Source organism: Streptomyces beijiangensis, assembly GCF_017315755.1.
Classification (GTDB): Bacteria; Actinomycetota; Actinomycetes; order Streptomycetales; family Streptomycetaceae; genus Streptomyces; species Streptomyces beijiangensis.
The window spans coordinates 1-57,671 of sequence record NZ_JAFLRJ010000114.1 but is presented as its reverse complement, the minus strand read 5'-3'; the positions used below and the strand labels follow the sequence as shown (position 1 = coordinate 57,671).

Here is a 57,671-nt window from a genome sequence, read left to right as displayed (position 1 = left end):
TCTGCGCGCCGGTCGCCATCGGCGGGCCGTCCGCGAAGCCGGTCGATGTCATCGAGCCGCCCATGGCCTGCGCGACGACCTCGTACGCCTTGAAGTTGGTGTACGGACCGTCCCCGAAGCCCTTGATGGAGGCGTAGATGATCCTCGGGTTGATCTCCCGGATCTTCTCCCAGGTGAAGCCCATCCGGTCGACGGCACCGGGTCCGAAGTTCTCCACCATCACATCGGAGCGGCGGATGAGCTCCGTCAGGATCTCTTTCCCGCGCTCCGACTTGGTGTTGAGGGTGATGCTCCGCTTGTTGCAGTTGAGCATCGTGAAGTAGAGCGAGTCGACGTCCGGGAGGTCGCGGAGCTGCTTGCGTGTGATGTCTCCGGAGGGTGCCTCCAGCTTCACCACGTCCGCGCCGAGCCAGGCGAGGAGCTGGGTGGCCGAGGGCCCGGACTGTACGTGCGTCATGTCGAGGACACGCACGCCTTCAAGAGCTTGGGTCATGTCAAGGGCCCCTCACTACGTGTACATGGGTCTGGGGAAGGGGTGTTGGAGCTCCGTTCGATACATTGCATACAGTCGACGAATACTGTATGAACCTTGTTATCCCTCATCTTGAGGGGTGGTGTCCAGGGGCGTGCGGCACTTTTCCGACCGAGTCAGGAGCCGGCATGGATCTGTACGAGCACCAGGCAAGGGAACTCTTCAAGGACCACGGCATTCCGGTGCCGGACGCGGCAGTTGTTGCCACGCCGCGTGAGGCGCGGGCGGCGGCCGAAGCGCTCGGTGGCAGCGTCGTCGTCAAAGCCCAGGTAAAGACCGGTGGCCGGGGCAAGGCGGGCGGCGTCAAGTTCGCGGCCGACGCCGCGTCGGCGGAACTCACCGCCCGTCAGATCCTCGGCATGGACATCAAAGGCCACACCGTCCGCAAGGTCATGCTGGCCCAACCGGTCGACATCGACGCCGAGTTCTACGTGGGTTACGTACTGGACCGCGCGGCCGGCACCTTCCTCGCCATCGCCTCCGCGGAGGGCGGCATGGACATCGAAGAAGTGGCCGCGACCCGCCCCGAGGCCGTCGTCCGCATCCCCGTCGACCCGGCCGTCGGCATCACCGCCGAGAAGGCTGCCGCAATCGCGGCAGCGGCCGGGCTCCCCGCGGAGGCCGCGACCGTACTGCAGCAGCTCTGGCAGGTCCTCATCCGTGAGGACGCCCTGCTCGTCGAGGTGAACCCGCTCGTCCGTACCACCGGAGGACGGATCCTCGCCCTCGACGGCAAGGTCACCCTTGACGACAACGCGAGCTTCCGGCAGGCCCGTTGGGGCACAAGCCACGCCGACAACGCAGATCCGCACGGCGACCCGCTGGAGGCGGACGCGGCGGCCAAGGGCCTCAACTACGTCAAACTGGCCGGCCGCGTCGGTGTCATCGGCAATGGCGCGGGCCTGGTGATGTCCACCCTCGACGTGGTCGCGGGGTGCGGTGCGGAGCCCGCCAACTTCCTCGACATCGGGGGAGGGGCCTCCGCCCAGGTCATGGCCGACGGCCTCTCCGTCATCCTCTCCGACCCCGATGTGCGGTCCGTCCTCGTCAACGTCTTCGGCGGCATCACCGCCTGCGACGCGGTCGCCGACGGCATCGTCCAGGCCCTGGAATCGGTTCACCTGACCAAGCCGCTGGTCGTACGGCTCGACGGCAACAACGCCGCCCAGGGCCGCGCGATCCTGAACGCCCGCGCCCATCCCCTCGTACAGCAGGCCACCACCATGGACGGCGCGGCCCGCCGGGCGGCCGCGTTCTGTCTCATGGGGGCAAGCCCCCAAACCCCCGCCGCGACCCAGGGAGTGCGATAGAGATGGCCATCTTCCTCACGAAGGAGTCCAAGGTCCTCGTCCAGGGCATGACCGGCGGCGAAGGCATGAAGCACACCCGCCGGATGCTCGCCGCGGGCACCGAGATCGTCGGCGGCGTCAATCCTCGCAAGGCCGGCCAGGTCGTCGACTTCGACGACCGCGCCGTCCCCGTCTTCGGCTCCGTCGCCGAGGGCATGGCCGCCACCGGCGCGGACGTGACCGTCATCTTCGTCCCGCCGCCCTTCGCCAAGGCCGCCGTCATGGAGGCGGCCGACGCGGGGATCGGCCTCGCGGTCGTCATCACCGAGGGCATTCCCGTCCACGACGCCGTGGTTTTCCAGGCGTACGCGAAGCAGAAGGGAACCCGCGTCATCGGCCCCAACTGCCCCGGACTCATCAGCCCCGGGCAGTCCAACGCCGGCATCATCCCCGCCGACATCGCCACCAAGCCGGGCCGGATCGGCCTGGTCTCCAAATCGGGCACCCTCACCTACCAGCTCATGTACGAACTCCGCGAGACCGGCTTCTCCTCGGCGGTCGGCATCGGCGGCGACCCCGTCGTCGGCACCACCCACATCGACTGCCTGGCCGCCTTCCAGGACGATCCCGACACCGAGCTGATCGTCCTGATCGGCGAGATCGGCGGCGACGCCGAGGAGCGTGCGGCCGCGTACATCGCCGCGCACGTCACCAAGCCGGTCGTCGGCTACATCGCGGGCTTCACCGCCCCCGAAGGCAAGACCATGGGGCACGCGGGGGCGATCGTCTCCGGTTCCTCGGGTACGGCCCTGGCCAAGAAGGAGGCGCTCGAATCAGCGGGTGTGTCCGTGGGCTCGACCCCCTCCGAAACCGCCGCGCTGGTCCTCGCACTCCTCGCGGCAGCACGTGAAGTCACCCACAATTAACGGCAGTTACATAGCGCGACCCTCAACCCCTCACTACGTTCACCGTACGGCCGCCCTGTGCGAGGACGGCCGTGAGAGCCACCCACACTGCCCCGCCCACTCCACGAGCGGAGAACTGTACCGATGGCACCCACCCTCATCATCAAGCCCGGAACCTCCTGGTCCGACGCCTGGCAGCGCTGTCTCGCCGTCGCCCCCGAAGCCTTCCGAGACGACCGCGTCCTCAACCTCTGGGGCTCCGCATGGCAGGCCGACGGCCGAGCCCTGCCCGCCACTTCACCCGTCGACGGCAGCCCGATCGCGGGCCCGCCGCGCCTCGACTCCGCCACCGCCCAGCAGGCGGTACGCGCCTCGCTCGACCAGCACCGCGCCTGGCGGCACATCCCGCTGCCCGAGCGCCGCGCCCGCGTCTCGGCCACCCTCGACGCCCTGACCGAACACCGTGAACTCCTCGCCCTCCTCCTCGTCTGGGAGATCGGCAAGCCCTGGCGCCTCGCCCAGGCCGACGTGGACCGCGCCATCGACGGAGTGCGCTGGTACGTCGACGGCATCGAGACCATGCTCGAAGGCCGCACCCCGCTCGCCGGCCCCGTCTCCAACATCGCCAGCTGGAACTACCCCATGTCCGTCCTGGTCCACGCGATGCTGGTGCAGGCCCTGGCCGGCAACGCGGTCATCGCCAAGGCCCCGACCGACGGCGGAGTCGCCTGCCTCACCCTGGCCAGCGCCCTCGCAGCGCGCGAAGGCATCCCCGTCACCCTGGTGAGCGGCAGCGGCGGCGAGCTTTCCGAAGCCCTCGTACGCTCCCCGGAAATCGGCTGCGTCTCCTTCGTCGGGGGCCGCGACACCGGCGCCCGTATCGCCACCGCCGTGGCCGACCTGGGCAAGCGCCACATCCTGGAACAGGAGGGGCTCAATACCTGGGGCATCTGGAACTACACCGACTGGGACGCGCTCTCCTCGGTGATCCCCAAGCTCTTCGACTACGGCAAGCAGCGCTGCACCGCCTACCCCCGCTTCGTCGTCCAGCGCAGCGCCTTCGACCAGTTCCTGGGCGCCTACCTGCCGGCCGTACGCTCGCTGCGCACAGGCCACCCCCTGGCGGTCGAGCACCCCGACGACGCCCTGCCCGAACTGGACTTCGGCCCGCTCATCAACGCGGCCAAGGCCAAGGAACTCGGTGACCAGGTGGCCGAGGCGATCGACCGCGGCGCCGTACCCCTGCACCGTGCGACGCCCGACCAGGGCCGCTTCCTGCAGGGCCAGGACACCAGCGCCTACCTCCAGCCGGTGACCCTCCTCAATCCGCCCCCCTCCTCCCCGCTGCACCACGCGGAACCCTTCGGCCCGGTCGACACCATCGTCCTGGTCGACACGGAGGCCGAACTGCTGGCCGCCATGAACGCCTCGAACGGGGCGCTGGTCGCCACCCTGTCCACCGACGACCCGGCGACGTACGAACGCCTCGCCCCGCAGATCCGCGCCTTCAAGATAGGCAAGTCGAAGCCCCGCTCACGCGGTGACCGCGACGAGCTCTTCGGCGGGCTCGGCGCCTCCTGGCGTGGGGCCTTCGTCGGCGGCGAACTTCTCGTCCACGCCGTGACCGAAGGCCCCGAGGGGGAGCGGCTGCCCGGGAACTTCCCGGACTACCAGCTCATTCCGTAGAGACGCGGGCCTGTCGCACGGAGGGTGTCGCTCACCGGCGCCCTCCGTGCGGCTCAGCCGATGCCCTGATGGTCGGGCGAGAGCGCGAAGACCCGGTCCGCGGCCTCGGGAACAGCCCGCTCCACGGCCCGTACGAGCAACTCACGATGGTGCGCCAGCACCTCCACGCGCCCCTCGGGCGCCAGCGCCGCCAGATCGTCGAGCACGGCCATCAGCCGCCGCGTGACCTGCGGCGATCCGACAGCACACCCCCGCACCTCGGCCAACCCCAGATTCACCAGGTCGTTCCACTCGGGCACGGGCTGCACCAGCCGTACGACGCCCTTCGCATCCCGGTGCTGCACGGCGCCCAGCGGCTGCGAGACGACCGCCGCGAGCAGCTGCATGATCCGGTCCAGACACTGCACGGCGGTGGTCGGATCGTTCACCGCGGGGGACAGGGCCCGCAGCGCGATGTCGGCGAGCTGCCGCAGCCCGAACCCGAGGTCCTGATGGAAGGTCCGCTCGGCCGCCACGGATACCGAGGACCGCACGGTCATGGAGGCGCGCCCTGGGACGTCCCCGCCGTGCACGGCGAGCAGCGGAGCACCGGGCACCACGAAGTCCCCGATGCGGGGAATGAGCCGTACGACCAAGCTGTGACGGCGTGCCACGAGCACGAGCCGCGCGATGTTCACATCCCGCAGCACCCCGGCGCGCCCGGCGTACCGCACCACCCCGGACTCCGCCGGGAGCTCCCACTCCGGGTCCCACGCACCGGGCTGGCGCTCCAGCGTCCGGAACGCCTCCCCGGCGATCCGCTCCACCACCTGTCCCACTCGCATCAGCCGCAGCGTGGCATTCACATAGGCCACGAACAGGAGCAGGCTGAGTGCGACCATGACCAGCGTCAGCAGGCTCTGGACCAGCGGGACGGTGCCGATCAGCCGCGGATCGGTCTCGCTCTCGTACGACGACAGCACAGCCAGCGACAGCACGAAGGTCGCCAGGAACACCGCGAAGGTGGACTTGGTGATCCGCGACCGCACGAAGATCCGCACCACCCGCGGGCTGAACTGCCCGCTGGCCATCTGTACGGCCACCAGGGAGATCGAGAACACCACACCGATGAAGGTCATCATCGCGGAGCTCACGGTGGAGATGACCGGCTTGATGTCCTCGGTGACGTTCACCAGCTCGCTGAGCTGGTCGAAATCACCGTCGGCCTGAAGCTGCCGCACCACCTCCGAGTCGAGGGCGGAAGCCGCCAGCCAGGCCAGCATCACCAGCACCATCGCGGCCATGGGGGCAAACCAGAAATTGTCCCGGAGGTGCTCCCGTACCGGGGACAGCAGACGGGGCCGGCGGTACGCGCTGATCGTGTCGCTCACCTGCCGAAGGCTATTTGCCACACTCCGTGACAGTTCGGCAACACACGGCGAGATCCCCTGCTCATGCCGTCCGTGACCTCGGGATATGCAGGTGAAACCCACCCCGAACCCCTGGTATTGTTTTCCATGTCGCCGCGGGGAACACACCGCGAACGACAGACACCTTGTCCGGGTGGCGGAATGGCAGACGCGCTAGCTTGAGGTGCTAGTGCCCTTTATCGGGCGTGGGGGTTCAAGTCCCCCCTCGGACACCAGCTGAGACCCCACTTCACGTGGGGTTTTCTGCGTTTCAGGGCGGTATCGCGACGACGTCGGGTCTGCCGGCCCCAACAGGGGCCGGCAGACCCGACGTTACGTTTGTGCCGGTGAAGCCGGATGACTAGGCGATGCGGCCAGCGAAGTCCGGCGTGTAGTTGGAGATCGTGTCGTAGATGACGCCCGAGCTCGGGTTGGCGGCCTGGACGAACTTGCCGTCGCCGATGTAGATGCCGACGTGGTAGACACCGGCGTCGGTGCCGTCCGAGGACCAGAACAGCAGGTCGCCCGCCTGCAGCGAGTCGAGCGAGACATGGGTGCTGGCGGCGGCCTGGTCGTTGGCCACCCGCGGGATGGAGATGCCGGCCTTGGCGAGGGCGGTCTGGGTCAGGCCGGAGCAGTCCCAGCCGGAGGAGTCGGAGCCGCCGTAGACGTAAGGGGTCCCGACCTGCGACTCGGCGAAGGAGATCGCGGAGGCCATGCTGCCGCTGGCCGTGGTGGCGGTCGTGCTGCTCGTCGAGGTGTCGGACGACGTCCGGGTGGTGGAGTTGTCCGAGGCCGAGGTGGAGGACGACGAACCGCTGTCGGACGAAGTCGAAGAGCTCGAAGCCGTCGAGGAGCCTGTGCTGGACGAGCTGTCGCCGGTGGTGGCCGTTCCGCTGAGGGTCAGCACCTGGCCGGGGTAGATGTGGTTGGGGCCGTCGGCCAGCGTGGACTTGTTGAGGTCGTAGAGCTTCTCCCAGCCGCCGGTGACGTTCTTCTTCTTGGCGATGCTGGAGAGCCAGTCGCCCGCGACGACGGTGTACTTGGCGGGGGCGCTCGTGGCGGTGCCGGTGGAGGCGGAGCTGGAGGCTGTCGTCGTGGCCTGTGCCGGGGCGGCGCTCGCGCCGGTGGCGGAGACCAGCGGGATGGCCAGGCCGACACCGGCGAGGCTCATTCCGGCGACCAGACGGTGGACACGGGTGCGGCGCGGCCTGGGTGCGTTCACGTCATTCGTGGGCAGCATGAATCTGCGTTCCTCTCCTACGCCTGCGAGGTGAGCTGTCGGATTCGGGCTGGAGTTGCCCGGCCGTGCACTGCACGACTTCACCCCTAGCCGCGATCGCTGGATCGCGGCGGCTTACCTGGGTCCCCCGCTCCTGCCGTGGTGCGGTGTGTCGGTGTCTGGATTCCTCCGGCGGCAGGACTCGGCGTTCCGGAGATATCGGTTCCGCTTGACTGCGGACGTTGCACGCTAAACAGGTCGGTAGGGGATCCGCAAACCCCTGACGACTTCCTCACATCGACTGCGGGTGGTTCACAGTTTCCACACAGGTGGCTGTGCAAGGGCGCCCCGAGACCCCGCCTGACGTGGGGTTCTCCGCGTTTCAGGACGCTTCGCCCTGCGCCTCCCGTGCGATCTGCTCGAACTGCGCGCCCATCGCCGTGGCCAGCGCCTGGGCCGCCGACAGCGGGCGGACCATGACGGTGAAGTCGTCGATGAGGCCGTCCTCGTTCATGTGAAGGAAGTCGCACCCGTTGATCTCGCGCTCGCCCACACGCGCCACGAAGACGAGTGCGTGGTCGCGGCCGTCGGCGCTGTTGATCTCCCGTACGTAGCGGAAGTCCTCGAAGACGCGGATGACGCCGCGCAGGATCGCCGCGGTCATGGCCTTGCCGGGGTACGGCTTGAACGCGACCGGGCTGGTGAACACGACATTCTCGGCCAGGAGGTCCTCTATCGCGGTGTGGTCGCCCGCCTCGACGGCCTTGCGGAAGGGGTGCATCGTCGCCACCTTGTAGTCAATTCGTTGAATAGGTGCGGGTGACAGTAATCGCATCGATGTACGGTGTCCAGATGTCTCTGAAGTACGCGGTCCTCGGCGCGCTCCTGGAGGGCGAGGCCTCCGGCTACGACCTGGCGAAGATCTTCGACGTCTCGGTCTCCAACTTCTGGGCGGCGACGCCCCAGCAGCTCTACCGCGAGCTGGAGCGCCTGGCCGCCGACGGGCTGGTCGAGGCGCGTGTCGTGGCACAGGACCGCAGGCCGAACAAGCGGATGTTCACGCTGTCCGCGGCCGGCCGGCAGGATCTGGCCGCGTTCACCGCGAAGGAGCCCCGGCCCACCGCGGCCCGCGACGAGCTGCTGGTGAAGGTGCAGGCCCTGGACGTCGGTGATGCCGACGCCGTGCGCGGCCACATCGCGGAGCGCATGGACTGGGCACGCGGGAAGCTCGCCCGCTACGAGCGCGTACGGATCCACCTTCTGGGCGGCCTGAGCGAGGAGGATTTCCTCCGCGACAGCGACCGGATCGGGCCGTATCTGACGTTGATGCGCGGCATGTCCTTCGAGGAGGAGAACCTGCGCTGGGCGCGACGGGCGCTGGAGATCCTGGACCGCCGCGCAGCGAATCGCACCGTACAGCTGCCGTGACCTGCGTGGAGTGCGGGTCACGGCAGCCGGTGGCTACCGCTCGTCCGGGGCGGGTGCGTACCCCGTCGGACGGGTGGTGAAGGTTCCGCGGCCCTGGGTGCGGCTGCGGAGCCGGGAGGCGTAGCCGAACATTTCGGCGAGCGGGACCGTGGCTGTGACCACGGCCGCAGCAGCCCGTACCGTCGAGTCCATCACCCGGCCGCGACGGGCCGCGAGGTCACCGAGCACCGAGCCCACGGCGTCCTCGGGCACGGTCACCGTGACCTCGGCGACCGGTTCCAGGAGCGCCATGGTGCTCGACCGCAGCGCCTCGCGCAGAGCCAGTCGGCCCGCCGTGCGGAACGCCAGGTCGGAGGAGTCCTTGGCGTGGGTGGAGCCGTCCGTCAGGACGACCCGCACCCCCGTCACCGGATGCCCGCCCAGCGGCCCCTCGGCCAGCGCGTCCCGGCAGCCCGCCTCCACCGCGCGCACGAACTCGCGCGGCACCCGGCCTCCGGTCACCGTCGAATCGAAGGCGAATTGCCCGGTGTCGTACGGAGTGACATCGAGGACGATGTGGGCGAACTGCCCTGCCCCGCCGTCCTGTTTGACGTGCCGGTAGACGAGATCCGAGACGCCCCGTACGACGGTTTCCCGGTACGAGACCCGCGGTCGGCCGACCGTGACCTGCAGGGCGTGGGCCTGACGGAGCTTCTCCACCGCGACCTCCAGATGGAGTTCGCCCATGCCCGAGAGCAGGGTCTGGCCGGTCTCGGGGTCGGTCCGCGCCCGGAGCGACGGGTCCTCCTCGGTGAGGCGGGCCAGTGCGCCGGCCAGTCGGCCGGTGTCCGTGTTGCGGACCGCTTCGAGTGCGACCGAGACGACCGGATCGGGTACGGCCGCCGGCTCGAGGAGCAGCGGTGCGTCCGGCGCGCACAGGGTCGCCCCGGCGCGCGCCGCCTTCACGCCGGCCACGGCGACGATGTCCCCGGCGACGGCCAGGTCCGCCTCCGCGTGCCGGTCGGCCTGTACCCGTACGATCCGCCCGATGCGCTCGGTGCGGCCCGCGCCCGTGTCCAGCACGAGGTCCCCCTTCCGAATCGTTCCCGCGTACACGCGCAGGTAGGTGAGGCGGCCCGTCGGGGTCGCCGCCACTTTGAAGACGAGGCCGGCGAACGGCTCCGTCGGGTCCGCGGCGGTCCGGCCCGGCACCGGCGGTACGTCGAGCGGCGAGGGCAGGTACGCCGTCACCGCGTCGAGCAGTGGTTCGATGCCGCGGTTGCGGTACGCCGATCCGCACAGCACCACCACGCCGCCGCCGTTCGCGTCGAGCGTGATCGCGCGCAGTGCGGCGGCGAGTGTCGCGTCGGTGAGCGCGGAGTGGTGGACGTACTCCTCCAGGGCCTGCGGGTGCAGGCCCGCGACGGACTCGTCGAGTACGGCACGCCGGCGTTGCGCCTCCGCCAACAGGCCTTCGGGTACCGGACGTTCGGTGTACGCGTCCTCCCAGGTGAGCAGTCGCATCCGTACCAGGTCCACGACTCCGGTGAATCCGGACTCCCGTCCCACCGGCAGCTGCACGACCAGCGGCGTGGTGTGCAGCCGGTCGCGGATCGAGGCCACCGCCGTGTCGAGGTCGGCCCCGGTGCGGTCCAGCTTGTTGACGAAGGCGATGCGCGGAACCCCGTAACGGTCGGCCTGCCGCCAGACCGACTCGGACTGGGGCTCCACTCCTGCGACCGCGTCGAACACCGCGACCGCTCCGTCGAGTACGCGCAGTGCGCGCTCCACCTCGTCGGCGAAGTCGATGTGTCCAGGCGTGTCGATCAGATTGATGCGGTGACCGTTCCAGTCGCAGCTGACCGCTGCCGCGGAGATGGTGATTCCGCGGTCGCGTTCCTGCGGATCGAAGTCGGTGACGGTGTTGCCGTCATGGACCTCGCCGAGCCGGTGGATCGCGCCGGTCAGGAACAGGAAGCGCTCGGTGACGGTGGTCTTGCCCGCGTCGACATGGGCGAGGATGCCCAGGTTCCTGACGGTGGACAGGGGGAGGGGATGAACGTGGGTGGTGGCATGGGTGCGCACGGCCGGCGCCTTTCGGGTCGGACAGGGGAAAGCTGAGGGCGGCGCGATGCGGCGACGATCCAGTGAAGGTGTGGTGATGTGCGGGATCGCGTCAGATGTTCGTCGCGGGATCCGGTGAGGGCCGCGCAGCCTTCACCAGGAGCGCGGAGACACCAGGATCACGTCGTAACGCGTACGGGGAGCACGCATGACCGGTGCTCCCTTCGCGTAGTGGTGGCGTGTGCAGTACGAGCGTAGTGATCTCCGCGCCGCGCGGCACCGCATTTTGTGTCCGGGTCAGGCGAGCTGGCGCCGCACCAGTTCGCGCAGCCGCCCGCCCGTGTCCGCCAACAACTCGGCCGGTGACCCCTGTTGGACGATGCGGCCCTCGGACATCACCACCACCCGGTCGGCGTCCAGGACCGTCGACAGACGGTGCGCGATGACGATCCGGGTGGCTTTCAGGGCGCGGGTGCTGTCGATGACGGTGCGCTGGGTCTCGTTGTCCAGGGCGCTCGTCGCCTCGTCGAAGAACAGGATGCGGGGGCGGCGGATCAACGCCTGGGCGATCATGAGGCGTTGGCGCTGGCCGCCGGAGACGGCTCCGCCGCCCGCGATCATCGTGTGCAGGCCCATCGGCATCCGCCGGATGTCCTCGGCCAGGCCTGCCATCTCCGCCGCCTCCCAGGCCTCCTCCTGCGTGTACGCCTCGGCCCCGCAGATGCACTCCAGGATCGAACCCGTCAGCGGCTGGGCGTTCTGCAGCACCACCCCGCACTGGCGGCGCACCGCCGCCTGGTCGAGGGCGGCGAGGTCCTGGCCGTCGTACAGCACGCTGCCCGCGACAGGCTTGTCGAAGCCGATGAGCAGGCGAAGCAGTGTCGACTTTCCGCAGCCGCTCGGGCCGACGACCGCGACGAACTCGCCGGGCCTGATCGACAGGGACACCTCGTCCAGGACCAGCGGACCGTCCTCGGAGTACCGGAAGGACAGCCCGCGCGCCTCCAGTTCCCCGGCGAGCGTGCCGGGCTGGGTGGCGGTGTTCGGCACCTCGGGCGTGGCATCGAGCACCGGCTTGATCTGCTCGAACATCGGCAGTACCGCGGCCGCCGAGAGCAGTGCCCCGGTCAGCTGGGTGACCGAGGTCAGCAGCATCGTCACCGAGGTGCTGAAGGTGAGGAACGCGGCTGCCGAGAGGGTGCCGCGCGCCGGGCCGGCGAGGAGCATGAAGAGTACGAGCGAGCAGAGAGGCAGATAGACCGCGTTGAGCACCGTCGTCGCGTTCTTGATACGGCCCGCACGCCGCTGCAGCTCCCTGCTCTGGGCGAACTCTCTGGCCCAGGCCGCGTACGCGAAGCTCTCCGCCCCGGCGACACGTAGCTTCGGCAGCCCGCGCAGGGTCTGGAAGGCCTGGTTGTTGAGCTTGTTGCTCAGCTTGACCAGGCGGCGCTGCCAGCGCAGCTCCCACAGACCGAGAGTGAGGAAGACCGCCGCGATCACGGCCAGCATGCCGAGGGCGGCCAGGGCGAGGGGCACGCTGAAGACGAGAAGCATCACCAGGTTCAGCAGCCCGATCGTGCCCGACTGCACGACGAGCGGTCCGACCCCCGAAAGGAGGCGGCGTATCGCGCTGATGCCCATCGCGGCGCTCGCCAGTTCGCCGGTGGAGCGGGAGGCGAAGAAGCGGGTCGGCAGACGCAACAGCCGGTCCCAGACGGCCGGTTGAAGGACACTCTCCACCCTGCCCTCCAGGCGCAGCACCGTCAGATTCTGCAGCAGCATGAAGGCGGCCGATACGACGCTGGAGATGACGAGTGCGACGGAGACCTGCACGATGAGGTCCGTGGCGGCGTCGGGTACGTAGACGCCGAGCACCTGCCCGGTCGCGAGGGGGACCAGCGCGCCGATCGCCACCGTCACCAGGCTCGCGAGGACCAGATTGCGCAGATCCACCTGCGTGCCGCGGGCGCTGAACCGCAGCAGCCGCCAGGGGGTGAGCGGGCGGTCGGGCAACGGCCGGTAGAACATCACCGCCCGCGCCTCGAACTCCGCCGCGTTGTCCTCGTCGATCCGGGTGCGCCGTTCGCTGGAGGGGTGGACGGACTCGTAACCTCCGCGCCGCCACAGCAGGGCGACCGGTGTCCCCGAGGACTCCCGGTGCCCCAGGAGAGGGCCGGCGTCCTGCCGCCACCAGCGTCCTTCGAGCCGCACCGGGCGGGTGCGGACCCTGGCGGCGAGGGCGATCTGCTCGACGGGGTCGACGCGCTCGGTCACCGCGCCGCTCAGTCCGGGTGCGGCCAGGGTGATCCCGGCGGCGCGGGCCACCAGACGGCAGGCGTCGTACGTCGCGTCGGCCGTGCTGCCGTCCGCACCGGCGCCTCCGGTGCGCGCCCCGCGCCGGGAGCCGCCCTGGCGGCCGATGGAGGCAAGGAGGGTGCGGTCGGCCTGTTCGCGTACGGTCGCGCCCGCTTTGAGACCGGCCGCCGTCCTTGTCTCGTGGGCGTTCTCCAGGTGTTCGATCCACCGGTCGAGCGCCGTGAGCAGCCGGTGCTGCTGGTCGACCATGCGTTGCCACAGCGTCCCGTCGAGCAGCAGGTCCCCGGCGGCGTCGGCCGCGTAGGAGGCTCCGTACTGCACACTGCCGGGGGAGACCGTCAGCCAGACGACATCTTCGTCGCCGCTGTGCGCGGACTGCCCGTCGGGCACGGTGCGACCGTCCAACGGGGCCTCGAACAACACTTGTTGGCTGCGTCCCACGCCCAGCGAGAAGGCGTACTCCACCAGGCTGAGCGCCTGTTGGTCGTAGCCGTACCGGCTGTGGCCGTGCTGGTCGTACCCGTGCTGGTCGTATCCGTGCACGGTGGGTGTGTACGGCAGCTCCCGCAGCGGGATGCGGCGCAGCAGACAGCCCTCCAGGGGGCGGCCGATCAGGGTGTGCTGCGTTCCCTGGACCGGGCCCATGAGCAGCGCGCCCGGCTCCAGGCGGCCCAGGAAATGCCAGTGGCTCTGGGCTATGGGATCCACTGCGAACAGGTCGATGGACCCGGCGACCACCAGCCACAGCATGTTCGGGCCTTCGAGGGACAGGCTGCGCAGAGCGGTGCCGTCGACCTGTTCGCCGAGCGTCCCGAAGGCGGTGATGACCTGGTCGGCTGCCGCGTACGCCTGATCCTGCTGTGTGTACGTCACCTCAGTGCTCCCTGACCAGTTCGGCGTACGGGCCGCCGGCCGCGAGCAAGTGCTCGTGCCTGCCGCGCTCCACGATCTGACCGTGGTCGAGGACCACGATCTCGTCGCTGTCGCGCACCGTGCTCAGCCGGTGCGCGATGACCACGCAGGCGCAGCCCCTCCTGCGCAGGTTGTCGATGATGAGCTGCTCCGTCTCGGCGTCCAGCGCGCTGGTCACCTCGTCCAGGACCAGCACGCTGGGACGGCGCACCAACGCCCGGGCGATCTCCAGGCGTTGGCGCTGCCCGCCGGAGAAATTCTGGCCGTCCTGATCGACCCGGCAGTGGATTCCGCCGTGGCGCCGGGACACGACCTCGTACAGGCACGCGTCGCGCAGGGCACTCTCCACGGCCGCGTCCGTGATCGACGGGTCCCAGAGCGCCACGTTGTCGCGCACACTGCCCTCGAAGAGGAACACGTCCTGGTCGACGAAGGACACCGAGGCGGCCAGAGCCCCGCGGGGAATGTCCTCCAGGCGCTGGCCGTCGATCCGAATCGCGCCCTCCCAGGGGGAGTAGAGGCCAGAGATCAACCGGGAAACCGTCGACTTGCCGCTGCCCGAGCCGCCGACCAGCGCCACCTGCTGGCCGGGACCCACGGTCAGGGAGAAGCCGGAGAGCAGTGGCTGGTCGAGGGGGCTGTAGCCGAAGGTGATGTCCTCCAGCTCGACCTGGCCCCGCAGCCGCCGGGTGTCGGCGACCTCGTCCGGGCGTGCGTACCGGGAGTCGGCGGGGAACTTCTCCACATCGTGCAGCCGGGCCACATCGGCGGCGAAGTCCTGGACGCGCCCCGCGACCCCGTTCAGCCGGGTGAGGGGCGCGGTGAAGCGCGTGACCAGGGCCTGGAAGGCGACCAGCAGGCCCACGGACAGATGGCCCTCGACCGAGCGCAGACCGCCGATCCACAGGATCAGCGCACTGTTGAGGGTGGCGAGCGTGGGTGCGACGATGCCGAGCCAGGCGCTCGGCACCCCGAGCCGCTGCTGCTCCTCCAGCGTCATCGCGTGCTGCCCGGCCCAGCGCCGGAAGTAGCCGCTCTCGCCGCCGGTCGCCTTGAGCGTCTCGATCAACTGCAGCCCGGTGTAAGAGGTGTTGGTGAGACGTGCGGTGTCCGCGCGCAGCTTCTGTGTACGGGTCGCCCGCAGTGCGACGACGATGCGCATCGCCACCACATTGAGCAGGGCGATGCCCACGCCGACCACCGTGAGCTGCGGGTCGTAACTCCAGAGCAGGGCCGCGTACAGGAGCACCACGATCCCGTCGACGCCCGCCGCGGTCAGATCGCGGGCCAGGGTCTCGGCGACGGCGTCGTTGGACTGCAGGCGCTGCACCAGGTCGGCGGGGCTGCGCTGGGCGTAGAACTGGACGGGCAGGCGCAGCAGATGCCGGAAGAAGCGGGAGCTGCTCAGTGTCGAGGAGATGATGCGGCCACGCAGCAGATTCGCCTGCTGCAGCCAGGTCAGCACCCCGGTCAGGGCCACCATCGCGCCCATCGAGGCGAACAGGACGCCGAGCAGCGAGGTCTGGTCGCCGATCAGGAACAGGTCGATGTAGGTACGGCTGAGCGCGGGCAGTGACGCGCCCACCGCGACCAGCAGCAGACTCGCGAGGAGCGCGGCCAGCATGGTGCCGCTGGTCCCGCGCAGCCGCCCGGGCAGCGCCTTGAGGATGCCGGGCCTGCGCCCGCCCTTCGAGAAGTCGTCACCGGGCTCCAGTACGAGGACGACGCCGGTGAAGCTGGTGTCGAAGTCCTCCGTCGCCACGAAACGGCGGCCCTTGTCCGGGTCGTTGAGGTGGACGCCGCGTCGGCCGAAGCGCCGGCCCATGCCGTCGTAGACGACGTAGTGGTTGAACTCCCAGAACAGGATCGCGGGCCCCTGCACCTCGGCGAGGGCGGCCGTGTCCATCTGCATGCCCTTGGCGCTCATGCCGTAACTGCGGGCCGCCTTGAGGAGGTTGGAGGCGCGCGAGCCGTCGCGGGAGACCCCGCAGGCGATACGCAGTTCCTCCAGGGGGACGTGCAGATCGTGGTGGGCGAGGACCATCGCGAGCGCGGCTGCACCGCACTCGACGGCCTCCATCTGCAGGACGGTGGGGGTACGCACTCTGCGGCGGCGCCGCGGTTTGGGCGCGGCTCTGGATGGCGAGGGGCGGGAGCGGCGGCGTCCGTGCCCGGCGGGAGGCAGCGGTGCGGGGGCCGGGGAGTGCTTGCTCACGGCAGCAGCCAATCGATCGGGCGCTGCTCGGCGAGGTGCACGGCGCCGGAGGTGAGGATCATGGAGTCGAGCGCGTACGGAGGGCCGGCCGCGGAGGTCCAGGTGTAGCCCGAGACGGTGGAGTGCGACACGGACAGCTTCACCAGGACGGCCACCGGCGGGCCGCTCCGGGTGAACTGCGCGGCCAGATCCTTGTCGCCGAGGAAGGCGGTGATCTGCCGCTGGGTCTGGGCGGCCCGGCCCACCGCTCGTACCGTGCCGCGCAGGAAGCCGTACTTCTGGGAGGCGGCGGACTGCACGGTGAGGTCCACGGAAGCGCCCACGGGGACGGTGGCCGCGGTATCGGCGGGGACGAAGAGCATCGCGAGCAGCGGGTCCCGGGCGGCGCCGGTCTTCTCCAGGGTGGCGACGTCGGAACCTGTGGTGAGGACGGAGCCGACCTGTGCGAGGAGGGTGGTCACGCGGCCCGCTTCGACGGCGCGCACGGTGCGGTCGCCCTGCGCGGTGCGGACCTTGAGGAGCGGGGCGTCGGCGGCCAGCCGCTGCCCTTCCTTCGCGTACAGGCCCATGACCTGGCCGGTGACCGGGGTCTGGAGGACGTAACTGCCCTGCCCGTGGGTGAGGATGCCGGGGGCCTTCAGGGTCGAGGACACCGATCCGGTGATGGCCCAGAGGGAGGCGGCGGCCATGACCACGACGGTCACCGCGAGGGCGAGCAACCCCTGGGGTCTGGCGAGGCGCGCGGGGAGGTCGAGTTCCTCGGGCGACTGCAGCTTGGACAGGGCCTGTTGGCGGAACTGCACGGCTGACTTCCCCTACCTTGCTGCTTGCCTTGCTGCTTGTCCGGTTCTCTGCGGCCGAAAGCCCCGGAACGGCCGGCCGGCTGCCGGGTTCCGGGGCTGACGGAAGTGTTTGCTCAGAGGCCGGCGACGAGACCCGTGGCCAGACCGGTGGCCGCACCGGTGTTCAGACCGGTGATGCCCTCGACCGTGCCGGTGACGCCGGCGATGAGGCCGGAGACCGGGGCGATGGCGTCGGCGGTGCCCGTGACGTTGCCGGCGAGGCCGCCGAGGAGGCCGCCCGAGACGTTGTCGAGCTCGGCGTCGGAGATCTCGGCGGTGGCGACCTGGGGAGTGGAGTTCATGATATGAGCTGCCCTTCGCATGGGTATTGCAAAAAATGGGGACGACCGCGAAGTCGCGATGACGAATTCCGCGATGCGGAGGATCAAAGCACGTCGGCGCATCGCACATCCAATCGGAAGATCGCTGGTGAGAGTGAATGTGCGCACTCAATTGGTACTGCGTGCATGTCTGTTCACGCGGCAGGATCAGGTCCTTCACAACCACTGCGAACGCGCAGGCGAATTAGGTGTGGCCGCATTCTGCAAAATGGACACTCCTCCATCAAAGGCGCTCGATCCGGGCCTTACGTGATGAGGGTTCTGGAGTGAAGTGACCGCCCTGCGTATTCGGTGTGCAGGTTTTCGTGACCGAGCGGGGACGGGCATGGCGGCCCGCTCGTCCAGTGCCTTCACCGTGCAGGTCTGTAGGATCATCGACGTGCCGCTGTCGCGGACCGGGCCTGCTGGTATGCGGTGCTCGCCCAGGGGAGGGGTGGTCCGTGCTCTTTCGTCAGCTGGAGTACTTCGTGGCCGTGGCCAGGGAGCGGCACTTCGCCCGGGCCGCGGAATCCTGTTACGTGTCGCAGCCCGCACTCTCGGCGGCGATCGCCAAGCTCGAACGCGAGCTCAACGTCACGCTGATCAACCGCGGGCACAACTACGAGGGCCTCACCCCGGAGGGCGAGCGGCTCGTGGTGTGGGCCAAGCGGATCCTCGCCGAGCAGGACGCGTTCAAGGCCGAGGTGGCCGCCGTCCAGTCGGGCATCACCGGGACGCTGCGGCTCGGGACGGAACCCACCGCCTCCACCACGCTGGCGCTTCCCGTCGGGGCCTTCTGCTCCGCGCACCCGCTGGCCAAGGTGCAGGTCCGCTCGCGGCTGTCCATGAAGGAACTGCTTCGTCAGATCAGCGAGTTCGAGCTCGACGCCGTCATCGCCCACTTCGCGCCCGGCGACCAGGAGGGGCTTGTGGTGACTCCGCTCTACGAAGAGCGGTACATGCTCCTGGTGTCGGGCGACCAGCTCATGCCGCAGACCCACACCATGACCTGGGCGGAAGCGGCCCAGCTGCCGCTTGCGCTCCTGACCCCCGATATGAGGATCCGTCAGCTCATCGACGGCGTGTTCGCGAAGAACGGGGTCGTGGTGACCCCGCAGGTGGAGACGGATTCGATCGCCTCCCTGTACGCGCACGTGGGCGTCGGCGAGTGGGCGAGCATCGTGCCGCACTCATGGCTGCGGGCGATGCCGGTCATCGGCAGGACCCGGGCCGTACGGCTCGTCGAACCGGATGCCAGGGCGCAGGTGTCGGTGGCGATCCACGCGGCCACCCCGGGCTCGGTCGCCGCACGCGCCTTCGTGAACGCGGCGACGGGCCTGTCGCTCGACGAGTTCTTCGATCAGCCGCTGGCCGCCGAGCACCGCGTCCGCTAGACGGTCAGTCGGTGCGCGTACGCGATGAGTACGTGGCCTCCAGCGCCTTCCGGTCCAGGCCGCCCTTTGCCGTGTGCGGGAGCGCCGGGACGAGGTCGAGGCGGTCGGGGACTTCGAAGGCGGACAGCCGGTGGCGGCAGTAGCGCAGGATCTGGTCGGCCCCGATGCCCTCGCCCTCGCGTACGACCACGGCGGCACCGACCCGCTGCCCGTACACGGGATCGGGCAGCGCGAACACGGCCGCCTCGACGACCCCCGGGCAACCGGCGAGGATGTCCTCCACGTGCTCGGGCGAGATCTTCTCGCCGCCGCGGTTGATGAGGTTCTTGATGCGCCCGGTGAGGAACAGATAGCCGTCCTCGTCCAGTGAGCCCAGGTCGCCGGTGCGGAACCAGCCGTCGCTGAAGCTCCGCGCCGTCTCGGCCGGTCCGGTGAGATAGCCGCGGGTCACGGTGGGGCCGTACACCCAGACCTCGCCCTCCGTGCCTGACGGGCACGAGCGCCCCTCGCGGTCCACGACGCGGAGCTTCGCCCCGGTCGAGCGGCCCACCGTGCCGTGCTTGAGGAAGCCGTGCTGCGGCAGCGGCTCGCTGGTCACCTGGTGCGTGGCCTCCGTGATGCCGTACGCGGACAGCAGCGGCGCCCCGAAGGTGCGTTCCAGCGCCCGCTGTGTGGCCGGGTTGAGCGGGGCGCTGCAGCTGCGGACGAACTTCAGGGGGGCGGCCCGCGGGCCCGGGTAGTCGCGTGCCGAGCGGTCCAGGAGGATCTCGTGGATCGTCGGGACCGCCGTGAACCACGTGGCGGCCACCGCCCGTACGTCGTCCCAGAACGTACCCGCCGAGAACCGCCCCCGCTCCGGCAGCAGTACGCATCCACCGCTGGCCAGGGACGACAGGAGCGCGGCGAGCAGCCCGTGGCCGTGGAAGAACGGCATCACCGCGACCGTGGCATCGCCGGGCCCCAGCTCGTAGGTGGCGCAGATGCCCCGCACGGACGCGGCCACATTGCCGTGCGTCAGCGGGACCATCTTGGCCCGGTCGGTGGTTCCCGCGGTGAACAGGACCAGGGCGTCCTGGGCCGACAACTCCGCTGCGGCACCACGGATTCGGCGTACCGGCAGCGCACCGGTGCCGAGCGTGGCGGTCGCCGTTCCCGCACGGGAGATGTCCACGTGCAGAGGCCAGGCCGGGGTGCCTGTCGGCTGCGCGTCGGAGACGGTCGGTCCTGTGATGACCGCCCGCGCCCCCAGCGCGTCGAGGCGGGCCGTCAACTGCGAGCGGGGGAGCGCCGGATCGATCGGCGCGACCACCAGACCGGCACGCGCCGCGCCCAGAAGCCCGACGACGAACTCGGCCGTGTTGGCGGAGAGGAGGGCGACCGCGTCCCCCTGGCGCAGCCCCGTCGTGGCGAGCGCGCCCGCCACGTCGTCGGCCAGGGACCGGAGAGCGCGGTAGGACAGCTCCACCCGGTCACCTCCGACGACCAGGGCCCGCGCGCGGGGCCGGGTGCGCACCTGATGGTCGAGAAGATCGGCGAGACCCGTGAGCGCCGGGGCGCGGAATCCGTCCGCGTCCCGTACGGCTGCCGTGGTCGTCGGTACGGCCATGGCCACCACCCCCTGCGCACCAGGTCTGTTGAAGCTGTCTCCAGGAGCCTGCGCCGGGGCGGGGTGCGCGTCCAATACGCGCTGGCGAACAGCCGATAGCGGGCGTCTATCAAGGGAGACGGAGGGCCGGGCCGCAGCCCTCGTACCGCCCTCGATAGATGTTGTTTATCAGCTGGTCGCCGATAGGTCTTGGACGCGGGCGCGCCCGCTGCCGAAGGTGTGAGGAGTAGCCGCATGCATGACTGCCCAAGGAGGACCTCGGACCATGACAGCCCTATCTGGACTCGCCGCGACGGACACCGCGGCGAACGGCGACGCACCGGCCGAGCTCACCGACGGGTACCACCTGGTCGTCGACGCGCTCAAGATGAACGACGTCGACACCATCTACGGCGTGGTCGGCATCCCGATCACCGACCTGGCCCGCCTCGCGCAGGCCCAGGGCATCCGCTACATCGGCTTCCGGCACGAGAGCAACGCCGGGCATGCGGCCGCGGCCGCCGGATACCTGAACAAGAAGCCGGGCGTGGCACTGACCGTGTCCGCGCCGGGCTTCCTCAACGGCCTGGTCGCCCTGGCGAACGCGACGACCAACTGCTTCCCGATGGTGCAGATCTCGGGCTCCAGCGAGCGGCACCTCGTCGACCTCAAGCAGGGCGACTACGAGGAGATGGACCAACTCGCCGCCGCACAGCCCTTCGTGAAGGCCGCGTACCGCGTGGGCCGGGTCGAGGACATCGGCCGCGGCATCGCCCGCGCGCTGCGCACCGCGATATCCGGCCGCCCCGGCGGTGTCTACCTCGACATCCCGGCCGCGGTGCTCGGCACCATCCTGGACGCCGAGGCGGGCGCGAGGACCCTGAGCCGGCTCGTCGATCCGGCGCCGCGCCAACTGCCCGCGCCGGAGGCGGTGGACCGCGCGATCGAGCTCCTTGCGGCTGCCGAGCGGCCGTTGGTGGTGCTGGGGAAGGGTGCCGCGTACGCGCAGGCGGACGAGAAGATCCGCAGCTTCGTCGAGTCCACCGGCGTTCCGTACGTACCGATGTCGATGGCCAAGGGCCTGCTGCCCGACGACCACCCGCAGTCCGCGGCCGCCGCCCGTTCGCTGGCGCTGAAGAAGGCCGACGTGGTGATGCTCGTCGGCGCCCGGCTGAACTGGCTGCTCAACCACGGCGAAGCGCCCCAGTGGAACCCCGAAGCGAAGTTCATCCAGGTGGACATCGAGCCCCGGGAGATCGACAGCAACCAGCCGATCGCCGCCCCGCTCGTCGGTGACATCGAGTCGGTGCTCGACGCGCTCGCCGAACGGACGAAGCCCGGCCAGATCGCTACCCCCGCGGCCTGGACGGACGAGCTGGCGGCGCGCACGGCGCAGAACACGGCCAAGATGGCGAAGCGCCTCGAAGCCGACCCGAGCCCGATGCAGTTCATGGGTGCGCTGAAGGCCGTACGCGACGTGATCCGCCGGCGCCCCGAGATCTACCTCGTCAACGAGGGCGCCAACGCGCTGGACATCGCGCGCAATGTGATCGACATGCATGTGCCGCGCCACCGCCTCGACAGCGGCACCTGGGGCGTCATGGGCATCGGCATGGGTTACGCGATCGCCGCCGCCGTCGAGAGCGGTGCGCCGGTCGTGGCCGTGGAGGGCGACAGCGCCTTCGGCTTCAGCGGTATGGAGCTGGAGACGATCTGCCGCTACAAGCTGCCCGTCGTCACCGTGATCATGAACAACGGCGGCGTCTACCGCGGTGACGACGTCAACCCGCTGACGAACGACCCCTCGCCGACGACCCTGATGGTCGCGGCACGCCACGACCTGATGATCGAGGCGTTCGGCGGCAAGGGCTACCGCGCGACCACGCCTGCCGAGGTCACCGCCGCACTCACCGAGGCGCTGGCCTCGGGCGGCCCGGCACTCATCGACTGCGTGATCGACCCCTCGGCCGGCACCGAGAGCGGCCACATCGCACACCTCAACCCGAAGGGCATCACCGTCGGCAACATCACGCCGGCGAAGAAGTGACCCGCTTTCGCCCTCACCCCGACATGAACTGACCCCGACACGAATGAGGAATCCTTCATGAGTACTGCGTCTTCCCGCGCCGCGACCCCCGGCCCCCCGGCCAGCGACATGCCGCTCGCCGGAATCAAAGTGATCGACTTCACCGGGGTCCAGGCAGGACCCGCGTGCACCCAGCTGCTCGCCTGGTTCGGAGCCGACGTCATCAAGGTCGAGCGCATCGACGGCGGCGATGTGACACGTCGTCAGCTGCGGGACATCCCCGACATCGACGCCCTCTACTTCACCATGCTGAACAGCAACAAGCGCTCCCTGGCCATCAACACCAAGGCCCCCGAGGGCAAGGCGGTCATGGAGAAGATGATCCGCGAGGCGGACATCCTGGTCGAGAACTTCGCGCCGGGCGCCATGGACCGCATGGGGCTGGGCTGGGACCACATCCACGAGCTCAACCCGCGCCTGATCTTCGGTTCGGTCAAGGGCTTCAACGACGCCTCGGCCTGGTCCGACCTCAAGGTGTACGAGAACGTCGCCCAGGCCGCCGGAGGCGCCGCGTCCACCACCGGTTTCTGGGACGGCCCGCCCACCATCAGCGGCTCGGCCCTCGGCGACAGCAACAGCGGAATGCACCTGATGATCGGGCTGCTGACCGCGATCATCCAGCGCAACGCGACGGGTCTCGGCCAGAAGGTGTCGGTGTCCATGCAGGACGCCGTCCTCAACCTGACCCGGGTCAAGCTCCGTGACCAGCAGCGCCTGGAGAAGGTCGGCTACCTGGAGGAGTACCCGCAGTACCCCAACGGCGAGTTCGGCGACGCGGTGCCCCGCGGCGGCAACGCCGGAGGCGGCGGCCAGCCGGGCTGGATCCTGAAGTGCAAGGGCTGGGAGACCGACCCCAACGCGTACATCTACTTCACGGTCCAGGAGCAGAACTGGGCGCGCACCTGCGAGGCCATCGGCAAGCCCGAGTGGACCGAGGACCCCGCCTACACCACGGCCCTGGCCCGCCAGCCGCACATCATGGACATCTTCGGCGAGATCGAGAAGTGGCTCGCCGACAAGACCAAGTACGAGGCCGTCGACATCCTGCGCACCTTCGAGGTGCCCTGCGCGCCCGTGCTCAGCATGAAGGAGCTCGCCGAGGACCCCGACATGCGCAAGAGCGGGACGATCGTCGAGGTCGAGCAGAAGGACCGCGGCACCTACCTGACCGTGGGCAGCCCGATCAAGTTCTCCGGATTCACGCCCGACATCATCGGCGCACCGCTGCTCGGTGAGCACACGGACGAGGTGCTCACCGGCCTCGGATACGACGCGGACGCCATCCGCACCCTGCACGAGAGCCGGGTCGTCGCCTGACCTGCTTGACGACGCCTGCGGGTGCCCCGCGCGAGCCAGGGCACCCGCAGGCAGCCGCACCAACTCGGAGGGGAAATGGGATACACGGGAGATACGGACACCGACGTCCTACTGGGCATGGCGGACCGGGCACCCGATGGCATCGTGATCATCGACAGCGAGGGTCTGATCCGTTACTGGAACCAGGGCGCGGAGCGGATCTTCGGATACACGGCGGCCGAGGCCGCCGGCCGGAACCTGGACATGATCATCCCCGAGAAGCACCGGCAGCGTCACTGGGACGGCTTCGTGGCCGCCATGGCCTCGGGAACCTCCAAGTACGGAGCCGACGACCTGCTGGCCGTCCCCGCACTCACCGCGGACGGCACCACTGTCTCGATCGAGTTCAGCGTGGTGCTGCTGACGGATGCCGACGGCAAGGCGGCGCACGTCGGTGCGGTGATCAGGGACGTCACCGCACGGCGGGCCCAGGAGAAGGAGGTACGCCGCCGCCTGCTGGCGACGGCACCCGATGACCGCGCCGCGCCGGTCACTGGCGGCTGACCGCACGCGTGATGCCGGCGACGATCGTGGTGGCCAGGATCCAGCCGGTGATGATGAGCAGATACGAGAGCCCCTGCAGCCACCCGTCCGGAGTGAAGGCGCGTTCCTGGCCGAAGTCGATGACCGGCAGCAGCAGGTCCAGCGTGTAGAAGACCGGGCTGAAAGCGGGCGCCTCACCGGCCTTCAGGGGATGCGGGTGGTGCAGGGCGTACGCGACGGATCCGGCGAGCAGCAGCGAGAACAGCCAGACGGCGGCGCGGACCGGCCGGAACCCGTACCCGACGGTGACGTCCTGCACCTGGCCCCAGAGCCGGCCGTACCACGGGAGCGTGGTGCGGTGGCGGCGCTGCCGGGTGAGCTGGACGGTGCGGGCGGCGCGGTCGTCGCCCATCCTTCGGTAGGCGGCGCTCAACTGCTCGTACGCGTAAGGGACATAGCCGCCCTCGTCGCGGGCGAGGAGGGGCAGCCGGCGCTCGGCGGGCTCGTGCGGGGCGAGCGTGGTGTAGGTGAGGCCGTCCAGCCGGACCGCGCCCGGCCATACGCCGGGGGCGGCGTGCAGGAAGTCGATCTGCGCGCGGCGCAGATTGACCGAGCCCTCGATGGGCGCGGCATCGCGCAGCCACAGCTCGCCGATGACCGCGGTGCTGGCCCGCAGCGCCATGCCCCCGGGGTTGGCGAGCGTGGCGTACGCGAGGTTGAGCTGGCCGGGGATGCGCGCGCCGCGGAGATTCACCCGGCCGGTGACTTCGAGCCGCATGCCGCGCACGTCCGCGCCGACGCTGAGATTCTCGGCCTCGACGGCGGTGTGTCCGGGGTGGCGTATCCGGGCGTCGTCGAAGTTGAGCGTCCCGGCGATCTGCGCGGCCAGGAGCCGCACCTGGCCGTGGGCGACAAGGCCCGTGCCCCAGACATCCGTGCCGAGGACGGCATGGTTCAACTGGAGTACGGGATCCTCCTGTTGGCCGGAGCCGTCCGTGGCCGTGCCGAGCTCGGCGTTGTCGAGGAAGAGCGCTCCGGCAATCCGGGCGCCTCCCAGTGCCACTGAGCCGGTGACGCGACAGCCGGTCATGCGCAGGACCCCGTCGATCCGCACCGTGGCGGCGTTGAGCGCGGGGAGATGCGAGCCGTTCAGCTCCAGCTGCCGCAGCTGTGCCCCGTAGAGGGACAAGGGCTCGTCGAAGTGGCAGGCGGCCAGGTGGACCGGGTGCTCGACGACTCCGTACGCCAGGTGCAGACGGCCTACGATGCGTGCCCCCGTGAGCCAGAGCCCGATGGTCCAGCCGTCGCGGAGATGGTCGCCGAGAAGCAGCCACCTGAGCACCTCGGCCCTGACCGTGCGGTCCGGGCCCCAGGAATGACCGGATGCGGCCTCGTCGTCGGGCGCCTCCCGCAGATCGACGGCCGCGCCGCGCAGGAACGCCTCCCGGATGCGTTGCTCGGTCGGCGTCAGGTCGGTGATCTCCATCGACCGGACGATGTCGTGCACCTCTGCGCAGTGTCAACAGCCCCAAAATGAGGTCCCATGTATCTATCGCCGATGAGGGTTTATTGGTGACGATTGACGGTTGGAGTGGCCTAGTGAGGTCAACTGATCGGATCTATAAGGCAGTTCGCTGTGTGAGAGCCCTAGTGCGGCCCGACTGTGACCAGTAGAGTCCGCTGCCGTCGGAAGTGGTCTACACCATCAGTTCTGAGGGGTGGACGAATGTTTCGCACATGCAGACGTTGGTTGGTCTTTGCCGCGGTTGGCGCCGCTGTGGCCAGTGGCTCCGCTCTGCCGGACGCCGCGGCCGCCTCACCCGCCGAACCGCCCAGCAGTGCCCCGTCCGTGCTCCCGCCGCTGCAGCACTGGTCCGGCGGCAGCGGCGACTTCAGGCTCACCCGGTCGTCGCGGATCGTCGTCGACCGCGACCGGAGCTCCGCACTCACCGCGGACGCCCGTACCTTCGCGGCGGATCTGGCCGTTCTGGGAGCCGACCGGCTTCCCGTCGTCCGGGGCGACTCTCCCCGGGCCGGGGACATCTTCCTCACGGCGGGCGCGGGCGCGGGCGAGGGCTACCGGCTCGACGTGACCGCGAAGTCGGTCACCGTCAGCGGCGCAGGACCCGCCGGCACCTTCTACGGCGAGCAGTCCCTCGCTCAGATCCTCAAGGTCTCCCGCGACCACGCGTCCGTCCCCGTCGGCAGCTCCGTCGAGCAACCGGCCCAGCAGGAACGCGGGTTGATGATCGACACCGCGCGCTCCTACTGGTCCGTGGACTCCATCAAGCAGCTGATCCGGCAACTGGCGTGGATGAAGCTGAACACTCTGCACTGGCACATCACCGACTCGGAGTTCTTCCGGCTCGACCTGCCGGGCCACCCCGGTCTCGCGGCGGCGAAGTCGTACTCGCCCGCCGATGTGCGTGCGGTGCAGGACTACGCCGCCCGCTACCACGTCGGCATCCTGCCCGAGTTCGACATCCCCGCCCACGCGACCTCGATGACGAACCACCGGCCAGAGCTGCGCTGGGACTGCCCCTCGATGAACTCGATCATCAGCGCGGGACGCGTCGACCCCGGCTTCACCGTCGACATCACCAAGCCGGCGAACGTCGCCTGGCTGGACGGTCTGGTCAAGGAGGTCTCGGCCCTGTTCGACTCGCCCGTCATCCACCTCGGCGGCGACGAGACCCCACAGCCGGCCCTCCAGGCGAGCTGCCCGGAACTGGTCGACCATGCGGCGGCCAAGGGGTACCAGAAGACGGAGGACGTCTTCCTCGCGTACGAGAACCACCTCGACGACGTCCTCGCCGCGCAGGGCAAGCGCATGCAGATCTGGGGCTGGTGGCCGCAGGTCGGCGGCAGCGGTTCGGTGACCGTGAACAAGGACATCCGGATCCAGGCCTGGCTCGGCGACGAGGACACCTTCATCAAGCAGGGCTACGACGTCGTCGTCAGCAATGAGCACTCCCGGCTGTACGTCGTCCCCTCCTACGCCCCGGGGACCGCCAACGGCAACTACATCCCCGACGACAACACGCTCTACAGCACCTACACCGTCAGCGGCTCCGACCAGGTGCGCGGCCTGGAGATGGCCCAGTGGGGCGACCGCGCCTACACCATGCCCGAGGCGTACCCGCTGTCCTATCTGCGCCGCCCGCTGCAGATCCTCGCCTCCACCGCCTGGGGCAGCCCCCGGCTCAGCAGCTATCTCGACTACGAGGTGTACGCCGACGGGATCGGCAGCGCACCCGGCGTCCCCGAGACCGCCGACCCCGGCGCGCGCCCGCTCGGCGGCAGCGCGTTCGGCCCCGACGGGGCGGTGAGCGCCTTCGACGGCGACCCCGCCACCTCGTTCGCCGCGACCACGGCAGGTGCGGGCATCGGCCTCGACCTCGGCCCGAGCGGAGCGGTCGCGCCCACGGCCGTGCGGCTGCTCCCACGCAGCAACTCCACAGCGGATCTCGCCTCGTTGGCCGGCGCCACTGTGCAGGGCTGCACGGAAGGCCCCGACACCGGCTGCCGCACGCTGGCCAGCGTGGAGTGGACGCCCACACGCGACTGGCTGAGCCTGCCGCTCGACGCCCGGGGGAAGTACCGCTGGCTGCGGCTCACCGGTGCGCCGTCGGCGAGGCCGGTGCTGGCGGAGCTGCAGTTCCTGGCCGCGCCCGGGGACGTACAACTCGCCGTCCAGGTACCGGAGAAGCTCGACGCGGGCCGCCGGACCACGGTCGACGCCGTCGTCACCAACACGACCGGGCGTGCGCTGTCCCACGTCGGCGTACGGCTCACGGCGCACCACCGGCTCCACCTGACGCCGCTGCTGCACGAGCCGCTCATCGCGTACGTCACGGTCCCGCCGCACCAGAGCCGCACCGTGCGCTTCCCGGTCGCCCCGGGGCGGGGCGCGACGCCCGGCGACTACTGGTTCACCGCAACCACCGCCGACGGACGCGCACAGGGCTCCGCGCTCGGTTCCGTAGGCCTGCGCACGCTGTCCCAGGCCTTCGACAACATCGCCGTCACCGCCGACGGCAACCCCCAGCCGGGCGATGCCGACGGAGCGCAGTCCAGCTTCTCCGCCGAGGGGCTCGCGGCGGCAGGGGGCGAGTCGGGTGGCCAACTGGCCGCCGGAGGCTTCTCGTTCACCCTCCCCGATGCCTTCGCCGGTACGGAGGACAATGCCGTCGCCCACGGCCAGACCGTCCCGCTCTCCGGCCGTGGCTCGCGTGTCGGGCTGCTCGTCACCGGGACCTATGCCCCGCCCGGCGGGCTGACCGGCGCGGTCACGATCACCTACACCGACGGCACGACCGGTACTTCGGCGGTGACCGTGCCCGACTGGGCCGCGGCCTCCCCGCCGGCCGGGTCCGTCGTCGCGGCCGACGGCGGCAGGGTCAACGGCAGCGGACGGGCGCAGACGGCCCGTACTTCGAAGCTGTACGTCGTCGGAGTCGACACCGATCCGGCCAGGACGCTCGCCTCGGTCACCCTGCCCGCAGGGCCGCGGTACCTGAGCGCGAAGGCGCCGATGATCCACGTCTTCGCCCTCGCCACGGCGCACCCCGGACGCACCCGGCGCTGATCAACCTCCTTGACGCCGTCCGGACTTGGGTGGACCATCGAGCTGATTTATTTGAGAAGGTATCAATAATAAATCTCTCCGGTCTCCGTACCCGGTCCGTACGGCCGAAAGGAACGATCATGGGATACGCAGGTACATGGCGCGTCGCCGCAGGGGTCGGCGCGCTGGCGCTGAGTCTCGGCGTGGCGACGACCGCTCCGGCGAACGGCGCGACGCCCCTCGCGCACACCGTCCGGGGCGAGCACGGCGCCGTGCTGCTCACCGCCGGCTATCTGACCATCGGCCTCGACAGCGCGGGGACCGTCGTCGGCCTCTGGGACACGCGGACCGGCGTCGACCACCTCGTACCCGGCAAGTCCGCCGCGCTCGTCAGCCTCGTCATCGACGGGAAGCAGGTGCGGCCCACCCGGGTGACCGGCCACGGCGGACTGCTGACGTTCAGCAACAAGGCGGTCGGCTACGAGGTGGACGTGCAGGCCGTCGCGAAGGGCGGCTACACCACGCTGAAGGCCGTACGGGTCAAGGGCCCCGCGGGAGCGGACCTACAGACACTGCTCTGGGGTCCGCTGGCCACGGACATCACGAAGACCGTCGGTGAATCCGTCGGTGTGGTCCGCGACGACACGTTCGCCGTCGGCCTGCGACCGCTGACCGACCGGACGGAGGGCGCCTGGCCGCAGGAGTACCAGGACTACGGCTGGGAGAGCGAGGTCGACGACAACCCCTCCCGTCTCCAGGTCGCCTCCCACGAGGAGTGGAGCGCCGCGGGCAGGACCCCGTGGGGCTCGGTCCTGCGGGCCTTCACGTACGACTACACCAAGGAGCGGTCGCGGCAGAACATCAACGGATACCGGATCCCGGTCGGCCCCCTGCCCGGCGCCGAAGGGCGGATCGAAGGCTCCGAGGTCGCCCTCTTCGGTGCCTCGCCCGAGATGACCCCGACCGTGCTTTCCGACATCGCGGCCGGTGAGAAGCTCCCGTACCCGACACAGAACGGCCAGTGGCAGAAGACCGCCCAGGCGAGCAGTCAGTCCTTTCTCGTTCTGTCGGACCTGGGGACCGGCAATATCCCCGCGGCGGCCCGCCTCGCGAAGTCCGCGGGCATCGGCTACATCTACTCGCTGCCCAACTCGGTGGGCCCCTGGCAGACGACCGGTCACTACCAGTTCAACGCGAGCCTGGGCGGCAGCGACGCCGGCGCCGCGGCAGCGGTCGACCTGGCCAAGGCCAACGGGGTCCGCCTCGGCGTCCACACCATCTCGGACTTCGTCTCCGCCAACGACCGGTACGTCGCGGCCGCCCCGGCCGACGACCGCCTCGCCCTCGGCGGACGCGCCTCACTGACCCGACCGCTGGCTCCCGGCGACACCACGCTGTACCTCGACTCCGGCACCCTGCTCTCCGGCGGTCTCTACAGCAAACTGCTGCGCGTCGACAACGAGTTCATCTCGTACGACAGCGCCCAGCAGGTCGGCGACGAGTGGCAGGTCACCGGGCTGCACCGTGCGCAGTGGAGTTCCGCAGCCGCCGTCCACGCCACCGGGGACACCGCCGCCCGCGTGGTCGCCAACGGATACGGCGGGGCGATCGGCGGACAGGGCATCATCAAGGAGATCGCCACCCGCCTCGGTACGGCCTGGAACAACACCGGCATCCTGGCCAACTCCTTCGACGGGGTCGAGTCGGCCTCGCAGTCCGGCTGGGGCTCGTACGGCCAGGCGCTCCTGGTGAACGGCGCCTACCGGCAGACTGCGGCCAAGGACGGCCACATCACCGAGACCAGCCGTATGACGTCCAACACCTGGGATGCGCTGACCCGTGCCAGCTGGGGCGAGGTGGGCGTCACCTCCATGGGGCAGGTGTTCATCAACAACGCCTTCTACCAGGACAACTTCCTTCCCGGGATGCTCGGCTGGGTCAGCCTCAAGGGCTCGGAGACGATGCTCAGCATCGAGAGCAAGCTGGCCCGCGGCTCCGGTCTCAACGCGGGAGTCGGCTTCCAGGCGTCGGTCGCCAATCTCACCGCGGGCGGTGAGCACGGGCTGCAGGTGCTCGACGCGATCAAGCAGTGGGAGACGGCCCGCAACCTCGGCGCCTTCACCGCGGCGCAGCGGGAGCGCCTGCGCGACCAGTCCACCAACTGGCATCTCACCGCCGTCGACCCCGGGAGGACGTGGTCGCTCCAGGAGCTCGACGCGAGCGGCAACCCGGTCGGTGCCGCCCAGCGGGTCGAGGCGCCGACGCCGCGGCTCAGCACGGATCCGCTGCCGACGGCCCATCAGCACGGCCTCTACGAGGCGAAGATGACCACCAACACCCCGGCGACGGTGCGTTACGAAGTGACAGCCGGAGCCCTGCCGGAGGGGCTGGCGCTGAACAAGGACACCGGCGGCATCATCGGCACCCCGAAACGCCCCGGGAGGGCCGAGTTCACCCTCACGGCCCGCAGCACGGGCGGCCTCCCCGACGCCCGCGCCGAGTACAGGATCACGGTTCGCCCCTGAGGGTTCTCTGAGGGCCCTTCAGGATTGGGCAGTTGCACAACGATTGGGGAAAGCGTGTTCTGTTCGTACTGGAAGATCCTGTTCCGCGAACTCCGGAGATCTCTTGTTTACCTCCGACCTCTCCAATTGAAGCGTTTCAACGCGCATACTGCTGCGGTTTGCACCGACCTGCAGGGCCACCTCGGCCTCAGGAACGCACCTCGTCAGGAGACGTGTTGTCCACCAGAGCACAGAGAACCGGCGCCGCGGCCATCGTCGCGACCGCCGCCATGGCACTGACCGTGGGGATGATCTCCGCACCGTCGGCCGCCGAGCATCCGACACCGCTCCTCAAGGCCGACGCGGCCGCGGAGCAGTGGGTCACGCTGATCACCGGAGACCGCATCGCGGTCGACGCCAAGGGCGCGCCCGTCAGCATCGAACGCGCCGCGGGGCGTGAGCGCATACCCGTGGAGGTCTCGCAGTACAAGGGCCACACCCAGGTGGTGCCCTCCGACGCAGCGCAGTTGGTCGCCGCCGGCACCCTGGACCGCAGGCTGTTCGACGTCACCGAACTCGCCGCGCCTGCCTACCGCAAGGCCCACCCGGACGGGCTCGGCCTCATCGTCTCGTACACGGGACAGAAGCCCGAGGCCAAGACCGAACTCCGCTCGGCGGACGGTGTCGAGGTCACGCGCAGTTACAGCAAGCTCAACGCCGAGGCCGTCACCGCACCGGTCGACCGCGCCGCCGACGTCTGGCAGGCGCTCACCGACCAGGGCAAGGCAGGGCTCCGTTCCACCGCCCCGGGCGTCAGGAAGGTCTGGCTGGACGGCCAGGCCAAGGTCTCCCTGGACGTGAGTGTTCCGCAGATCGGCGCCCCCGACGCCTGGAAGGCGGGCTTCGACGGCAAGGGCGTGAAGGTCGCCGTTCTGGACACCGGGATCGACCAGACGCATCCGGACCTGGCGGGCCAGGTGGCCGAGGCGAAGAACTTCACCACGGACCCCAGCGCCGTGGACGGCCACGGCCACGGCACCCACGTCGCCTCCACGATCGTGGGTACGGGCGCCATGTCCGGCGGTAAGTACAAGGGCGTCGCGCCGGGCGCGCAGCTCCTGGTCGGCAAGGTCCTGGCCAACTCCGGCAGTGGCTCCGACTCCTGGATCCTCGCCGGCATGGAGTGGGCGGCCGAGCAGCACGCCGACATCGTCTCCATGAGCCTCGGCGGCACTGACAACGTTGGCACGGACCCGTTGGAGGAGGCGGTCGACACCCTTTCCGCCGACGGTGGGCCGCTGTTCGTCATCGCCGCGGGCAACGCGGGACCGAGTGAGTACGGCACCGTCGGCACCCCGGGCAGCGCGGACGCGGCGCTGACCGTCGGGGCCGTCGACAAGAACGACGTCATGGCCTCCTTCTCCAGCAGCGGCCCGCGCCTCGGGGGCGGTGCCATCAAGCCGGACGTCACCGCGCCCGGCGTGGGCATCGTCGCCGCACGCGCGGCGGGTACCACGATGGGCACGCCAGGACCGGACGGCTACACCGCCGCCAGCGGTACGTCGATGGCCACCCCGCACGTGGCGGGCGCCGCCGCGCTGCTCAAGCAGCAGCACCCCGACTGGACAGGACAGCAGCTCAAGGAGCTGCTCTCCTCGGCGACCTCGCCGGGCAACTTCCCCGCGTACCAGCAGGGTTCTGGCCGTATCGACGTCACCAAGGCGATCCGTACGACCGTCGTCGCGGAGTCCGGGAGCATCAACTACGGCACCCAGGCCTGGCCGCACGACGACGACCAGGCGGTCGAGAAGACCGTCACCTACCGCAACCTCGGAACGCAGCCGGTGACCCTGGACCTCACCGTCAGCGGCACCGCACCCGGCGGATCCCCGGCCCCGCAGGGCATGTTCACTCTCGGCGCCCCTCAGTTGACCGTCCCCGCGGGCGGCACCGCCGATGCGAAGGTGAGCGCCGACACGCGCCTGGGCGGCGACGTCAACGGCGTGTACGACGCGCGCATCACGGCGACGGCGGGTGACCAGGTCCTCACCACCGCCGCGGTCGTCGAGCGCGCTACCGAGTCGTACGCGGTGACTTACAAGTACCTCGACCGCGACGGCAAGCCCGCGACGCAGTTCGAGACCAAGATCACGGGCCTCGAAGGCGCAGGCGTCGGCACCAACGTCACGCTCGACAACACGTCGGGCACCACCGTCCGGCTGCCCAAGGGCCGCTACATGGCCAGCAATATCGTCAGGGTGGTCGAAGGCGACACCATCACCGGGATCGACTCGCTCTTCGAGCCGTCGCTGGTCGTCGACAAGGACCAGACGATCACCATCGACGCGCGGGACGCCAAGCCCGTCGACATCACCGTGCCCGACCCGCAGGCCGCCTCCACCCTGGTGCGCGTCAGCGCCGAGGTGGAATGGCTCTTCCCCCTCACCAAGTACATCCTGGCGAACTCCTTCGACCAGATCCGCATCGGCAACGTCGGCGGCCCCGGCAAGCAGGATGAGGTCAAGCAGGAGTTCTACGGCAACTTCGCCCGACCCGACGGCACCGAGTACAACGTCGCCTACGGAACGACCGGCGACCGGGTCTCCGACGGCTACACCCGCCACCCCGGCAAGGACGCCTTCGCCGCAGCGGACGTCCGGGTCGGTTCACCCGCCCCGGGGAAGAAGGGCGCTCTGTCGATGCGGCCCGACACCGGCATGGGCATCAGCCTGTCCATCACCCCCATCCTGCCGATCCCGCGCGACTTCCGGATGTACGTGTCCGCGGACGACGGCCAGAAGTGGGACGTCGACTTCCAGCAGCGGGACTCCGCCGGCACGCTGATCGAGACCCGTCAGGAGGACATCAGCCGCGCCTATGAGGCGGGCAAGACGTATCAACTCGACTACAACATCGGGGTGTTCGGCCCGCAGATCGACGGGGCTTCGACCGGCGCCGTCCGGTCCGGCAACACCATCTCCGCGTCCGTGCCGCTGTTCGCCGACAGTGCGGGCCACAACAGTGCGTCCCTGGTCGACAGCGCGCAGACCAGCCTGTACCGCAACGGCGAGCTGGTCTCCAGCAAGCCGAATCTTCCCCTGAGCGCCTCCTTCACCGTCCCGGCGGACCAGGCCGACTACCGGCTGACCGCCACCGCCTCGCGCAGCGGCGTCTCCGACGTGTCGACCAAGGTCAGCACGGAGTGGACGTTCTCCTCGGCGAACACCGCGCAGCAGACGTTCCTCCCGCTGTCCGCGGTCCGCTTCACCCCGAAGCTGGCGGTCGACTCCACCACTCCGGCGCACCGTCTGCTCGGCGTCCCCGTCGCGGTGCTTGGCGCCGGCGCGGGTGACAACCTGAAGTCGCTGCAGGTGTACGCCTCGTACGACAAGGGCGCGCACTGGATCAGGACCGCGGTCCTGGCCCACCGGGCCCTGGTGCTGAGCCCGGCGGCCGGCAAGAGCGTCTCGCTCAAGGCCGTGGCCACCGACAAGCAGGGCAACACGGTGACCCAGGAGGTCATCGACGCCTACCGCGCCAAGTAGCGCGACCGCACATCGGGGCGGCCCGGAGGGAACCACTCTCCGGGCCGCCCCCAGCCGTTTGCGTAACTCCCCCTGACGCGGAGCCTGTTGGCTGCGGCATGGTGACGTGTCACTCTGGTAGCCGCCTGAGGGGGATTCGCATGAGCGGACGTACCGAGCGCACTCAGCACCGCGGAAGGACCGAGCCGCAGGGCAAGGGCGAGCGGCTGGCCGACTGGGCGGACGCCAGGGTCGGGCTGCGCGCGATGGCCAAGGCCAATATGCGCAAGATCTTCCCTGACCACTGGTCGTTCATGATGGGCGAGGTCTGTCTCTACAGCTTTCTGATCCTCATCCTCACCGGGGTCTATCTGACGCTCTTCTTCGAGCCGAGCGGTGCGGAGGTCATCTACCACGGTTCGTACGAGCCGCTCAACGGCGTCCGCATGACCCGGGCGTACGAGTCCACGGTCAACATCAGCATGGACGTGCGCGGCGGTCTGCTCATCCGGCAGATCCATCACTGGGCGGCGGTGGTCTTCGTCGCCGGGATGCTCGTGCACATGATGCGGGTCTTCTTCACGGGCGCCTTCCGCAAGCCGCGCGAGGTCAACTGGCTTTTCGGCTGGACGCTGTTGATGCTCGGCCTGATCACCGGGCTCACCGGCTACTCGCTCCCCGACGACCTGCTGTCGGGCACCGGCATCCGCTTCGCGCAGGGGGCGATCCTCTCGGTCCCCGTGGTGGGGACGTACCTCTCCTTCTTCCTCTTCGGCGGGGAGTTCCCGGGGCACGACATCATTCCGCGGCTCTATCCGGTCCATGTGCTGCTGCTGCCCGGGATCATGCTGGGGCTGGTCGTCGCCCATCTGATCCTGGTCTTCTACCACAAGCACACCCAGTTCGCCGGGCCGGGAAGGACCGAGCGGAACGTGGTGGGAGCGCCCTTCCTGCCGATCTACATCGCCAAGGCCGGCGGGATGTTCTTCCTCGTCTTCGGCGTGCTGACCGTGATGGGCGCGATCGCCTCCATCAACCCGGTCTGGCTGATGGGCCCCTACCGTCCCGACTATGTCTCCACCGGCGCCCAGCCGGACTGGTACCTGGGATTCTCCGAGGGGCTGATCCGGGTGATGCCGGGATGGGAGATCAACGCCTGGGGCCACACTCTGCAACTGGGTGTCTTCATCCCGTTCTCGCTCTTCCCCCTCATCATGATGGCGATCGCGGTCTACCCGTTCATCGAGGCCTGGGTGACCGGCGACCGGCGCGAACACCACATCGCCGAGCGCCCGCGCAACGCACCGACGCGCACCGCGCTGGGTGTCGCCTGGCTCTCTCTGTACGCCGTGCTGCTGATCGGCGGCGGCAACGACCTGTGGGCCACCCGCTTCCATCTCTCGATCAACTCGATCACCTGGTTCGTACGGATCGCGTTCTTCGTCGCCCCCGTGGTGGCCTTCATCGTCACCCGCCGCTTCTGCCAGGGCCTGCAGCTGCACGACCGCGAACTGGCCCTGCACGGACGGGAGAGCGGGACCGTCAAGCGGCTGCCGCACGGCGAGTTCGTGGAGGTGCACGAACCGCTCACCCAGGCGCAGTTGCACAAACTCACGGCGCACGAGCAGCCCCCTCCCTTCGAGCTGGGGCCGCTGGTCGACGCCAATGGCGTCCAGCGCAGCCCCAGGCGTTCGGATCGGCTGCGGGCCAGGCTCGCCCATGCCATGTACGGTCCCGGCTCGCAGGTGCCCAAGGCCACGGTCGAGGAGTACCGGGCCATCGACAGCGGCGACCAGCACCACCACTGAGTGCCGCGGCCTTACGGGCGGCTTTGCGCCGGACTCAGGCCGCGGGCCATCTCATGCCGCCCGTCAGCTCGCGCAGGCAGCGCAGCGCGAGTGCGGCGGGGGAGCCCTTCGCGCCCGTCGCGGGGGCGTCGGTCGCCGCCCAGGACTCCATGGCGATCCGGATCGCGTTGGTGGCGGCGGCCGCGGCCAGCCGTACCTCCAGAGCGTCGGCCTCGTCGCCGGCGAGCCGCGTGAGGACCGGTACGAGCCGCTCCTCCGACTCCTGGTTGACCCGGTACCAGACGGCTCTCAGAGTGGCGTCGTCCTGGGCCGCGCGCAGCAGTCCGCGCGTGGTCTCGAACTGCTCGTCGCTGTGCTCGCCCGATGCGGAGAGCGTGGCGGTGACGGCCTGTTCGAGGGTGGTACGCAGGTCGGCGCCCGCTTCCGCGTCCTCCAGGAGGGCCCGCCAGGCGTCTCCGCCGGCGGCGAGGAGGGGGCCGACCGCGTCCTGCTTGTTCCGGAAGTACCGGTAGAAGGTGCGCAGCGCCACCCCGGCCCGGTCGGCGATGTCCTCCGCGGTGGTGGCCGCGGGTCCCTGCTCGGCGAAGAGCGCAGCGGCGGCGCGGGCGATGTCGAGCTGGGTGGCGGCCTTGCGGCGCTCGGTCAGGCTCGGCTGGGGCTGTTGAGGACTCACCCCGGAAGCGTATGTGCAGAGATGTGAGGATGCACACTATGACAGAGTGGCAAAACGTGCCACTCGGTCGTATGGTGGCCGGCGGAACGACAGTTCCGCGCACCACGAACGACACAGGGAAATGGAGCACATGCCATGAACCGTTATGGCGGCCGTCGCGTTCTCATCACCGGCGCCGGTTCCGGCATCGGCCAGGCCACCGCGCTGCGCGTCCTCTCCGAGGGCGCCACCGTCGTGGCCGCCGACGTCAGCGAGCCGGGCCTGAGGGACACCACGGACAAGGCCGCCGCCGCGGGAGCGGCCGACCGTCTGACCACGGTCGTGATGAACGTGGCCGACGAGGCCTCCGTACGGACCGGGGTCGCCGCCGCCGTCGAGACCCTCGGCGGTCTGGACGTCCTGGTCAACGCCGCGGGCATCCTGCGTTCCTCGCACACGCACGAGACCCCGCTGGCCGACTTCGATCTGGTCCTCCGGGTCAATCTGGTCGGCACGTTCCTGACGATCCGGGAGTCGATCCCCGCTCTCCTGGCGGGCGACGGCCCGGCGGTCGTCAACTTCAGCTCGACCTCGGCGACGTTCGCGCACCCCTACATGGCGGCGTACGCGGCGAGCAAGGGCGGCATCCAGTCCATGACCCATGCGCTGGCGAGCGAGTACAGCAAGCAGGGCATCCGCTTCACGGCCGTACAACCCGGCTCCATCTCCTCCGGAATGACCGACGGCAGCGGCGCCAGCGGGCAGAGCAGCGGCCCCGGGCTCCCCGAGGACGCCGACATGAGCCTGTTCATGAAGCTCGCCCCGGCGATCGGCCGGGGCTTCGCGGGACCGGGGAGCGTGGCCTCCGTCGTCGCGATGCTCGGCTCGGACGACGGCAGGTTCATCACCGGCACCGAGATCCGTGTCGACGGCGGAACGCACTTCTGAGCCTGCGCGCAGCGCAGGGAAAGGGCATCGCATGAGCAGCATCATCGACCTCACCGGCCGGACGGTCCTCGTCACGGGCGGCGCCCGCGGCATCGGCTCCGACATCGCGCGGCAGGCGGTCGCGGCGGGTGCGAACGTCGTTCTCGGCGACGTCCTGGACGCGGACGGCACGGCTCTGGCCGCCGAACTCGGCGAGCGGGCACGCTACTTCCACCTCGACGTGACGTCCGAGCGGGACTGGCAGCGGGCCGCCGCCTTCACGGCCGCCGAGTTCGGCGGACTGCACGGCCTGGTCAACAACGCCGGAGTCTCCACCGGACAGCCCCTGGACACGGAGACCGTCGAGCACTTCCGCAAAGTGATCGACATCAACCTGACCGGCGTCTTCATCGGCATGAAGACCGCGATCGCGGTCATGAAGGAGGGTGGCGGCGGCTCGATCGTCAACATCTCCTCCGCGGCCGGCCTCATGGGCCTCGCCCTCACCTCCTCGTACGGCGCGTCCAAATGGGCCGTACGCGGCCTGTCGAAGATCGCCGCGGTCGAGCAGGGCACGGCGCGGATCCGCGTCAACTCCGTCCACCCCGGTATGACGTACACGCCGATGACCGCCCAGGTGGGCATCGAGCGGGGTGAGGGCAACTACCCCAACACCCCGATGGGACGCGTCGGCGAGCCCCAGGAGATAGCGAACGCGGTGCTGTTCCTGCTCTCGGACGCGGCGTCCTACGTCACCGGCGCGGAGCTGGCCGTGGACGGCGGCTGGACCACGGGCCCGACCGTGAAGTACGTCATGGGCCGGTGAGCTCGGCGGCCCGCTCCCGGCCGGAGCCGGCCGCCGTACGAAAGGGCCCGCGGCGCATGCGCCGCGGGCCCCTGTCGTTTCTCCGGTACGGATCAGGCGCGCACGGGCCGCCTCCCGGTGCCCCGGGTGAGCGCGTAGCCGCCGATCGCGGCCAGCGAGGCGAGGACGCCGCCGCCGACGGTCCACAGCCAGCGGTCCGTCCACCAGCCCGACGACCAGCCGTCGTCAGACGGGGCGGCAGCGGTGGCCGCGGTGGCGGTCCCCGGCACCAGCGGCGCGGCGAGGGTGCCGTCCACCGCATGGGCGCCGCCCGCGTCCGCCGCCGTGGCCTCGGCCTCGGCGTGCACGGGCAGGCCCAGGTCCTCGTCGGGCAGGCCGGTGACGGTCAGGCGTACGTAGTAACTGCCCGGCAGCGGGTCGTTGGCCCAGGGTTCCGACCAGGCGCGGACCGGACGCAGGGTGCACTTCAGCTCGACCGATGCGGCGTCGGCCGCCGCGGTCCTGGTCTGGCTGCCGTGGGTGCAGGCCTGGCGGCGGCGCAGCCCGTCGTAGACGTCGACCTGCCAGGTGGCGGCGCCGTGCCGGGTGGCCGCTTCGGGGAGCGTCACCGTGGCCCGGACCGTGGGCGTCTGGCCGGCGTCGGCCGGGAACACCCAGTAGAGGTAGTCACCGGTGGAGGCGTCGGCCGTGCCCGGCTGGTCCTGTTGCAGGACGGCCGCCGTACGGAAGGAGGTGCCGGCCTGGGTCGGGGCCGATGAGCTGCCGCTCACCGAGGGGCTCGGCGAGGGGGAGTCCGCGGCCGCGGGACCCGCCGTGGTGAGGAGGGCTGCCGCGGCCAGTGCCGCAGCGGCCATCACACGTGTCGTACACATCAGTTGGTCCTCCATACCGCTACACGCCACCGGGCGATCCAGCCCCACAGCACACCCGCGAGGAAGCCGGTGAGCACCAGGGCGCCCAGCAGCCACCAGCCCCGGCCGAGGCCGAAGGCGGCCACGTCCGACGCCGCGTCGGGCGCCTTCACCAGGTCCACGGTGAGCTCGACGGGCAGGCCGGGCGTCGTCTTGACGGAGGCCGGGGCCGAGAAGGAGTTGCTGACCTGCAGGCAGACGGTCTCGGGTGCCGGCTCGGTGTCGTCGTCGTCCTGCGGTGCCTTGGGGTAGCGCAGACCGGAGGAGATCACATCGGTCCGGCCGTTCCCCGACTGCTCGCCGCGTACGATCTCCCGTCCTGAGGCGGTCACCGCCCGCAGCAGGACGCCGTAGTCCTGGTTGACGGCGCGGTCGGCCCCGACGCTCACGGAGGCGCGCAGTTCCTGTCCCGGCAGCACGTCCACCCGGTACCAGCGGTGCTCGGAGAACCGCTCGCGGTCGGTGTAGAGGCCGGCCTTGAGCTGCGGTGCGCCGGTGCACTGTGCGGCGCCCTCGGTCGCCACGGGTACAGCCACCGGATCTGCGGCCCGGTCCACCAACTGGGTCACCCTGCCTGCGAGTTCATCGGTGTGCTGCACCGAGGAGTACGTACCGCCGGTCGCCTCCGCGATACAGGTCAGCTGCTTGCGGATCTTGGCGTCAGGGACCAGGCCGAGCGTGTCGACGACCAGATGGGTGCCCTGTGCGGCGATGGAGCGGGCCACCTCGCACGGGTCGAGCGGGGCACAGGTGTCCTCGCCGTCGGTGATGAGCACGATCCGTCGTGTCGCGTCACCGCCCTTGAGGTCGTCGGCCGCCTTGAGCAGGGCGGGACCGATCGGCGTCCAGCCCGTGGGGGCGAGGGTGGCCACGGCGGTCTTCGCCTCGGTGCGGTCGAGCGGGCCGACCGGGTAGAGCTGTGCGGTGTCCTTGCAGCCGGTCTTGCGGTCGTTGCCCGGGTAGTCGGCGCCCAGGGTGCGGATACCGAGCTGTACGTCGGAGGGGACCGCGTCGAGCACCTCGTTGAACGCCTGCTTGGCGGCGGCCATCCGGGACTGTCCGTCGATGTCGCGCGTCCGCATCGAACCGCTGACGTCCAGTACGAGGTCGACCTTGGGGGACTGCGCGGGGTCCGTCTCGTCGGCTGCGGCACCGGTGGGGGAGAAGCCGACGGCCAGGGCGGCGAGCAGCGCGCACACCCCGGCGGCCAGCCGTTTACTTATGATCATCGCCGGATCCTACGGAAGATCGTTTCCCGGCCCAAATCCGGTGGCCCGAAAAGCAGTTCGGCGCTGATCCGTGGAGGGGCCGGTCAGACGAGCTTCTTCAGCAGCTCCTGGGCGAGCGGCGCGGAGGAGGCCGGGTTCTGGCCGGTGACGAGGTTGCGGTCGACGACCACGTACGGAGCCCAGGGCTCGCCCTCCTGGAAGTCCGCGCCCGCCTCGACGAGCCGGTCCTGAAGCAGCCACCTGGCCTTGTCGGCGAACCCGGCCTGGGTCTCCTCGATGTTGGTGAAGCCGGTGAGCCGGTACCCCGCGAACGCGTTGGCGCCGTCGGCGTCCGTGGCCGCGAGCAGCGCGGCCGGGGCGTGACAGACCACCCCGAGGGGCTTGCCCGACTTCAGGGTCCTTACGAGCAGCCCGCCGGACGCGGCGTCGACCGCGAGATCCTCCATGGGGCCGTGTCCGCCGGGGTAGAAGACAGCGGTGTACGCGTCCAGGTCGACGTCCTCGATCCTGACCGGGTGCTGCAGCTCGTCCATCGAGGCCAGCGCGGCCGCCACCTTGTCCGCACCTTCCTGGCCTCCGTTGAATTCGGGAGCCAGGCTGCCCCGGTCGACGGTGGGCACCACCCCGCCCGGGGTGGCGACCACGATCTCGTGCCCGGCCTCGGTGAAGGCCTGGTACGGGGCGACGGCCTCCTCGGCCCAGAAGCCGGTCGGGTGCTTGGTGCCGTCGGCGAGCGTCCAGTGGTCGGCGCCCGTCATCACGAAAAGGATCTTTGCCATGCCGTGTCACTCCTCAAGATCTCGCACGCTCTGACTTCCTCGACGGTAGGCCGGTCGTCCATAGTCGGCCAATGAGGAATTCCCTGCCCGACATCGGCAGAACGATGGATGCCGGTGGGCTCGGCGACGCGATACGTGACACCGCCACCGAGATCGCCGAGCTCGTGCGCGGGGCGCCGGGCACCGCAGGGGCGGTCCCCGGGTCGCGGTGGACCGTCGGGGAGGCGGCGGCGCACCTGGCGCTGGCCAACGCACTGATGGCCGAGCTGGCCGCCGGGCAGGAGCGCGGTTACGGGGACGGCACACCGCAGAGCCTGGCCGCGGCCAATGAGCGTGGGCTCGCCGCCTTCGGCGAGCGCGGGGCCGAACCGCTGGCCGCGATGATCGTGGCGCAGGCCGAGGCGTTCCTCGACGCGGTGGAGCGGAACCCCGCACAGGGGACCGTGATCACCCCGATGGGCCCGATGAGCCTGGCCGAACTGGCTTCGTACCTCCTGACCCACATGCTGGGCCACGGCTGGGACCTCGCCCGCGCATTGGGCCGGCCGCACATGATCGACCGCGCCCGGGTCGAGCTGACCATGCCCTTCATGCTCAGGGCCATGGGGCGGGCGGTCGACACGGCCGCGATCGCCGGGCTGAGCGCCCGTTACGAGATCCGGCTGTGGGGCGGCACCCGCTTCGGGGCGGTCTTCGCCGACGGGGCCGTGACTGTGAGGGAGCAGCCCCCGGCCCGCCCGGACTGCACCATCCTCACGGAACCGGTCGACTTCCTCCTGATGGCCCTGGGCCGGCGCGGTCCGTGGGGCGCCATGGCCCGAGGCCATGTGGTCGTCTGGGGCCGCAAGCCCTGGCTCGGGCACCGCTTCCCGGCCCTGTTCAGCGCTCCCTGACAGGGCTGCCGACGGCTCAGGCCGCCATCGCCACCGAGGTCCGGCCGAGCGGGGCCTCGACGGCCGCCGTACGCCGGGCGAACACCACGGCCCGCAGCACCACGAACCGGCCGATGCCCGTCAGCGCCGATGCGGAGAGGTAGACGGTCTGTTCCGTCACGGCCGAAGGGGCCGGATGGACGGCGTAGAGGGTGAGCAGGGCGCCGGTCGTGAAGGCGTAGCTCACCGCGACCGTCAACCCCGACTGGAGGTGGACGCCCCAGCCGCGGCGCTCGCTGCGGAAGGAGATCCTGCCGTGCAGCTCCGTCGCGACGACGGTGGAGACGACGGTGACCAGGGCGTTGGCGAGGACCATCGGCATACGTCCGTGCAGTGCCACCAGCACACCGCTGGAGGCGAGGCCGACGCCGCCGCCGCAGACGACGAAGCGCAGGAAGGCCGCGACGAGCGGGCGGTGGGTGGTCACGGGGAGCCTCCGTAGGGGGAGTGGAGCGGCGGTGCGGGGACAGTTCCGAATCTAGAGAGCGGGCGGCCCCCAAACGACCGGGGTAGTCCCCGAGTCGGGTGGGGGTTGTCCCCCACCTGTCCCTGAGGACAGTCAGGGGGTGATAGTTCGTGACATGCCGCAGGAGCAGGCCGGTACCGAGGAACATCCGCCGTGGTACGCGAGGTTGCGCGGTGCTGTGCGCGAACTGGAGCTGATGCCCCGCTCGATGGCCTTCGCCGCTCTCGGATTCCTCACCCTCGTACCGCTGTTGATCGTCGTCTCGGCGGCGGATCCGGGTCATGGACAGGGGTTCGCCCAGTGGCTCGGGGACGCGCTGGGGGTGTCGCGGACCGCTCGGGTGCGGATCGACCAGCTCTTCGCCGTACCCGGACAAGTGCTGCGGACCACCACGGCGTTCGGGATCGCCGCGCTCGCCGGCTTCGGGCTGTCCTTCGGGGCCACGATCCAGACGTGCTACGAGAAGATCTGGGAGCTGCCTCCGGGGCGCTGGTACGGCAGATGGCGCCAGGTGCTCTGGCTCGGTGTGCTGGTGGGCGCTCTCTTCATCTCCGGCACCACCACGGTGTGGCGGCAGAGCTGGGGCGGTGAACTGGGCGGCGCGGTGAGCGCGGTGGCTTTCTTCTGGTGGTCGCAGCGGGTGCTGCTCGGCGGGCGGATCGGGTGGCCCGCCCTGCTGCCGGGGGCGGTCACCACGGTGCTCGGTCTGCTGGGACTGCGGGTCTTCTCGCGGCTCGTCTTCTCGCCGCTGATCGCTTCGAGCGCCGTCACCTACGGGCCGTTCGGGACGGTTCTGGTGCTGCAGTCCTGGCTGGTCGGTGTGGGGGTGGTGGTGCTCGGGGGAGCGCTGGCGGGGAGGCTGCTGCACGACGAGGCGATGTGATCGCGCATGTGCGGATGTGGGGGTTTTGTGATCACGGAAGTGACACAAGTGGAAGATTGATGTAGCGACCTGGTCACTCAACTTCCTTATAGTGGTTTCGCGTTGATCGTTTGGCCGCAACGCGCTGAACCGACGCCCCAGGAGTCCGCACGATGACGCACCCCTCGCCGCCCGTCACGCCCGCGCACGGCGGCGGCTGCCCCGTCGTGCCGCTCAGCGGCGAACGGTTCCACACCGACACGCTGGGCCTCTACCGCGACATGCGCCGCGACCACGGCCCGGTGACCCCGGTCGAACTGCCCGGCTCCATCCCCGCCTGGCTTGTCATCGGCTACCGCGAACTCCACCAGGTCTCCAGCGACGCCGAGTTGTTCCCGCGCGACGTGGCGCTGTGGAACCAGTGGGAGAACATCCCCGAGGACTGGCCGCTGCTGCCGATGGTCGGCAGGCCCGCCCCTTCCATCTACTTCACCGCGGGCGCCGAGCACCGTCGGCACGCAGCCATGGTGGGACCCGCGCTCGAAGAGGTCGACTCCTTCGAACTCCGGCGCCACAGCGAGGAGCTGGCGGACCGGCTGATCGACAGCTTCTGCGACCGCGGCAGGGCCGACCTGGTCGCGGACTTCGCGATGCTGCTGCCGGTGCTCGTCCTGGCACGGCTGGTCGGCTTCCCCGACGAGGACGGCGCGCGGATCGCCCGGGTGATCAACGATCTCGCCGACGGCGGACCCGACGCGCAGCAGGCCATGCAGAGTTTCGCCGAGCACATGTTCCGCCTCGTCGCGGCCAAGCGCGCCCAGCCCGGGGACGACGTGACGTCCCGGATGCTGGCCGACCCCGCACCGTTCACCGACGAGGAGTACGCCCTCGACCTGATGGCGATCACGGCGGCGGGCCACCTCCCCACCGCCGACTGGATCGGCAACTCGATCAGGCTGATGCTCACCGACGACCGGTTCGCCGCCGCGCTCTCCGGCGGCCGCCACAGCGTCGCCGAGGCGATGAACGAGGTCCTCTGGGAGGACGCCCCGACCCAGATACTCGCCGGACGCTGGGCCGCCCGCGACACCACACTGGGCGGACAGGCCGTACGCGCGGGGGACATGCTGCTGCTCGGTCTGGCCGCGGCCAACGCCGACCCGCTGATCCGGCAGGACCTCGGCTCAGGGGGCGGCGGCCAGAGCGGCAACAGCGCGCACTTCTCCTTCGGCCACGGCGAGTATCGCTGCCCCTTCCCCGCCCAGGAGATCGCCGAGATCCTCGCCCGCACCGGGATCGAGGTGCTGCTCGACCGGCTGCCCGACATCGATCTGACGGTGCCCGCACAGACACTGGTCCGGCGGCCGTCCTCCTTCCTTCGGGGGATGACCTCGCTGCCGGTCAGCTTCACCCCCGTACGCACGACTGGAGGCCACCTGTGAACTGCCCTCACGCCGCCGCTGCCGCATCGGCACTCGCCATCGACCCGATGGTCCAGGATCTGGACGGTGAGACTGCGCGGCTGCGCGAGGCCGGTGCGCTCACCCCGATCGAGCTGCTCGGCGTCCCCGCGCTGGCCGTCACCCGCCACGCGGACGCGCGCCAACTCCTCACCGACCAGCGCCTGGTGAAGGACCTGGACGCCTGGAGCCTGTGGCAGTCGGGTGCGGTGACGCACGCCTGGCCGCTGATCGGGATGATCGACGCGGGCCGCTCCATGTTCACCGTGGACGGCGCCGAGCACCGCAGGCTGCGGACCAAGACCTCCCAGGCGATCACACCGCGCCGTCTTGAGGCGATACGCCCCGACATCGAGAAGTTCACCCAGGAACTGCTCGACGCGCTGGAGGAACAGGCCGTCGACGGTGCGGTGGACCTCAAGACGGCCTTCGCGCAGCCGCTGCCGATGCTGGTGGTCGGGATGCTGATGGGCGTGGACGAGGCCCGCCACCCCATGCTGATGAAGGCGTACAAGGCCTTCTTCTCGATGCTCACCCCGCACGAGGAGCGCATGGCGGTCCTCGCCGAACTGGACGTCTTCTACACCGAGTTGGTACGGGAGAAGACCGCACGCCCCACCGACGACCTCACCAGCGCGCTGATCCTCGCCGACGAGGGCGGCGACCCGCTCACCGACGAGGAGGTGGTCGGCAACCTCAAGGCGATGGTGGCGGCCGGCCACGAGACCACCATCGGGCTCATCCTCAATGTCGTACGCGCCCTGCTGACCCACCCCGACCAGCTGGCGCTGGTGCTCTCGGGGGAGGTCTCCTGGGAGACGGCGATCGAGGAGTCGCTGCGCTGGGACCCCTCCATCACCCATCTGCTGATGCGCTTCGCCACCGAGGACATCGAGGTCGGCGACGCCGTCATCCCCAAGGGCGAGGGCGTGGTGATCTCCTACCGGGCGATCGGCCGCGACACCGAGCAGCACGGCCCGGACGCCGAGGCCTTCGACATCAGCCGCGCCACCCCGATCCGCCACATGACGTTCGGGCACGGCCCGCACATCTGCCCGGGTGCGGCGCTCTCCCGGCTGGAGGCGGCCATCGCGCTCCCGGCGCTCTTCGAGCGCTTCCCCGGGCTGCGCCTCGCCGTACCGGCGGAGGAGATCCGGAATCTTCCCGTACTGACGCAGAACGACAAGGCGGCTTTCCCGGTCCTGCTGAACGGCTGAGCCAGGCGGACCGGCCGGCGGGGTGGTGGTTCGCGGACCGCCCCGCCGTGTTCAGCCCAGGTCCGTGTCCCCGAGCGATACGAGCAGACGGCGCAGCCCCGTGTCGAGGGCGGCGCGCTCGGTCTTCGTCAGTCCGGCCAGCATCCGGGCCTCGTTCTCCACATGGGCCTCGACCACCGTGTTCACCAGGTCGTAGCCCTCGGTGGTGAGTCTGACCTTGATCGCCCGCCGGTCGCCGGGGTGCGGTACGCGCTCGATGAGGCCCTTCTTCTCCAGCCGGTCGAGGCGGTTGGTGATGGCGCCCGATGTGACCATGGCGGAGCGCAGCAGGCCGCCGGCGGTCAGCTCGTACGGGGCGCCGGTGCGGCACAGGGTGGCCAGCACGTCGAACTCCGCGAATTCCAGACCGTACTGGGCGAAGACCGGCTTCATGCCTTTCTGCATCAGGTTGTTGGCCCGGCTGATGCGGCCGACCAGTGCCATCGCGTCCAGGTGCCCGAGATCGGGCCGCTCGCGGCGCCACTGAGCGGCGACCACGTCCACGGCGTCGCCGGCTTCCTGCTGGGGCTTCTGCGGCACGTCCCGCTCCGATCCTCAGAATCTCTCAACGTTGAGATACTTGACGTTCGCCGATCGGCGGCCGATGATTTATCTCAACGTTGAGATTATCAATGCTGAGGGGGAACGTCATGTCTGTCGTCGCACCGAATCTCCGGGCCGCATCAGGGCCGGGCGCCGCACCGGGCACCGCACCGGCCCGCGGCTCGGCCGCCATGAATGCCGCGCTCGCCGTCATCGGACCCCTCACCTGGGGCACCACCTACGTCACCACGACCCAACTGCTGCCCCCGGACCGCCCGTTGCTGCTGGCGACGATGAGGGCCCTGCCCGCAGGGCTGGTGCTCATCGCCGCCACCCGGCGGCTGCCCAGCGGGTCGTGGTGGTGGAAGTCCGCCGTGCTCGGCCTGCTCAACTTCGGCGCGTTCTTCCCGCTGCTCTTCCTCGGTGCGTACCGGCTGCCGGGAGGTGTGGCCAGTACGGTCAGCGCCGTGATGCCGCTCCTGGTGGCGGGCCTCGGCGCCTTCGTCCTGAAGGTCCGCCCGACCCGGCGGACGCTGGGGGCGGGCGTGGTCGGGGTGGCCGGAGTGGGACTGCTCGTCCTCCGCGGCTCGGCCGCGGTGGACCCGGTAGGCCTCGGCGCGATGCTTCTCGCCACGTCCCTCATGGCCCTCGCCGTACTGCTCGGCAAGCGCTGGGGGAGGCCCGAAGGCGTACCGCTCCTCGCGGTGACCGGCTGGCAGCTGACCGTGGGCGGACTCGTCCTGGTGCCCCTCGCGTTCGGGATCGAGGGAATGCCGCCCGCGCTGAGCGGCGCGAACATCGCCGGATTCGCCTACCTCGGTCTGATCGGCACGGCCCTGGCGTACGCGATGTGGTTCCGCGGCATCGAGCGGCTGCCCGCCTCCTCGGTCGCCTTCCTCGGGCTTGCCAATCCGGTCATGGCGACGCTCGCAGGGCTGCTGGTGCTCGGGCAGACACTCACCCTCTGGCAGCTGGGCGGTCTGGTCCTGGTGCTGGTGAGTGTCCTGCTGGGCCAGCGCGCGGCCCGGTCCTGAGGAGGCCGGGCCGCACACCGGCGGTGGTCAGCCGGTGACCGTCCACTTCTGGTTGGCGCCGCCGCCACAGGTCCAGATCTGCAGCCGGGTGCCGTTGGCGGAGGAGTTGCCCGTCGCGTCCAGGCACTTGTTCGCCTGGGGGTTGACGATGTCCTTCGCGCCGGTGACGGTCCACTTCTGGGCCGCCGTGCCGTTGCAGTCGTACAGCTGGACCAGCGAACCGTCGGCGGTGCCGCCGCTCGCCACGTCCAGGCACTTGCCCAGCGCGCGGATCGTCCCGTCGGTCCCGACGCTCCACTTCTGGGCGGTGGATCCATTGCAGTCGTACAGCTGGACCGCGGTGCCGTTGGCGGTGCTCCCTGCGGCCACGTCCACACACTTGCCGCCGAGCCCGGTGATGGTGCCGCCCGCGGCGGGCGGCGGGGTGTCGCTGGTGCTGACCTGCACCTGGTCGACGACCAGCTGCTGCGGGAAGGTGGTGCTCGAGTTGGGGTCGCCCGGCCAGTAGCCGCCGACCGCGAGGTTGAGTATCAGGAAGAACGGCTTGTTGAACACCCACTGGTTGCCGCCGAGATCGGCCGGGGTGCGCCGCTGGTACACGGTCCCGTCGACGGTCCAGGTGATCGAGTTCGGCGCCCAGTCCACGGCGAAGGTGTGGAAGGCGTCGGCGAACACCTGGCCGTTGGGGAGGGTGTAGCCCGCGCCGATTCCCGCGGAGCCCGAATAGCCGGGGCCATGGATGGTGCCGTGGACGGTCGAGGGCTCGAAGCCGACGTTCTCCATGACGTCGATCTCACCGGAGTTGGGCCAGCCGACCTGCCCGATGTCGTTGCCGAGCATCCAGAAGGCGGGCCACATGCCCTGGCCGCGCGGGATCTTCATCCGCGCCTCGACGTGTCCGTACGTGGAGGTGAACTTGCCCGAGGTGTTCAGCCGGGCGGAGGTGTACTCGCACTTCCCGTACCAGCACTGGTAGTTGCGGGGATTGTCCTTGCGTGCGGTGATGACCAGATGGCCCTGGCCGTCGAGGGCGGCGTTGTTGCTGCCCGCCGTGTAGTACTGCCGCTCGTGGTTGTTGACGTTGTCGCCGGTCTCGATCTGCCACTTGGACCCGTCGACGGCTGACCCTGCGGCCCCGTCGAAGGTGTCCGAGAATGTGACTGCGGCGGCCTGGGCGGCAGTTGCCGACGAGGTGCCGCCCGTGGGGACGGCGAGGGCCGTCGCCAGGGCGAGAGCGGAGAGCGCGGCGAGGAGCAGGCGCCGTGCGGGGTGCGGAAAGCCCATGACTCTCCCTTCCATGACACGTGGGGGATGGCGTCTGTCGTGCGCATGACAGTGATGCTTAGTTCACTGCGTGATTTAAGAAGTGAACTAAGCCCCTGTCAAGGGCTTGGTATGGACCACGTTGTGTTCAAGAGATGGACGTGACATATACGCACTCCACATGCCGGTGCGGGTCGACCGCACCGGGGCCGGAGTCACCGCTCCACACTGTCGCGTCGGCCTTCGACAGCGCCGCTTGAACCGGTCGGCTTCGGGATCTGGGTCCCCTCGCCGTACAGCGCGCGCGAGAGCCTGACCCGCAGCCGCTCGCGGCGGGGGATCCTGCGCCGTACCCCCTGGGCGTCTGTCGACGGGGGAAGCTCCAGTGCGGCAGGCTGCTCGTGCGCGGTCAGCCGGTGCAACTCGGCCTGGGACAAGGGCTCGTGGAGCTCGATGAACTCCCCGTGCGGCAGCCGCTTGACGATGCCCGTCTCGCGGCCGTGCAGCACCAGATCGCGGTCCCTGCGCTGGAGTCCCAGGCAGATGCGCTTGGTGACGACGAAGACGATCGCGGGGGCCACGAAGAACGCCACCCGGATCGCCCAGGTGATGGTGTTGACCGACAGATGGAAGTGCGTGGCCCACAGGTCGTTGCCGCCGCCGATGAGCATGACCAGGTAGAGCGTGATCCAGGCCGTGCCGAGCGCGGTGCGCACCGGCCTGTTGCGCGGGCGGTCCAGGAGATGGTGCTCGCGTTTGTCGCCGGTGACCCAGGCCTCGATGAAGGGGTACGCACCGATCGCGGCCAGGATCAGCGGGAAGAGCCCGAGCGGGATGAGGACGCCCAGCGCGAGCGTATGGCCCCAGGCATTGATCTCCCAGCCGGGCATGGTGCGGATCAGGCCCTCCGCGAAGCCCAGGTACCAGTCGGGCTGGGCGCCCGTGGAGACCTGGTCGGCGCGGTAAGGGCCGTACAGCCAGACCGGGTTGATCGCGGCGATCGCCGAAATGACGGTCAGGACCCCGGCGACCAGGAAGAAGAACCCGCCCGCCTTGGCCACGTACACCGGCATCAGGGGTGCGCCGACGACGTTCTTCTCCGTACGTCCGGGACCGGCCCACTGGGTGTGCTTGTGGTAGACGACCAGGATCAGATGGAGCACCACGAGCGCCGCCATCAGCCCTGGCAGGAGCAGGACATGGATGGAGTAGAACCGCGGAATGATCTCGTGGCCGGGGAACTCGCCGCCGAAGAGGAACATCGAGAGGTACGTCCCGACGACGGGCGTGGAGATCACCGCGCTGTTCACGAACCGCATTCCGGTGCCGGAGAGCAGATCGTCCGGGAGCGAGTAGCCGAGCAGGCCCTCGAAGAGGCCGATCACCAGGAGCGTCCAGCCGAAGAGCCAGTTCAGCTCGCGGGGCTTGCGGAAGGAGCCGGTGAAGAAGTGCCGCATCATGTGCACGAACATGCCGGCGATGAAGATCAGCGCGGACCAGTGGTGGATCTGCCGGATGAGCAGACCGCCCCGCACCTCGAAGCTGATGTCGAGCGTGGAGGCATACGCCTCGGACATCCGGACGCCGTTCAGCGGTGCGTAACTGCCGTGGTAGACCACCTCGTTCATCGACGGGTGGAAGAAGAGCGTCAGATAGATGCCCGTGATGATCAGGACGATGAAGCTGTAGAGACAGATCTCGCCCAGCATGAAGGACCAGTGGTCCGGGAAGATCTTGCGCAGGTATTTCCTGCCGATGGTGTGGATGCCGAGTCTGCCGTCTGCCCAGTCGGCCAGCCGTTCCCCGGAGGATTCCTTCACCGGGCTTGTGGACATGGAGTGCCTCCCCGTCGCGTGCGCTCACGACTGAGACACGGCAGGCCCCCCGGGATGTGACATCGCGGACGCCGAATGTGGCCTGCGTCTCACTCCGGGCCCGCGATGTCACACCTTCCGCGGTCCCGGCCCTCTCGGGTGGCAGGACCAGACGAATGGAGGTCGAGCCGCCCATGGCCGACACACAGCACGGCGCGCAGAGCGCTTCCGGCACCATCGACTTCACCATGATGTACGTGACCCACGACGCCTTCCGGCGCGATCTGGACCGCCTCGTCGCGGCGGCCGCCGCGGGCCGGGCGACCGGTTCCGGGGTCCGCGCGGGCTGGGACAACTTCAAGCGCCAGCTCCACCTCCACCACAGCGTCGAGGACTCCGACCTGTGGCCGCGGGTGCAGGTCAAGGCGGCCGGGAGCCCGCTGGCCCTCGACCTGCTGGCGGACATGGAGGCCGAGCACGCGCAGATCGACCCGCTGCTCGCCGCGGTCGACCAGGCGCTCGCCGACGGCGGGCGCGGTCTCGCGGACCGGGCCGAGGAGGCCAGGTCGGTCCTCGTACACCACCTGGAGCACGAGGAGCAGGACGCCCTGCCGCTCATCCAGCATCTGCTGGCGCCCGCCGACTGGAAGGCCTTCGCGGGGAAGATGCGCGTGGAGCAGGGGCTCAAGGGGGCCGCGGTCTACGTTCCATGGATCGTCGACGGCGTCCCGGCGGAGGGGCGGCAGCGGTTCTTCGGTGCGATGGCCCCGCCGGTCAGGGTCCTCAACAGGCTTCTCTGGGAGCCGCGTTACCGTAAGCAGGAGCTGTGGAGCGCATGACAAGAGCCCGCTTCCCGGGCAGACTTCCCGCATGACGGAGATCGACACCAGCAAGCCGCATCCGGCACGGGTCTATGACTGGTTCCTGGGCGGCAAGGACAATTACCCGGTCGACGAGGCGGTGGGCCGCCAGATGATGTCCATCGACGGCCGGGCCAAGCACTCCGCCAGAACCAACCGGTGGTTCATGCACCGTGCGACACGATGGCTCGCGGGCGAGGCGGGCATACGCCAGTTCCTGGACGTGGGAACCGGCATACCCACCGAGCCCAACCTCCACCAGCTCGCCCAGGCGGCCGCCCCCGACGCACGCGTCGTCTACGTCGACAACGACCCCATCGTGCTGGCCCATGCGGCGGCACTGCTGCGGGGCACACCCGAAGGGGTCACGGAGTACGTCCAGGCCGACGCCAGACGACCGGGCGAGATCGTCGAGCGGGTGAAGGCGGTGCTGGACTTCGGGCAGCCCGTGGCGCTGTCGCTGATCGCGCTGATGCACTTCATCGGTGACGACGACGGGGCGTACGAACTGGTCGAGGAGCTCGTCGGCGTACTGCCGTCGGGGAGCTATCTCGTACTGGCGCAGCTCACCGGCGACTACGATCCTGCGGCGATCCAGCGTGCCGTCGAGCTCTACGGGGCGGGCGGCGTCCGTCTTGTGCCCCGCTCCCGGGACGGCGTGAACCGTTTCTTCGCGGGACTCGACCTGGTGGAGCCGGGGCTGGTGCCCGTGGCCGAGTGGCACCCGGAACTGGCGGTCGACGAGGTGCCCGACGGGCAGTTGGTGCCGCTCTACGCGGCGGTCGGCCGCAAGGCCTGACGGCCTGGCGGGTCGATGACTCGACGGGTACGGATCAGGGGCGCTCGCGCCGCATCCGGTCGCCGATGACCCCGCCCTCGTTCTCCCACCACGGGCGTACGAGATCGGGCTCGGCGGCGCCGGCAGGCCCGGCGGCGGCCGGCGCGGTGGCCGCGGCGCCCCGCACCAGCTCGGCGTCCAGGCGGCGGTCCAGGGCCGCCGTCCTGGTCCGTTCGGCGCGTACCCACTGCACAAAGATCACCAGCAGGAACGGCACCCCCACCAGCTCCGCGATCGTGATCATCGCGCCGCCGCCGAGCTGCTGGTCGGCCTGGACGGCCGGGGCCCAGGGCGGCGCGTGCTGCGCGTACCAGGTGCCCGCGACCAGCGTGGAGCTCGTCATCACGACGATGCCGGGGACAGCGTCGATCAGCCCGTCGAGGAAGACCATCGCCGCGCGCACCGGGTGGCTGCACCACCGGGGCAGCAGCTCCTCCTGGGTGAGCACCGGCAGGACGAAGAGACTGCCGACCAGCAGCAGCTGCAGATACATCAGCTGATGCAGCGCGCCGTGGCGCAGGGCCGTCTCGAAGTACGGGGTGAAGTAGACGCAGAGCTCCGAGACCAGCACCAGCACGGAGCTGACCAGCGGAAAGGCCAGAACCCGCGCGAACCTGCCGGTCATCGCGCGCCGCACCCGCACCGACGCACGGCCCGGCAGCGCACGGCAGGCCAGCGCGAGGGGGTCGCCCAGGGCGAGGCCGAGCGGGGCGATCAGGTCGAGCAGGATGTTCTGCACCGCGGCCGGCCAGAACAGCACCTCGTCGTAGACCGCGAGGGCGGACATCGTGGCGGACACGATCGTGCCGAGACCGAGCAGCGCGAAGACCGCCGTACGCGCCACGGGCCAGTGCTCGCCGCGCCGGTGCAGGCGCACCACGCCCCAGCCGTACAGACCGCCCAGGACAAGAACGAGGAGCAGCGCGGGAACGTCCAGCTGCCAGGCGGAAGGGAAGCTGCCCCAGGTCAGGTCCGGCAGGTACGCAGGGGACATGCGGCCCATTCTCCTCACTGGCCCGCAAAGCGCTGAGGGCCGCAATCACGGTAGCCGGGGCCCGGGGGACAGCGGCCGGTGGGGGGCGGGTTCAGGTGAACTCGGCTCTCTACAAGGGGCGTTGCCTGTTCACGGTGATCCGCGTTTGGCTACGGTTGCCCCCGGAGTGCAGTCACGGGCGGGGGAGCGCAATGCTGGATCTCATATCGCTGTCGGGGTGCTGACCGCCATGGCCACGGGCGCGGCGGGCGAGGCCGGGAAGCGGAGCCTGGAGGCGGCAGGGGTGCTGGTGCGGCGGATCGCCGGGCGCGAGGTGCCGGCCCCGGCGACGGACCCCGAGCTGGCGGCCGTGGCGCGCACGATCCACGAGGGCGTGCGGCGCGACCCCGCTCTCGCCCGCGCCTGGACGGCTCTCGCCCGTGCCGCCCCGGCAGGGCCCGAGGTCCGCAGGGTGCCCGCACTGCCCGCACCGACCCGGTTCTTCACCGACCGGGACGGACCTCTGAAGGATCTCGTACGGGAGGCAGGGCGGCGCGCCGACGGCAGGCCGCGGGTGGCGCTGCTCCACGGCCCCGAGGGCATCGGCACCAGCGAGCTGGCCCTGTTCCTGGGCAGCCGCGAGGCCAAGCGCTTCCCGCACGGGCAGATCCGCATCGACCTGCGCGGCGGCTCGGCGGGGACCGCACTCGACCCGGGCGCCGTGCTCTACCGGGCGCTGCTGGAACTGGGTCTTGCCGATGAGGAGATCCCCGCCGCGCCGGACGACCGGACGAGATGCTTCCGCCAGTGCGTCGCCGGCCTGAAGCTGCTGCTCGTACTGGACCATGCGTACTCGGCGGCGCAGGTCGCACCGCTGCTCACCGCGGCCTCCGGGGTGTTCACGCTCGTCGTCGCCCGGCGGCCGCTGCCCGGACTCGACGCACTTCCGGTGCCGGTCGGACCGCTGGGACGCAAGGACGCGCTGAAACTCCTGACGCTGCTCGCCGGGGGTTCCGTCCCGGGCGGTGCGAGGGAGGCGCTTCCCGGTCTGCTGGCGGAGTGCGGGGGCTCGCCGTACGCACTGCGCGTCGCCGCACCCTGGCTCGGCGACGGTACGTGGGGCACTGCCGGGGTGCCGGAGGGCGATCCCGTACGGCGTGCCGCGGAGATCGGCCACCGGCGGCTCGCGGCGGACACCGCCCGCGTCTACCGGCTGATGGCGCTCCGCGCCTGGACGGACATCGGCGTCGCCGCGGTCGCAGCCACCGTACGGATCACCGGGACCGAGGCGGCCCGCCACCTCGTCGAACTCGCCGACCGGCAGCTCCTGGAGCCCGCCGGCGCGGGACGCTACCGTTACCGCCCGGCGATACGCCGCCACGCCGAAGCCGCGGCGGAGCGGGAGGACGGGCCCGCGGCCTGCGCCGAAGCGGTACGGCGCGCGGTCGGTCATCACCTGCGGTTCGCACTCCGCGCCGGGCTCGTCGCGCTGCCGCAGAGCTGGCGCACCGCCCCGCGCGCCCGCGAGCTGGGGCCGGGCCCGTACCGCGATGCGGGTGCGGCGATCGACGCGCTCTCCGCCGACCTCGGAAACCTCGTCGAGGCGGCCCACGCGGCCGAGGAGTCCGGCGATACGGACACGGTGGAGCTGCTCGGGCACGCGCTCTGGCCGTACCAGCTCAAGGCCGGACGGTACGAGGAACTGCTGCCCGCGCTGCGGTCGGGGGCGCGCACGGCCACCGGCCGCAGGGCGGGACAGTTGCACTTCCAGCTGGGCATGGCCCTTGCCGCGCTGAAGGACTTCGACGCGGCGGAGAGCGAACTGCGCGCGGCCGCCGAGGCCGAGTGGCAGGCCGGTCATGTACGGGGCCGGGCCTCGGCCGTGGAGGCGCTGGGACTGCTCCGGCTGGGGCAGTGGAGGTACGAGGAGGCCTACGGGCTCTTCACCGAGGCCGGCGCCGTGTACGACACGATCGGCGACGGCGAGGAAGGCGCCGCGGACCTGCCCCGGGCGCGCGCACTCGTCGAACGCCACAAGGGGAGGGCACTGCGCGGCATTCCGGGCCGCAGGGGCGAGGCGCTGGAGCGGCTGGGCGAGGCGCTGAGCCGCTTCCGGGGCGCGGGTGAGGCGTACAACACCGCCCGTACGCTCACCGATCTCGCCGAGGTCCGGCTCGACGCGGGGGAGGCGGAGGCAGCGCTCCCCCTGATCGACGAGGCGGAGGCCGCGCTCGCCCAGGAGCGGGCCGAGCCGCATCTGGCCGTGCTGCGGGACCTGAGGTCGCGATGCGTCACCGCCCGGGAGTGACGTCCACGCGATGGGCGGTCGCGCCGGTCCGCACCGTCATCCCGTACCGCTCCAGCTCCGCCAGGGACTTGCCCGCTGCCAGCCAGGCGTGCAGGGCGGAGGAAGCGGTGGCCGGATCGGTGCCGCTGCCGGTGAGGTGGACGAGGTCCCCGGCGCGGGTGCGGACCGTACAACTGTCCGGGCCCGTGACATAGGCGGCGAGGGCGCAGTGCGGATGGCGGGCGAGGACTTCGGCCGCCCAGTCGGCGGGCGTTCCCAGGCGGGGGTCGTCCGGAGCGCCGTGGCGCAGGATCACGTCGGCGAGGGCGAGGCGGCCCGGGTCGAGGGTGTCCTCGTGCACGGCGGTGTGGGCTTCGCACTCGCTGTCGCCCGCGCCGTCGGGCTCGTGGCGCGGGTCGGCGTACCGGCTGACGGTGATCTCTGCGGGTCCGGCCAGCCGGGTCAGCACGCGCAAGGGCGCGGTGCGGTACGGGGGTTCGTACGGGGGCAGCGGGAGAGGGGCGAGGAGGGCCGGATCCTCGGGCTCCGGGATGCCGATCTGCCCGTAGAAGTGGCGGCGCAGGAGGGCGGCGGACTCGCCGGGCGAGGAGGTGGTCAGCCGGGCCGGTGCGGTCGGCGGTACGTGCGCGGTGAGCAGGCGTTCGAGCTGGGGGTGCAGGGGTGCGTACGGGTCCAGGTGCGGGGCCTCGTGCATCAGCGCGGCGACCGGGCTCAGCGGGTCGAGCCCGTCGAGCGGGGCCGCCCCGAGCAGGACGGGGGTGGCGAGGGCGGCGGCGTAATAGGTGACCGCGCCGTGGTCGCCGATCACCGCGTCCGCCGCGATCAGGGCCTGACGCCAGGAGCGGAGCGGGTCGACGAGGGTGAGGCCGCCGCGCCGGGCGCGGTCGAGCCAGGCGCGGATCTGGCCGGGGCCGTGGCCGTGCCAGGTGTTGGGATGGAGGACGGCCGCAACGCGGTACTCGTCAGCGGGGAGCTCGGCGGTGAGGCGGGGGAGCAGGGCGGCGAGGACGTCCTGCATGCCGCCGTCCCCGAAGAGTGATGCGGGGTTCCAGGTCGAGCTCAGGACGATGAGCCGCTGGCCCTCGCGTACTCCCAGGGCCCGGCGGAAGCGGTCGCGGTAGGTGCGGGCGGCGAGGATCCGGTCGAAGCACGGGTCACCGGCGAGAACCGCGGTTCCGGCCGCCTCCGGGCAGGCGGCCCGCAGGCGCTCCAACTGTTCGGGGTGGGAGAGGACCATGGTGTCCGCGACGGGGGCGCCGGAGTCGGTGAGGAGCCACTCGGGGTCGAGGCCGAAGACGGGCGAGGGGCGACTGGTGTCCGGTGTCCGGTGTCC

The 57,671-nt window shown here is 70.3% G+C and carries 43 protein-coding genes, 1 tRNA gene and 1 riboswitch (1 of these 45 running past the window's edge); of the genes, 23 read left to right on the top strand and 21 right to left on the bottom strand.

Annotated features, from left to right (window positions below; genetic code table 11):
• Positions 1-493 carry the 5' end (the start) of a formyl-CoA transferase gene (frc, locus tag J0695_RS12955; protein WP_206962140.1) on the bottom strand. Its footprint begins 737 nt before the window's first position, so 493 of the gene's 1,230 nt are visible here — the first part of the coding sequence; the start codon lies at positions 491-493; the stop codon falls past the left edge of the window.
• 167 nt (positions 494-660) lie between these two features.
• Between frc (J0695_RS12955) and sucC the strand changes: the two genes are divergently transcribed.
• The 3 genes from sucC to J0695_RS12940 all read left to right on the top strand — a co-directional run bounded on the left by sucC (position 661) and on the right by J0695_RS12940 (position 4,412).
• Entirely contained in the window at positions 661-1,842 is a 1,182-nt protein-coding gene (gene sucC, locus J0695_RS12950) for an ADP-forming succinate--CoA ligase subunit beta (protein ID WP_206962139.1), read from the top strand.
• 2 nt (positions 1,843-1,844) lie between these two features.
• On the top strand, positions 1,845-2,747 hold the full coding sequence (gene sucD / locus J0695_RS12945; protein ID WP_206962138.1) for a succinate--CoA ligase subunit alpha: 903 nt from the start codon (positions 1,845-1,847) through the stop codon (positions 2,745-2,747).
• Between the two features lie 123 nt (positions 2,748-2,870).
• Positions 2,871-4,412: an aldehyde dehydrogenase family protein gene (locus J0695_RS12940; RefSeq protein ID WP_206962137.1), complete on the top strand. Its 1,542-nt coding sequence runs from the start codon at positions 2,871-2,873 to the stop codon at positions 4,410-4,412.
• A 53-nt stretch (positions 4,413-4,465) separates the two neighbouring features.
• Here the strand turns inward: J0695_RS12940 and J0695_RS12935 are convergent, their stop codons facing one another.
• Complete coding sequence (locus tag J0695_RS12935; protein WP_206962136.1) at positions 4,466-5,782, bottom strand: DUF2254 domain-containing protein; 1,317 nt, start codon at positions 5,780-5,782, stop codon at positions 4,466-4,468.
• A 166-nt stretch (positions 5,783-5,948) separates the two neighbouring features.
• Between J0695_RS12935 and J0695_RS12930 the strand changes: the two genes are divergently transcribed.
• Positions 5,949-6,036 (top strand) — tRNA-Leu (locus J0695_RS12930).
• A 125-nt stretch (positions 6,037-6,161) separates the two neighbouring features.
• Here the strand turns inward: J0695_RS12930 and J0695_RS12925 are convergent.
• On the bottom strand, positions 6,162-7,043 hold the full coding sequence (locus tag J0695_RS12925; RefSeq protein ID WP_206962135.1) for a LysM peptidoglycan-binding domain-containing C40 family peptidase: 882 nt from the start codon (positions 7,041-7,043) through the stop codon (positions 6,162-6,164).
• 5 nt (positions 7,044-7,048) lie between these two features.
• A riboswitch (cyclic di-AMP (ydaO/yuaA leader) is annotated at positions 7,049-7,202 on the bottom strand.
• Between the two features lie 202 nt (positions 7,203-7,404).
• The gene (locus tag J0695_RS12920) at positions 7,405-7,803 is read right to left on the bottom strand and encodes a nuclear transport factor 2 family protein (protein ID WP_206962134.1); all 399 of its coding nucleotides are present in this window, start codon (positions 7,801-7,803) and stop codon (positions 7,405-7,407) included.
• A gap of 71 nt (positions 7,804-7,874) precedes the next feature.
• On the opposite strand from J0695_RS12920, the gene J0695_RS12915 reads away from it, so the two are divergent.
• Entirely contained in the window at positions 7,875-8,450 is a 576-nt protein-coding gene (locus J0695_RS12915; protein WP_206962133.1) for a PadR family transcriptional regulator, read from the top strand.
• 33 nt (positions 8,451-8,483) lie between these two features.
• On the opposite strand, the gene fusA is transcribed toward J0695_RS12915, so the two are convergent.
• From fusA to J0695_RS12890, 5 genes are all read right to left on the bottom strand, one after another.
• Positions 8,484-10,514 (bottom strand): elongation factor G, encoded by a 2,031-nt coding sequence (gene fusA, locus J0695_RS12910; protein ID WP_206962132.1) that lies wholly within the window; start codon positions 10,512-10,514, stop codon positions 8,484-8,486.
• A gap of 276 nt (positions 10,515-10,790) precedes the next feature.
• On the bottom strand, positions 10,791-13,682 hold the full coding sequence (locus J0695_RS12905; RefSeq protein ID WP_307798591.1) for an NHLP bacteriocin export ABC transporter permease/ATPase subunit: 2,892 nt from the start codon (positions 13,680-13,682) through the stop codon (positions 10,791-10,793).
• A 1-nt stretch (position 13,683) separates the two neighbouring features.
• Positions 13,684-15,936, bottom strand: a complete 2,253-nt coding sequence (locus J0695_RS12900; protein ID WP_206962131.1) for an NHLP family bacteriocin export ABC transporter peptidase/permease/ATPase subunit — start codon at positions 15,934-15,936, stop codon at positions 13,684-13,686.
• On the bottom strand, positions 15,933-16,739 hold the full coding sequence (locus J0695_RS12895) for an HlyD family efflux transporter periplasmic adaptor subunit (RefSeq protein WP_206962130.1): 807 nt from the start codon (positions 16,737-16,739) through the stop codon (positions 15,933-15,935). The genes J0695_RS12900 and J0695_RS12895 overlap by 4 nt, the downstream gene beginning before the upstream one ends.
• A gap of 113 nt (positions 16,740-16,852) precedes the next feature.
• Positions 16,853-17,080 (bottom strand): type A2 lantipeptide, encoded by a 228-nt coding sequence (locus J0695_RS12890; protein WP_206962129.1) that lies wholly within the window; start codon positions 17,078-17,080, stop codon positions 16,853-16,855.
• Positions 17,081-17,559: 479 nt separating this feature from the next.
• Between J0695_RS12890 and J0695_RS12885 the strand changes: the two genes are divergently transcribed.
• Positions 17,560-18,492 carry a LysR family transcriptional regulator gene (locus J0695_RS12885; RefSeq protein WP_206962128.1) on the top strand — a complete coding sequence of 311 codons (933 nt, stop codon included), beginning with the start codon at positions 17,560-17,562 and terminating at the stop codon, positions 18,490-18,492.
• Positions 18,493-18,496: 4 nt separating this feature from the next.
• Here J0695_RS12885 and J0695_RS12880 read toward each other — a convergent pair whose 3' ends face one another.
• Positions 18,497-20,098: a FadD7 family fatty acid--CoA ligase gene (locus J0695_RS12880; RefSeq protein WP_206962127.1), complete on the bottom strand. Its 1,602-nt coding sequence runs from the start codon at positions 20,096-20,098 to the stop codon at positions 18,497-18,499.
• A 265-nt stretch (positions 20,099-20,363) separates the two neighbouring features.
• On the opposite strand from J0695_RS12880, the gene oxc reads away from it, so the two are divergent.
• The 3 genes from oxc to J0695_RS12865 all read left to right on the top strand — a co-directional run bounded on the left by oxc (position 20,364) and on the right by J0695_RS12865 (position 24,023).
• Positions 20,364-22,124, top strand: a complete 1,761-nt coding sequence (oxc, locus tag J0695_RS12875) for an oxalyl-CoA decarboxylase (protein WP_206962126.1) — start codon at positions 20,364-20,366, stop codon at positions 22,122-22,124.
• Between the two features lie 57 nt (positions 22,125-22,181).
• Positions 22,182-23,480 (top strand): formyl-CoA transferase, encoded by a 1,299-nt coding sequence (gene frc / locus J0695_RS12870; RefSeq protein WP_206962125.1) that lies wholly within the window; start codon positions 22,182-22,184, stop codon positions 23,478-23,480.
• 75 nt (positions 23,481-23,555) lie between these two features.
• Positions 23,556-24,023 (top strand): PAS domain-containing protein, encoded by a 468-nt coding sequence (locus J0695_RS12865; RefSeq protein ID WP_206962124.1) that lies wholly within the window; start codon positions 23,556-23,558, stop codon positions 24,021-24,023.
• On the opposite strand, the gene J0695_RS12860 is transcribed toward J0695_RS12865, so the two are convergent.
• Positions 24,010-25,488 carry a translocation/assembly module TamB domain-containing protein gene (locus J0695_RS12860; RefSeq protein ID WP_206962152.1) on the bottom strand — a complete coding sequence of 493 codons (1,479 nt, stop codon included), beginning with the start codon at positions 25,486-25,488 and terminating at the stop codon, positions 24,010-24,012. The two genes, J0695_RS12865 and J0695_RS12860, sit on opposite strands and share 14 nt — an antisense overlap.
• 291 nt (positions 25,489-25,779) lie before the next feature.
• Here J0695_RS12860 and J0695_RS12855 point away from each other — a divergent pair, with 291 nt between their 5' ends.
• From J0695_RS12855 to qcrB (J0695_RS12840), 4 genes are all read left to right on the top strand, one after another.
• On the top strand, positions 25,780-28,590 hold the full coding sequence (locus tag J0695_RS12855) for a beta-N-acetylhexosaminidase (protein ID WP_206962123.1): 2,811 nt from the start codon (positions 25,780-25,782) through the stop codon (positions 28,588-28,590).
• Positions 28,591-28,709: 119 nt separating this feature from the next.
• On the top strand, positions 28,710-31,094 hold the full coding sequence (locus J0695_RS12850) for an Ig domain-containing protein (protein WP_206962122.1): 2,385 nt from the start codon (positions 28,710-28,712) through the stop codon (positions 31,092-31,094).
• 215 nt (positions 31,095-31,309) lie between these two features.
• Positions 31,310-34,618 carry a S8 family peptidase gene (locus tag J0695_RS12845; protein WP_242552576.1) on the top strand — a complete coding sequence of 1,103 codons (3,309 nt, stop codon included), beginning with the start codon at positions 31,310-31,312 and terminating at the stop codon, positions 34,616-34,618.
• Positions 34,619-34,758: 140 nt separating this feature from the next.
• Positions 34,759-36,405: a cytochrome bc1 complex cytochrome b subunit gene (gene qcrB, locus J0695_RS12840; protein ID WP_206962121.1), complete on the top strand. Its 1,647-nt coding sequence runs from the start codon at positions 34,759-34,761 to the stop codon at positions 36,403-36,405.
• A gap of 34 nt (positions 36,406-36,439) precedes the next feature.
• Here the strand turns inward: qcrB (J0695_RS12840) and J0695_RS12835 are convergent, their stop codons facing one another.
• Positions 36,440-37,078 (bottom strand): TetR/AcrR family transcriptional regulator, encoded by a 639-nt coding sequence (locus tag J0695_RS12835; RefSeq protein ID WP_206962120.1) that lies wholly within the window; start codon positions 37,076-37,078, stop codon positions 36,440-36,442.
• Positions 37,079-37,213: 135 nt separating this feature from the next.
• On the opposite strand from J0695_RS12835, the gene J0695_RS12830 reads away from it, so the two are divergent.
• Entirely contained in the window at positions 37,214-38,005 is a 792-nt protein-coding gene (locus tag J0695_RS12830) for an SDR family NAD(P)-dependent oxidoreductase (protein ID WP_206962119.1), read from the top strand.
• Between the two features lie 40 nt (positions 38,006-38,045).
• The gene (locus J0695_RS12825) at positions 38,046-38,810 is read left to right on the top strand and encodes a glucose 1-dehydrogenase (protein ID WP_206962150.1); all 765 of its coding nucleotides are present in this window, start codon (positions 38,046-38,048) and stop codon (positions 38,808-38,810) included.
• Between the two features lie 92 nt (positions 38,811-38,902).
• On the opposite strand, the gene J0695_RS12820 is transcribed toward J0695_RS12825, so the two are convergent.
• From J0695_RS12820 to J0695_RS12810, 3 genes are all read right to left on the bottom strand, one after another.
• Positions 38,903-39,682, bottom strand: coding sequence for a hypothetical protein (locus J0695_RS12820; protein WP_206962118.1), 780 nt, complete (start codon positions 39,680-39,682; stop codon positions 38,903-38,905).
• Entirely contained in the window at positions 39,682-40,950 is a 1,269-nt protein-coding gene (locus tag J0695_RS12815) for a VWA domain-containing protein (protein ID WP_206962117.1), read from the bottom strand. The genes J0695_RS12820 and J0695_RS12815 overlap by 1 nt, the downstream gene beginning before the upstream one ends.
• 83 nt (positions 40,951-41,033) lie before the next feature.
• Entirely contained in the window at positions 41,034-41,729 is a 696-nt protein-coding gene (locus J0695_RS12810) for a type 1 glutamine amidotransferase domain-containing protein (RefSeq protein WP_206962116.1), read from the bottom strand.
• Positions 41,730-41,800: 71 nt separating this feature from the next.
• Here J0695_RS12810 and J0695_RS12805 point away from each other — a divergent pair, with 71 nt between their 5' ends.
• Entirely contained in the window at positions 41,801-42,622 is an 822-nt protein-coding gene (locus J0695_RS12805) for a maleylpyruvate isomerase family mycothiol-dependent enzyme (protein ID WP_206962115.1), read from the top strand.
• A gap of 16 nt (positions 42,623-42,638) precedes the next feature.
• On the opposite strand, the gene J0695_RS12800 is transcribed toward J0695_RS12805, so the two are convergent.
• Complete coding sequence (locus tag J0695_RS12800) at positions 42,639-43,088, bottom strand: hypothetical protein (RefSeq protein ID WP_206962114.1); 450 nt, start codon at positions 43,086-43,088, stop codon at positions 42,639-42,641.
• 154 nt (positions 43,089-43,242) lie between these two features.
• On the opposite strand from J0695_RS12800, the gene J0695_RS12795 reads away from it, so the two are divergent.
• From J0695_RS12795 to J0695_RS12785, 3 genes are all read left to right on the top strand, one after another.
• Positions 43,243-44,010, top strand: a complete 768-nt coding sequence (locus tag J0695_RS12795; protein ID WP_206962113.1) for a YhjD/YihY/BrkB family envelope integrity protein — start codon at positions 43,243-43,245, stop codon at positions 44,008-44,010.
• 152 nt (positions 44,011-44,162) lie between these two features.
• Positions 44,163-45,431 (top strand): cytochrome P450, encoded by a 1,269-nt coding sequence (locus tag J0695_RS12790; protein WP_206962112.1) that lies wholly within the window; start codon positions 44,163-44,165, stop codon positions 45,429-45,431.
• Positions 45,428-46,666, top strand: a complete 1,239-nt coding sequence (locus J0695_RS12785; RefSeq protein WP_206962111.1) for a cytochrome P450 family protein — start codon at positions 45,428-45,430, stop codon at positions 46,664-46,666. Before J0695_RS12790 ends, J0695_RS12785 begins: the two co-directional genes overlap by 4 nt.
• Before the next feature lie 51 nt (positions 46,667-46,717).
• Here J0695_RS12785 and J0695_RS12780 read toward each other — a convergent pair whose 3' ends face one another.
• Complete coding sequence (locus J0695_RS12780) at positions 46,718-47,245, bottom strand: MarR family winged helix-turn-helix transcriptional regulator (protein ID WP_307798589.1); 528 nt, start codon at positions 47,243-47,245, stop codon at positions 46,718-46,720.
• A 110-nt stretch (positions 47,246-47,355) separates the two neighbouring features.
• Here J0695_RS12780 and J0695_RS12775 point away from each other — a divergent pair, with 110 nt between their 5' ends.
• Complete coding sequence (locus J0695_RS12775) at positions 47,356-48,282, top strand: EamA family transporter (RefSeq protein WP_242552574.1); 927 nt, start codon at positions 47,356-47,358, stop codon at positions 48,280-48,282.
• A 27-nt stretch (positions 48,283-48,309) separates the two neighbouring features.
• Here the strand turns inward: J0695_RS12775 and J0695_RS12770 are convergent, their stop codons facing one another.
• Positions 48,310-49,566: a glycoside hydrolase family 16 protein gene (locus J0695_RS12770; RefSeq protein ID WP_206962110.1), complete on the bottom strand. Its 1,257-nt coding sequence runs from the start codon at positions 49,564-49,566 to the stop codon at positions 48,310-48,312.
• A 194-nt stretch (positions 49,567-49,760) separates the two neighbouring features.
• Positions 49,761-51,380: a cytochrome bc1 complex cytochrome b subunit gene (qcrB, locus tag J0695_RS12765; protein WP_206962109.1), complete on the bottom strand. Its 1,620-nt coding sequence runs from the start codon at positions 51,378-51,380 to the stop codon at positions 49,761-49,763.
• A 173-nt stretch (positions 51,381-51,553) separates the two neighbouring features.
• On the opposite strand from qcrB (J0695_RS12765), the gene J0695_RS12760 reads away from it, so the two are divergent.
• Both J0695_RS12760 and J0695_RS12755 read left to right on the top strand, forming a co-directional pair.
• Positions 51,554-52,198, top strand: coding sequence for a hemerythrin domain-containing protein (locus J0695_RS12760; protein ID WP_206962108.1), 645 nt, complete (start codon positions 51,554-51,556; stop codon positions 52,196-52,198).
• A gap of 31 nt (positions 52,199-52,229) precedes the next feature.
• Positions 52,230-53,018: an SAM-dependent methyltransferase gene (locus tag J0695_RS12755; RefSeq protein WP_206962107.1), complete on the top strand. Its 789-nt coding sequence runs from the start codon at positions 52,230-52,232 to the stop codon at positions 53,016-53,018.
• Positions 53,019-53,052: 34 nt separating this feature from the next.
• Here J0695_RS12755 and J0695_RS12750 read toward each other — a convergent pair whose 3' ends face one another.
• A complete protein-coding gene (locus J0695_RS12750; protein ID WP_206962106.1) occupies positions 53,053-54,060 on the bottom strand; it encodes a cytochrome c oxidase assembly protein in 1,008 nt (335 codons plus the stop codon).
• 208 nt (positions 54,061-54,268) lie between these two features.
• Here J0695_RS12750 and J0695_RS12745 point away from each other — a divergent pair, with 208 nt between their 5' ends.
• Entirely contained in the window at positions 54,269-56,338 is a 2,070-nt protein-coding gene (locus tag J0695_RS12745) for a tetratricopeptide repeat protein (RefSeq protein ID WP_307798588.1), read from the top strand.
• Here the strand turns inward: J0695_RS12745 and J0695_RS12740 are convergent.
• Positions 56,322-57,671 (bottom strand): hypothetical protein (locus J0695_RS12740; RefSeq protein ID WP_242552573.1); only part of this gene is annotated, 1,350 nt, incomplete at its 5' end. The genes J0695_RS12745 and J0695_RS12740 overlap by 17 nt on opposite strands.

Excerpts from the sequence above, each read along its gene's own strand:
- J0695_RS12920 (WP_206962134.1), bottom strand. The coding sequence starts at position 7,803 with ATGCACCCCTTCCGCAAGGCCGTCGAGGCGGGCGACCACACCGCGATA.
- J0695_RS12790 (WP_206962112.1), top strand. The coding sequence starts at position 44,163 with ATGACGCACCCCTCGCCGCCCGTCACGCCCGCGCACGGCGGCGGCTGC.
- sucC (WP_206962139.1), top strand. The coding sequence starts at position 661 with ATGGATCTGTACGAGCACCAGGCAAGGGAACTCTTCAAGGACCACGGC.
- J0695_RS12760 (WP_206962108.1), top strand. The coding sequence starts at position 51,554 with ATGGCCGACACACAGCACGGCGCGCAGAGCGCTTCCGGCACCATCGAC.
- oxc (WP_206962126.1), top strand. The coding sequence starts at position 20,364 with ATGACAGCCCTATCTGGACTCGCCGCGACGGACACCGCGGCGAACGGC.
- J0695_RS12805 (WP_206962115.1), top strand. The coding sequence starts at position 41,801 with ATGAGGAATTCCCTGCCCGACATCGGCAGAACGATGGATGCCGGTGGG.
- J0695_RS12880 (WP_206962127.1), bottom strand. The coding sequence starts at position 20,098 with ATGGCCGTACCGACGACCACGGCAGCCGTACGGGACGCGGACGGATTC.
- J0695_RS12940 (WP_206962137.1), top strand. The coding sequence starts at position 2,871 with ATGGCACCCACCCTCATCATCAAGCCCGGAACCTCCTGGTCCGACGCC.
- J0695_RS12815 (WP_206962117.1), bottom strand. The coding sequence starts at position 40,950 with ATGATCATAAGTAAACGGCTGGCCGCCGGGGTGTGCGCGCTGCTCGCC.
- J0695_RS12925 (WP_206962135.1), bottom strand. The coding sequence starts at position 7,043 with ATGCTGCCCACGAATGACGTGAACGCACCCAGGCCGCGCCGCACCCGT.
- J0695_RS12865 (WP_206962124.1), top strand. The coding sequence starts at position 23,556 with ATGGGATACACGGGAGATACGGACACCGACGTCCTACTGGGCATGGCG.
- J0695_RS12850 (WP_206962122.1), top strand. The coding sequence starts at position 28,710 with ATGGGATACGCAGGTACATGGCGCGTCGCCGCAGGGGTCGGCGCGCTG.
- J0695_RS12750 (WP_206962106.1), bottom strand. The coding sequence starts at position 54,060 with ATGGGCCGCATGTCCCCTGCGTACCTGCCGGACCTGACCTGGGGCAGC.
- qcrB (WP_206962121.1), top strand. The coding sequence starts at position 34,759 with ATGAGCGGACGTACCGAGCGCACTCAGCACCGCGGAAGGACCGAGCCG.
- J0695_RS12795 (WP_206962113.1), top strand. The coding sequence starts at position 43,243 with ATGCCGCAGGAGCAGGCCGGTACCGAGGAACATCCGCCGTGGTACGCG.
- J0695_RS12755 (WP_206962107.1), top strand. The coding sequence starts at position 52,230 with ATGACGGAGATCGACACCAGCAAGCCGCATCCGGCACGGGTCTATGAC.
- J0695_RS12770 (WP_206962110.1), bottom strand. The coding sequence starts at position 49,566 with ATGGGCTTTCCGCACCCCGCACGGCGCCTGCTCCTCGCCGCGCTCTCC.
- qcrB (WP_206962109.1), bottom strand. The coding sequence starts at position 51,380 with ATGTCCACAAGCCCGGTGAAGGAATCCTCCGGGGAACGGCTGGCCGAC.
- sucD (WP_206962138.1), top strand. The coding sequence starts at position 1,845 with ATGGCCATCTTCCTCACGAAGGAGTCCAAGGTCCTCGTCCAGGGCATG.
- J0695_RS12890 (WP_206962129.1), bottom strand. The coding sequence starts at position 17,080 with ATGAACTCCACTCCCCAGGTCGCCACCGCCGAGATCTCCGACGCCGAG.
- J0695_RS12830 (WP_206962119.1), top strand. The coding sequence starts at position 37,214 with ATGAACCGTTATGGCGGCCGTCGCGTTCTCATCACCGGCGCCGGTTCC.
- frc (WP_206962125.1), top strand. The coding sequence starts at position 22,182 with ATGAGTACTGCGTCTTCCCGCGCCGCGACCCCCGGCCCCCCGGCCAGC.
- J0695_RS12860 (WP_206962152.1), bottom strand. The coding sequence starts at position 25,488 with ATGGAGATCACCGACCTGACGCCGACCGAGCAACGCATCCGGGAGGCG.
- J0695_RS12820 (WP_206962118.1), bottom strand. The coding sequence starts at position 39,682 with ATGTGTACGACACGTGTGATGGCCGCTGCGGCACTGGCCGCGGCAGCC.
- J0695_RS12810 (WP_206962116.1), bottom strand. The coding sequence starts at position 41,729 with ATGGCAAAGATCCTTTTCGTGATGACGGGCGCCGACCACTGGACGCTC.
- J0695_RS12775 (WP_242552574.1), top strand. The coding sequence starts at position 47,356 with ATGTCTGTCGTCGCACCGAATCTCCGGGCCGCATCAGGGCCGGGCGCC.
- J0695_RS12915 (WP_206962133.1), top strand. The coding sequence starts at position 7,875 with ATGTCTCTGAAGTACGCGGTCCTCGGCGCGCTCCTGGAGGGCGAGGCC.